We start from the raw sequence: 57,671 nt of genomic DNA on the forward strand, positions 1-57,671 counted from the left end.
ATAGGTTCCATAACGTTAGATTTTTAGCAAATATCAGAAAAATGATTGAAAAAATGACGATTGTAACTCGAAAAAATGCATCTGTTATGTAACATTTTGCTATATTTTATTTGTTTTTGTGAGCTGGTATGCATAGAATCGTTTTTTCGTGTATTTTTGCAAATAAAATCTGCGGATAAAATAGAAATAGATGTTATGGATATTCAATTTCCTCCTTTTTTACAAAAAGGTGATAAAGTCATTATCGTATCGCCTTCCAGTAAGATAGACAAATTGTTCTTGAAAGGTGCAAAGAAACGGCTCGAATCATGGGGTTTGAAGGTGGTAATGGGGAAGCATGCCGGAGGTGCGTCCGGAAGATATGCCGGAACGGTCAGGCAACGTTTGAAAGATTTGCAGGATGCGATGGACGATTCGAAGGCAAAGGCTATTTTATGCAGCCGTGGAGGATATGGAGCCGTACATTTGGTGGATAAACTTGATTTTACAGTTTTTTGCGAACATCCGAAATGGCTGATTGGCTTTAGTGATATCACTGCTTTGCATGGTTTGTTTCAGAAAAACGGATATGCTTCTCTGCACTCATTGATGGCACGGCATCTTACGGTGGAACCGGAAGATGATGTTTGTGCCGGTTATTTGAAAGATATGTTATTCGGAAACTTGCCTGTGTACACTTGTGAGAAGCATAAACTGAACAGGCGGGGAAGTACGCAGGGAATTTTACGCGGCGGGAATATGGCGGTGGCTTACGGTTTGCGCGGTACTCCCTATGATATTCCGGCGGAAGGGATTGTTTTGTTCATTGAGGATGTCAGTGAACGTCCGCATGCCGTTGAACGTATGATGTATAATCTGAAACTGGGAGGTGTGCTGGGGAAGTTGTCCGGACTGATTGTCGGGCAATTTACGGAGTATGAGGAAGACCGTTCGCTGGGTAAGGATTTGTATGCGGCTTTGGCGGATTTGGTGGCGGAATATGACTATCCGGTATGTTTTAATTTTCCGGTAGGGCATGTTACACGTAATTTCCCGTTGATTAGTGGCGCCCGGATAGAGCTTGTTGTCGGAAAGAAAAATGTGGAATTGAAGTTTATTTGTTAATAATCTATGTCATCTGGGTAATACTGTGACGAAAATGACTAATTTTGAGGCTTTAATGAATGAAAGGACGATGAAAAAGAAATCTATGATATCATTGGCAAGTGCCTTTTTATTGTTCTCGGCTTTTTCTTGCGGAGGAAGCAATAAGGCAAATAATACAAGTGAGCAACGTGAGAAAATTGTTGTGAACGTACCGCAGTTTGATGCGGACAGTGCTTATTTATATGTAAAGAAGCAGGTTGATTTCGGGCCCCGGGTTCCTAACACCAAGGAACATGTGGCTTGTGGCAATTATCTTGCGGAGCAATTGGAAGCTTTCGGTGCCCGGGTTACTAATCAATATGCGGATTTGATTGCTTATGACGGTGTGTTGTTGAAGGCAAGGAATATTATCGGTTCTTATAAACCGGAGTCTAAAAAAAGAATTGCTTTATTTGCGCACTGGGATACCCGTCCGTGGGCAGACAATGACCCTGATGTGAAAAATCATAAGACTCCTGTCTTAGGAGCGAATGACGGGGCTAGCGGTGTGGGAGTTTTGCTGGAAATAGCCCGTCTGGTGAATCGGCAGCAACCGGAACTGGGCATTGATATAATTTTCTTTGATGCGGAAGATTATGGCGCTCCGCAGTTTTACGAAGGCCAGCATAAAGAGGAATTCTGGTGTTTAGGGTCGCAGTACTGGGCGCGTAATCCTCATGTACAGGGGTATAATGCCCGTTTTGGAATTTTGCTGGATATGGTAGGCGGCGCGGGCAGTGTATTTATGAAGGAAGGATATTCTGAGGAATTTGCTCCGGATATCAATAAGAAGGTCTGGAAGGCTGCAAAAAAAACAGGCAACGGAAAGGTTTTCATGGATGGAAACGGCGGACTTGTTACGGATGACCATCTGTTTGTCAATCGTCTGGCTCGTATTAAGACGATTGATATCATACCGTATAATTCTGAAGGGGACTTTACTCCGACTTGGCATACTGTCAATGATAATATGGAGCATATAGACAGGAATACGCTGAAAGCTGTCGGACAGACGGTGTTGGAAGTCATCTATAATGAAAAATGATAATGGTAATGCGTCAATGTGCTGACTGCCCAATGAACCGATTGGACGGGAGCATGTTTTCCGGTACGTTGGTATATTGTCTAATTTAATAGTTATTTTATAATGTCAATTAATGAATTACAAGACGAAGTGATTGCTGAATTCAGTGATTTCGATGATTGGATGGATCGCTATCAGCTACTTATTGACTTGGGAAATGAGCAGGAACCGCTTGATGAGAAATATAAAACGGAACAGAATCTGATTGAAGGATGCCAAAGCAGGGTATGGCTTCAGGCGGATGATGTGGATGGAAAAATTGTGTTTAAAGCGGAAAGTGATGCTTTGATTGTAAAAGGAATTATCGCTTTGTTGATTAAAGTTCTTTCAGGGCATACTCCTGACGAAATATTGAATGCCGACCTTTATTTTATAGATAAGATTGGGTTAAAGGAACATCTGTCTCCTACACGTAGTAATGGGTTATTGTCTATGGTAAAGCAGATACGGATGTATGCGCTGGCGTTTAAAGCAAAAGAAGGGAAGTAAATGCTTCCCTTTTTTATTGTTGTTTTTTGGAAGTAATGCGGTTCATGCCTAGCAGAATGCCGGCAGATACAAGAATCGCACCCGATAAAACAACCGTATATGGTGTACTGTTAATCAAATCGTTCATACTTTCCACTTCGGGATATTTGATACTGAGATATACCGATAGAGAGTTGTTGAGTATATGCATCAGTATGCATGGTATCAGGCTACCGGTTTTATAGTAGCTCCATGCCAATAGAATACCGATTAGAAATGCCGGGAGTATCTGGACCGGATTGATGTGGAAGATGCCGAATAATAATGCTGAAATAAGAATCGCTTTAGTTGGATGATATTGTTGTAACAGTGCTTTGGTTATTGCTCCGCGGAACAATAATTCTTCAAGTACGGGACCTACGATGGCGATTGCCAGAATTCCTCCCCAACCGGATTGGAGGATATTGAAGGATTGTTCCATAAGGTTGGGAAGCCAATCCAGCAGGCTTGTTAATGAAGATACGACGAATCCGCATGTAAGGATTGCTATTGCGCTACAAAGCAGATAAGAGGCTGATACGGGTGACCATGATTCCTTTTTCATGCTGATGTAACCTGCTTTCCATAAATAAATGCCCATCATGATTTGGCCGGTTAATTGTGCCGGAATCATAATCATTTGTGTCAGACGGACTGCATCCGCATCACCTGTAGTTATAAATAAATAGACGGCACAGGGAATCATAATCAGGATGGGTGCGATAATCTGGGCGATGATAAGGTCTATTAATACTAGTTTGATAGCGGTTTTCATACCTTTTTTTCATTTGGTTGCGAAGAAATTGCAAATGAACATGGCTAACATGGAGATAGCAATTACTACGAGAGAGATGCTCATAAATGACTTTTGCATAAGAATCTATTTTTAGTTAGTTTCGGGTTATTAATTGAATGGTTCACCTGTCTGGAAATTGAGTTGTGACCGGTTCTTGCTGGCAAGAAGAATCGTTTCTGCCTCTTCGGCATCTTTATGGAGTTGGGTTATCAATTCATTGATACCGGAGAATTTCAGTTCAGGACGTGTCCGTTTTATCAGAGTGATCCGAATAAGTTTATTGTATATATCGGAGTGGAAATGAAGGATATTCACCTCTATGGTCCGGTTGGGACCGTTATCGATTGTCGGGCGGATACCTATATTCAACATTCCCATGTATGTTTTTTCATCCAGTGTTACCCATACGGCATATACGCCGTCAGCCGGAATGAGTTTATCCGGATTGTCTATGTTTAGGTTAGCAGTCGGAAATCCTATTTTTCGTCCTACCTGGTAGCCGCCTACGACTGTTCCGTCCAGAAAATAGTCATATTGCAGGCAACGGGCCGCTACCTCGACTTCTCCTTCGTGAAGAAGTTTACGAATCAAGGAGGAACTTATCGGAATGTTCCGGATGGTTTCTATTTCTATGCGGCCGGTATATGCTTGTGCACGGATTACTTCGATACCGATTTCTTTTCCGTAGCGTACGTAGTCTTCAAACCCTTCACTGCGGTTATGCCCGAAACGATGGTCGTAACCAATCACCAAACATTCTACCTGATAACGTTCTTTCAGCAATTTTGCCATGAATTCCCGCGCGGTCAGTTGTGAGATGTCCGGGGTGAAGTCAAGCATTAGGCAATAATCGACTCCCGTATCGGCAAGCAGGTTTATCTTTTCTTCCAAGGTGGTTAGAAGTTCTGGCCGATAGTCTGTATTCATGACTTTCCGAGGATGAACCGGAAAGGTGACTAGTGCAGAGTGCAGCCCTTTAACCGCCGCTATCTCTTTTACTTGCCGGATTAGATAGCGGTGTCCTGCATGTACCCCGTCGAAGAAGCCGATTGTGGCTACGCAGGGTTTGGGAACAATGGCTGTTGCATCACGTATTATCTGCATATCTATAAGCTTATTTGCCGACAAAGAGATGGCTCCAGTCTTCCCCGGCTTTTGCCGTGTAGGTAGAAATACCTAAATTCCGGGCGGCTTTACAGTTAATTTCGGAATCGTCGATGAATAGGGTCTCTTCCGGTTCGATTCCGGCATCTTCTAAAATTGTCTTGAATATCTCCGGATCCGGTTTTGCCATTTTCATTTCAAAGGAGAGGTAGGTTTTCTCAAAATAATCTTCTACTTTGAAAGTACGATAGGGAAATAGGTGTTCGCATGTCCATTTCCAGTGAATTTCATTGGTGTTGCTTAACAAATAAACTACGTATTTCTCTCGTAGTTTTAATAGTAGGTCGAGTTTGTATGCCGGTATATCTACCAGGAAGCTGTTCCAAGCAGTATCGATTTGTTCATCGCTTATCGGCTTATCCGTCATTTCACGGACCTTGTTACGGAATTCGGAAGAACTAATCAAACCTTTTTCCTGTTGCATCAGAATGCCGTTTGGGTTGGATATGTCTAATAACTCTCCGATATTCCGGAGTCCTAATTTCTGAAAATTTTCGACACAACACTGACGGTCGAGATTGATAAGTACTCCGCCTAAATCAATAAGAAGGTTTTTAATTCCTTTACTTTTCATTTCTTTCTCTTTTGTGACTCATACGTTGAATAAGGCGGACTAATTCCCCTATCCATAACACCATAGACGAGACGCCTGTGATGAGAAGCCAAGTTTGCCAGTCGAGCGGTTCTGTACGGAATACAGCTCCGCCGAATTGTACAATCAGGAATTGTCCGGCTAAGATAGCAAATACGATAAATTCCATGCCGTACGATTTGGAAAGTCCTTTAAATGCGGAATCGGTAGTTCCGAATACACGTGCGTTAAAAAGATTCCAGAATTGCAGCATGACGAAGAAGGTAAAAAAGATGGTAAGATTATGTATATCCATCCCTTGTTCGCTATGGTCGAAATAATAAATCATTCCGAGAAGTATTATCAGGAAAATGCTTCCTGTGCCTACTATATTGGACCACATCGCTTTACTGATGATGAAGTCGGTACTGCGGCGCGGTTTCTCAAGCATTACTGTTTCGCTAGGTGGAATAGAGGCCAGTGCCAGGGCGGCAAAAGTATCCATTATCAGATTGACCCATAACATTTGTGTTACGGTCAACGGGAGTTCCGTACCGATAACAGAACCCAGCAGGACGATAAGCAGCGCGACAAAGTTGATTGTTAATTGGAACACGATGAAACGCTGGATATTTTTATAAAGCGAACGTCCCCACATGACTGCGGTTCCGATGCTATTGAACGAGTCGTCAAGCAATGTTATGTCGCTGGCTTCTTTGGCGACGGAGGTCCCTGTCCCCATTGACAAACCTACTTGAGCATGGTTCAAGGCAGGGGCGTCGTTTGTTCCGTCTCCGGTTACGGCCACTACCGCTTCTTTTTTCTGGAGTAGTTGTACCAGGCGTTGCTTGTCTGTAGGACGGGCACGGGACATGATTTTCAGGTCCATAACTCTGTCGAGTGCTTCTTTGTCGCTGAGTTCGGCAAATGCAACGCCGGTGATTCGGTTCTTTTCGGTATCTGTTTCCGGATTCCAAAGACCTATCTGGCGTGCTATTTCGGTCGCTGTTCCCGGAGTGTCTCCGGTTACGATTTTTATATCAATGCCTGCCGATTGGCATTTGGCTACGGCAGCAGGTACGTCCGGGCGAATCGGGTCGGATATGGCAACGACTCCTAAGAAGTTCAAATCGTTTTTTGTTACCAGTTCCGTACAGTCGTCGGGGGCATCTTTTTCAACGATTTTAAATGCAAATCCGAGGGTACGCATTGCCATATTCTGGTAGTTCAACAATTGAGCTTCTACTGTTGAACGATATTCGACAGTGTCTACCTGTCTTCCGTCTAAGATGACTTCTTTGCATTTGCCTAAAACGATTTCGGGAGCTCCTTTGATATAAAGAATCTTTTTTCCGATTAATGGGGATTCTACAAGAGTAGCCATGAACTTACGTTCCGTGGAGAACGTCAACTGGTCGAGAACACGTGCGTTTTCACGGAGTTCCAAATAGTTCTTTCCCTGGCTGTTTAACCACAACAACAAAGCTACTTCTGTAGGGTTTCCTACTCCTTTGGGCTTTTCTCCGGTTTCTGTATTTTCGAGGAAAGCGGTTGAGTTGGCACTGATTCCTTCCGCAATCAGTGCGCTAATATCGTCGTCTGCCAGATTACGGCCGTCTTTGATTCCGTAGAAATTGGGTTCATGTACCTGCATCAGGTTTTGTGTCAGCGTACCGGTTTTATCCGTACAGATGACGGTGATGGCTCCCATCGTTTCGCAAGCATGCATTTTCCGTACCAGATTGTTAGTGGAAAGCATGCGACGCATATTTAATGCCAGACTGAGGGTGACACTCATCGGTAACCCTTCGGGAACGGCGACTACAATCAGGGTTACGGCCATCATGAAGTATTTGAGTGTCCGTTCAAATACCGGAAGCCATTCGTGCCAGCCGTTTAACGTACCGAAATCAAAGTATAACAGTACATCTTTGACAAAGAAAATGAGAAAAGCAAGACCGGCTACAGTAAAACCTATTTTCCCAATCAGGTTCGCAAGTTTTGTCAATTGTATGTTCAACGGAGTGGGTTCCATATTTTCTTCCGTGCTTTGACGGGCCACTTTTCCGATTTCCGTTGCGTCTCCTACATGCAGGACGCGCATGGTGCCATGTCCGTCAACGACTGTAGTGCCGCGCATTACCAGATTGGAGGCATAGGTGGCCTCTTCGTCGAAATCCGCTTTTACCGTCGTTTTGTTGATGATAGGTTCTCCTGTCAGGTTGGATTCGTTTACCTGCAGGGAGATAGCTTCTATCAATTCTCCGTCGGCGGGTATCTCTTCTCCTGTTTCCAGAATGATGATATCTCCTACCACTACGTCTTTACGGGGGATTTCCTGTACATGTCCGTTGCGAATTACTTTAACTAGGGTTTCTTCGTTAACGGCATTGAGCAAGTCGAATTTTTTATTGGCATCATATTCGAAAAAGAAGCCGATGCCTGTAGCCAATAGAATAGCGGCTATGATACCTATGGTTTCGGCATATTCATTTTCAATGATAGAAATGATTAGTGAAAATATTGCTGCGATTAGCAGGACACGTACAACCGGGTCTTCAAATTTTTCAAGATACAGTTTCCATAAAGAAGGACGTTTGGGAGGTGTCAATAGGTTCACACCGTTTTTCTCCCTGCTTTGCAGGACTTCATTGTCGGTAAGTCCTAAGTGATAATCATTTTTATTTGTACTCATGCAGATACATGCGTTTAGTTTACTCTTTGCAAAGGTACAATATATAATCGTGATATATATTTAATTAAAATTTTTTATGAAGTTGATTTTCTTATGTGGGTTTCCCGCATGAAATATAGGGGATTGTAAACCAGAATGTAGATCCTTTTCCTTCTGTAGAATCCGCTCCGATTCGCCCGTTTAGTCTGGTTACGATTGCTTGGGAAATCGAGAGTCCCAGTCCGGCACCTTTTTTGTCTTTATTCAACTTTACAAAGCGTCCGAATATTTCCGGTAATTTTTCTGCAGGTATTCCTATGCCGGTATCTTTCACATAAAAGTAAAGTTCGGTCTCTCTGGCTTCGTAACCGACACGTATGCTGCCTTCTCTGGTAAATTTGATGGCATTGGTTATAAAGTTGGAGATTACTTGTGCAACCCGGTTACGGTCGGTTTGTATGAGGCAGGAGGGAAGTGAAGGTTCTGATATGATCCGTACCTTTGTCCCGGCGTCGTTTGCTTTCATCTGAAAGAATTGTTGTAAATCGGATAACAATAAATTGATGTCGACCGTTGAATATACAAATTCCAAAATTCCGGCTTCTATTTTGGACATGTCGAGGATGTCATTGACTAATTGCATCAAAAGGTCGGCATTCATTCTGATAATTTCCTGGTATTGCGCTTTCTCTTCTTCCGTGTTTGCGCTGGCGAGTATTTCTGCAAATCCGGTAATTGCATTCAAGGGGGTACGGATTTCATGACTCATATTTGCTAAAAATACTGATTTTGAGAGATTCGCTTTCTCTGCTTTTTCTTTGGCTGATTTTAGCTCTCTTTCAATCTTTTTCTGGCGGGTAATGTCATGTACGGTGAGGACCATGTTCTCTTTTTCATTAAGGGAGAAGTAGGAGCCGGATATGACGGCGTTGCATTCAATGGTATTTTTGTCTGAAGTAACAACGGATAGTGTCGCTTCAAGGTCCGTGAAGCCTTTCTTTTGTTCGAATGCCTGATGTATGGCTATCCGTATGGGACAGGAATTACAGTAAATGTGTGTTCCGCAGCCTCCTTCGGAAGACAATGCATTACGGCATTGCAATAAATCACCCACTCTTTTTTCTTCTGTTTCCTTTCTTGTACCGGTCTTTTGATAATAGTTGGTCTTTAAGACCTTGAAATCATTGTCTATTAATAGGATAAAAGCATGTACGTTTTTTAGGATAGCGCTGGCGATATGATTGGTGTGCTTTAATTTGTTTGATTCTTCCAATAATCGTTGTTGTATCCGACGAGATTTTTTACGTTCCCGTAAGAAACAGGTTAGCAGGATAGTACATAAGATGACGGATATCGATAGTAATGCAATTAACATGGTGTAATATTGTTGTTTCAGTTTGGTTAATATGATTACAAAGATAATTTTTTTCTCTAAGTATAGAAAAAGTATTGAACAAATATCGGGCTATTTATGTTATACTATTAAGAAAACCAATAAAAATACGAACGTTATGAAGAAGTACATTTGCATGGTCTGTGAGTATATTTACGACCCTGAATTAGGAGATCCGGAAAGCGGTATTGAACCGGGAACTGCATTTGAAGATATTCCGGACGATTGGACCTGTCCGTTATGCGGAGTAGGAAAAGAAGATTTTGAACCGTACGAAGGATAAAGACAGAAAGGAAATTTATTTAAAGGGAAAAAAGCGGCCGGATGCGATTATGTATGTGTCCGGCCTTTTTATTATCTTGTTATTTCTTATCAATAAGGACTCCCCTTTCCTGCACAAGAGAAAGGGGAGTCCGGATGTCTGTCGATAGGGTGGAAATCGGCGTTTTTTATCGAGTGTACTTCTGTGTTGTTTCTCGTTTCAGTTTCAAGAAGCTTTCTTTTCTTTTACATCACTACTTGCTTCTACTACATTGACTACATAATCGCCCAATTTCTCGCATTCAGCGATAATATCCATATAATAGACTCCCATCTGATAATCATATTCTTTGTTATTTACGTCCAGGATATTCTGATTTTTCAGTTGGTTACGGTAGTTGTTGATTTCATTTTCAATGTTGAAGGACTTATTGATGTCAATACTTTGATGCTCCGTTTTTTCTACCACTATAATCATTTGCGCGAGGGCATCGTTGGTAAGTTTCATCATGAAGTGAATGTGTTCGTATTGTTTCTCGGTAAATTCTTGATTCGTCTGGCGTTTCCGGTTAATGGTACGGGCCAGGTTATAACAACTGTCACCGATGCTTTCAATCTCTGTAACTTCACGCAACATGGCGCGTATTTGCAGTTTGCTTTCGGAACTTAGGCGGCCTTCGGATACTTGGTTCAGATAGTTTGCGATTTCCAACTCCATATTGTCGCTGATATTTTCATACTTCTCTATCCGGCTGAATAGTTTGTTGAAATCATCGTCCTTTTCCGTGTGTAACAAATCTTGTACCATGCCGAACATGCGATGGGTACGTTCTGCAAAAAGGTGGATTTCCTTACGTGCCTGCAGGATGGAAAGTTCTGCGGTAGAGAGCATGCCGCCGGTGATAAAACGCAGTCTCGGTTCTTCGTCTTCTTCTTTCGGATGAATCAGGGCGCATACGGTACGTTCTATCAATTTTACTCCCCAGATTAAAACACATACGTTGCAGATATTGAAAATGGAGTGGAAAGCGGACAGTTTGTATGAAATGGCTACTTCCGGGTTGTTTGTATGGAAGAAGGTGTCTACTACCCAATTGACAAATTGCATGAAAGGATGGAAAATTATCAATACCCAGATGACGCCGAATACGTTGAATACAAAGTGGGCTAATGCGGCCCGTTTGGCTTGGGTGTTGGCTGTAAGTGCGGCAAGGTTGGCCGTGATGGTGGTTCCGATATTTTCACCGAGCACGAGTGCGGCTCCGAGTTCCAGACTGATCCAGCCGTTGGCGCACATGATTAACGTAATAGCCATGGTGGCTGCCGATGCCTGTACAATCATGGTTAATATGGTACCGATAAACAGGAACAGGAGGATAGAGAAAAATCCCATGTCCGTATAATTCTGTACGAAAGCGAGCATTTCCGGATTGGCATTCAGGTCGGGGGCATTCTCTTTCAGGTAAGAGAGGCCCATGAAAAGGAAGGAGAAACCGAAAATAAATTCACCGATGGATTTACGGTTGCTTTTACCGGAAAAGATGAGCGGGAGAGCGATAGCGAGGAGAGGAAGGGCAAAAGCGGCCATGTCGACCTTAAATCCGAAAATGGAAATAATCCAGGCTGTTACCGTAGTACCGATATTGGCACCCATGATGACACTGATGGATTCGGCAAGTGTAAGCAGTCCGGCATTGACAAAACTGACGACCATTACCGTTGTTGCTGAAGAGGATTGGATAAGGGCTGTAATTAACACGCCTGTCAATACACCTGTTACCCGGTTCGTTGTCATTGCCGTCAAGATGCTTCGTAGTCTGTCACCTGCGACCTTTTGCAAGCCCTCGCTCATTATTTTCATCCCGTATAGGAAGAGCCCTAATGAACCAATGAGCTTTAAAAAATCATAAAAAGAATATTCCATCTATAATATTTTTAATGGTTATTTGTTCTCAATCTGATTATAAGTATATTAGTCCCAAATTATTCACCTTTTAACGAACTCGATGAAACAGATGTTACAAATATGTTGCAAAAATAACAATAATTCCAAAGAATTCCCTATCGGAAGCTCACTTTTGGATATTTATTACGGTTTTAATCTTAATTTTCCTTATCAGGTAGTAAGCGCTAAGGTGAACAACCGTTCTGAAGGGTTGAATTTCAGGGTCTATAATAATAAGGATGTCGAGTTTTTGGATGTGAGGGACCAGTCCGGTATGCGTACTTATGTCCGTTCGCTTTGTTTTGTTTTGTTTAAGGCTGTCACGGAACTGTTTCCCGATGGAAAATTATTTGTCGAGCATCCTGTGTCGAAGGGGTATTTTTGCAATTTGCGTATCGGACGTCCTGTCGGATTGGAGGATGTGACACGTATCAAGCAGCGGATGCAGGAAATCATTGCGGAAGATATTCCTTATCACCGCATTGAGTGCCATACTGCCGAGGCCGTACGTGTTTTCAGTGAACGAGGGATGGATGATAAGGTGAGGCTGCTCGAAACTTCCGGTTCTCTTTATACCTATTATTATACATTGGGCGATACTGTCGATTATTATTATGGCAATCTGTTGCCGAGTACCGGCTATCTTAAATTGTTTGATATCGTGAAGTATTACGACGGATTGCTGTTGCGTATTCCCAGCAGGGAAAATCCAGAAGTCCTGGAAGATGTTGTCAAACAGGAAAAAATGTTGGATGTTTTTAAGGAATACCTGAACTGGAGTTATATCATGGGGCTCAATAATGCCGGGGATTTCAATCTTGCATGTGAAAAAGGACATGCTACGGATTTGATTAATGTCGCGGAGGCGTTGCAGGAAAAGAAGATAGCTCAGATTGCAGATACTATTTATCATCGTGGTGAGAATGGTGGCCGAGTGAAGCTGGTATTGATTGCCGGACCGTCTTCTTCCGGTAAGACTACTTTCAGCAAAAGGCTTTCCATTCAGTTGATGACAAACGGACTGAAACCTTTTCCAATTTCTCTGGATAATTATTTTGTAGACCGTGAAGATACTCCTTTGGATGAAAACGGGAACTATGATTATGAATCGCTTTACGCACTTGACCTGGATTTGTTCAATCGGCAGTTGGAAGCTTTGCTTCGAGGCGAAGAAGTGGAACTTCCCCGTTTTAACTTTGCTATCGGCAAAAAGGAGTTTAAGGGAGATAAACTGAAAATTGAAGACAATACAATCCTGATATTGGAGGGAATCCATGCCTTGAATCCTGAATTGACGCCTCATATACCAACTGAACGTAAGTTCAAGATTTATGTGTCTGCATTGACAACTATCTCTTTAGATGACCATAATTGGATTCCGACTACCGATAACCGTTTGCTGCGCCGTATTATCCGCGATTTTAACTATCGGGGATATTCTGCCCGTGAAACGATTTCCCGTTGGCCTAGCGTACGTGCAGGTGAAGATAAATGGATATTTCCTTATCAGGAAAATGCAGATGTAATGTTTAATTCAGCCCTTCTTTTTGAATTTGCCGTGCTTCGTCTACATGCAGAGCCTATATTGATGGGAGTTCCGCGTAATTGTCCGGAATATTGTGAGGCTTACCGCTTATTGAAATTTATTAAATATTTTACTCCTGTACAAGATAAGGAAATACCGCCTACTTCCTTGCTTCGCGAATTTTTAGGTGGGAGTAGTTTTAAATATTAGGCAGTAAAATTAGGATATATTCATTTTTTCAACTTACTTTGCATAATCATGTGATTTATTTATTGCAGTTGAACTAGTAAAAAAACAAAACGACAACGAGGGTTATTATTTGTAATTCCAAAAATAGGAAAGCCAATATCTGTTATATGATACTTAAAAAAATGAACCTTTAGTTATTCATACTGTTATGAGGATATTACATACAACAAAAAAGTGGATATATGATTTTTTATAATAATCTTTTGGCTAAATGGTTCTTGGGAAAGAAGAAACACTATTTTATGTTAGGCGGTCTCTTTTTCACCCGGTATAAATATTTGGAAGTTTGGGAAGACATGGAATTGAGAATTCATGCAAGACAATATTGGGAATGTTTCTTTTTGGCTTTGATTCCGGCACTGATTCTGTCTTTATGGCTTTCATGGTGGTGGATGTTACTTCCTTTTCTGACTTATAATATACTTTACTGGCTGGAGAAAGTATTCCGTACTCATTCAGTTTTCAATTGGGAAGCGATGGAAAACTGTGGGGATGCTCTTTATCTGAGAAAAAGAAAAGCCTATGCATGGATGAAATGGTATGGAAGGAAAACGTTGCCTTTATCCGATTGGGATGAATAGGGAGCTTGTGACCGAGTATTGCAAAGCCTCACAATATCCGGATAACCCGAAATCTGAATCTGGTGGGGCTTTGCAATAAAATTACTTCAAATGTTTCTTTATCCAGAGTAAATGTCCGTATTCTGTATCATCGGAAGTCCAATGTTCGTTAATTGGCGTAATTAATGCTTCTTTGGGACAATTCAACACATTATAGACTATATAGCTGGTTGTCGGTGGGCAAACATTATCATTGAATCCCCATGTCATATAAGTGTTTGCCTGAATTAGTTTTGCGAAGTTCACTACATCGTAATAGGACATGATTCTTATTTTCTCCGGAGTATCCATATCTGCAGAGTTTCTGAAAAAATGGGGATAACCTCCCGCCCGGCCTGCTTTGTAACCTGCCATGTCGCTTAAAGCGGGGTGATTGGCGACACAGGCGGTAACCCGTTGGTCCAATCCGGCGGTAATCAAGGCCAATGCGCCTCCTTGACTTCCACCTTGTACTATGACATTTTTACCGTCCCATTCCGGTAAGGAAACCAGTAAGTCGATACTGCGGACACAGGCCAGATATACCCGTTTCATGTAGTAATTGTCGCGGCTGTCCAGGCCATTGGCCAGGTAACCGTTTTCTTTACCATTAAAAGCGTTGCTGATTTCTTTGAATTCCTGTTCACTCATTTCCGGATGAAGGCCGTGTATCTCAATTTCAAAGCGGATATAACCCTGTTCTGCATAGTATTTATGCCGAAGAGGTTCTTTGATTGTTTTGATTCCTGCTCCCGGAGGGCATAGTACGACGGGAAATTTTCCTTTTTTCTTAGGATAGAATAGGTATCCGTATATACATTGTCCGTGTTTGTTTAATTGTAGTTTTATGAGGTAACAGTCCATCCGGTCTGTCGAATATTTTTCGATGTGCTTTTTAGTGTAAGTTAATGGAAATTGTGCTTGTTCATTTTTTGCCCTTTCCCAGAAATTTTTGAAATCGGCCGGCATTGTGGTATAAGGACGAAGTTTTTCCGGAGAAAAGCCTACTTTGATATGATGTGAATAGTTTTTTCCATCTACGGCCACTTTTAAACGGCAATCCCGGAATCCCGGTTTTTCCATTGTTCCTATGGGGATTTTTGCCTTTCCGTTTTTTAATACAACACTGCCTTGAGTGTCGGCCGGCATCATGTCATTACCTATTTCGTAAGAAACAGTCAAATTATTGCCGGGAATACCGTATTTGTAAAATTGTACTTCTACGGTTGCTTTTTCTCCTATCTCATACAGCCAGCCGGCATGGTCGGGGACGGTAACCCAGAGGATATCACTTCTATAAGGGTAGTTCTCTGCTATGGCAACTGATAAAGTTAATGATAATAGCCATAACGATAAAAGTAGTTTTTTCATGGTGTCATTTCTTTTTTATTATTTACAATTTCAGTTTTTAATCTAATTGCAATATTACATAAGATTTGACAGATATAGGGTAGAAAAAATGTGATATTAGATGGATTATTTGACATATCGGTGAAAAAACAACGGAAGTTTCTTCTTTGTGGTGAAAAAACTTCCGTTGTTTGCAGGAAAGTTGACTTTCTTTTTTAGTTTCGGTCAATTTCCGATTTATCTTAATGCCTCTACTTCTTCAGGGGTAAGGGGAATCTTTTTTCCCAGTCTGCGGGCTCCTGTTTCTGTAATCAGGTAGTCTTCTTCATTCCGGATACCTCCAAAATCTTTATAGGTTTCTACTTTCTCATAATTGATAAAGTCAGCAAATTTCTTTTCTGCTTTCCACATATCTATCAGTTCCGGAATAAAATATATACCTGGTTCTACCGTATGTACAAATCCCGGTTCCAATGGAATGGCAAGTCGTTGTGATTTACGGCCGAACTGTGTACTTTTCGGTTGCCCGTTGTAGCCTACCCAAATTTCTCCCAGATTTTCCATATCATGGACGTCCAGTCCCATCATGTGGCCTAATCCGTGCGGATAAAACAGAGCGTGGGCGCCTTCACGCACAGCGTCTTCCGTATTTCCTTTCATTAGTCCGAGGGTCTTCATTCCTTCCACCATTACCTGGGCTGACAACTCGTAAACCTCCATGTACGGAATTCCCGGTCGAAGGGCTTTCACCGATTCCAGATGCATGGCATTTTGGATTTCGTAAATTTCCCGTTGGCGAGTCGTGAATTTCTTATCGGCAGGGATAGTAGACGACATGTCTCCGGCATATCCTGATTCAATTTCCGCACCGGCATCGATTAAAAACAAATCACCCGGTTTTACCAGATTACCGTGATAGTGATTGTGCAATGTCTGTCCGTTAATTGTCGCGATAATGGCAAAAGAAAGCTCGCAGTTGTTGGATTCCGCTACCCGGTTCATTTCCGCTACCACTTCATACTCATACATGCCCGGACGGAGTATTTTCATGGCTGTGATGTGCATGTCGGCAGTCACGTCACAAGCTTTTTCTATTTCCGCTATTTCTTCTGCAGATTTGTAGTTCCGTTGAGCTACTATGGCGCGGATAAAAGGTATGGAACCTTCCTGCTGTGCGGGTGGGACACCCAGCCAATCCATCAGTTTCAGTTTATGTTCGGGACGATAAGGAGGCAAGTAATGGATTGCTTGTCCTTTTTGCACGCATTTATGCAGATAGTCGGAAATCTTGGCGGAAGGCATTGTTGTTTTTATTCCCACACGTTCGCATTTTTCGTGCAATGTGGGTTGTGCCCCCATCCATACGATAGCGTCGATAGATAACTCATCGCCGAAAATGATTTCTTTATCTTCGTCAATATCAATAACTGCCGAGAGTCCGGCGCATGAAAGTCCGAAATAATAAAGGAATGTTGAATCCTGCCGATAACGAAAGGTGTTGTCTTCATAGTTCAGTCCGCACTCATCATTTCCGAGAAATAACAAAACTCCCGAGCCTAACTTCTTTTTTAGCAGGGCTCTGCGCTGCATATACGTTTCTTTGGCAAACATACTGTCCTATTTTAAAGTTCACCTTGCAAAGATAACAATAAATCTGAAAGGTTAAATAAATAAAGGCAGATAGTATGCCTGGAATTGACCTCTTGTCGGAAATGGTGTAATTGTCGTTTCATATATCATTAATTGTCAAAAACTATTTTCTGTAATCGCTTCTGATAAATGGTTCTTCTATGTTTTCTTCAACGAGCAATTTGTATTTCTGCGGATGCCGATAGGTGTTTCCGTGTACTTCGTATGCCCTGTATTCCCTGAGTTTTTCGATGGGGAAATTCACGATGCAGATCTCTTCATCTTCTCCGCCTTCAAAAATAGACATGTCTCTTGAACCCCTACCGTCCGGATGGTAAGCAATACCGTCAAATGCACACGAGCGCCCATTGCAATCAAGCGTGTTTTTAGGGTAATTGGCAGTCGCAATGCCGACCATATTTTCATAAGCACGTGTACGGAGCTGCGAGAATCTGTTAATTTCAATAGGGCAAGCATTAGGGACTAAAATGATTTCAGCTCCTTTCAACATGAGTATTCTTGCACTTTCCGGAAATTCCCTGTCGTAACAAATCATTGCTCCGATTTTTACGTAACCCTGTGCCGTATTCAGGTTTGCGACATAAAAATCTTCTCCGGCAGTCAATCTGTATTCATCTCCAAAGTCGCAAGTATGGATTTTTGCATAGGTGAGCACAATGTTCCCGAAACGGTCAATCAGGCAAAGTGTATTTCGCGGAGACGGTTCGTATTGTTCAAGAAATGTTATTCCGATAGCCATCTGTAATTTCTCGGCAAGTTTACGAAATGAATTGATGAACGGACTGCCGATTGCTATTGCACTTGTTTTTAATTTATCGAAAGTCTTGGGGATTTCGTATCCGATACTCCACATCTCCGGAAATAATGCAATATCAGCACCTGCGTCTTTTGCCTTTTTGCAATATTCCATTCCCTTTTTTAGATTATTGTCTAATGAACCATCAGGTAGGATTTGCAACAAAGCTACTTTTAGATTTTTCATTATGGAACTCTTAGGGTTTTATAGTTTCGTACTTATGTTTTTAGTAATCAGAGCACAAATATAATAAAAGTGCGGTTTACCGTTTGTGGTGAACTGTATTTTATTCTATTTCTGATATTGCTCGGATATATATGTTCAATGAATAAAAGGTAAAAAAGAAATAATAGTAAATACTGGAATTAGGATAGAGCAGTTCAATTGATATATATAATAGGTGCAGATTCTTTTATTGTACTGAGGACGTGCGAACTTAATATTGTGTCCAAAACATGGAGAAGTGCATAATTATAAGGAAGATGGATGTTAACTGCGAGAGGAGTTTTTTCTCTTTCGGGAGGCTGGAATATCTGGGGACAAGGACAAATGTTTCTATGTAAATAAACTCCTCTTTTAGTGTGTATAATGTTTATTTTTTAATTAGGTAATTTTATATTACTTAATGTTTGCTTTTATAAGTCGTTTTCTATCTATCGGGGATAGAGAGGCTTCGTTTTATTTTCCAACAAATGATTCCTTTAAATCATTTTTTCAATAATGAAAAAGGTGTATGGCCTTGATTAACAGGATGGAGGATATTTACCTTATTCTTTTTCTTTCCCGTATCTTTTGTTTCTTGTTGTTTCTAAAGGAAGAGAGTTATTCGTTTCACTAATTCCTGTAGGGAAAGAATGTTCTGATAGTGTCTATATAAAGGGAAATTGCTAGTTCCTTTATTGAGTATTTGCCGAAATAGGGGAGAAGTATTATCGGAATTTTCAAATGATTCATAAGCGGAAGGATATATTTGTCGAAATACTTTTGCATGTGTCTGCCGCTGGGGGAAGAATGTCCATGACGAATGATTGCGATTCGCTTTAATTCTGATTTCAAAGCTTCTTTCTTTAAATAACATTTTCAAATTATCTTATTTTTTTAGAAAGTAAAATATGTTAATAATTATATTCTCCTTGAATAATATATTTATACACTTCAACTATTTAATGTAATTTTATAATACCTTTGCAACGTTTTGTTATATAAATAGAGTAAACGCTTAATATTTTGTCACTATAATGGTTATAAACTATTTCATACAGCATAATCTTCCCAGTTTGAGAATGGTTCGGCGGAATATAAAATCCAGAGATACATTTTAATTTTATATAATTTTCTATTTCACTCTAACAGAGGCCCGACTGGTATGGGCCTCACATTATTTATTTATCATATTTATATTAAACCTGAAAGATGAAAGGCTTATTTTTGGGAGTAGTCTTTGGGGCAATATTCGGTATCCAGTCAGCTTTAGCTCAAGGTTTCTTAGTCAAAGGAAAGGTGGTTTCCAAAGCTGGAAACGAACCGCTGATTGGCGTATCGATTTTGCAGAAAGGGACTACAAATGGAGTAATTACCGATATAGACGGTAATTACCTGATTCAAATTCAAGGTGACAATGGCATTTTGAGTTTTTCGTATGTAGGTATGCAGTCGCAGGAGTTTAAAGTGACCTCGCAGACTGGTGTATTGAATGTTACCATGCAGGATGATTCTCAACTGGTTGACGAGGTTGTTGTGGTTGCGTATGGTGTCCGTAAAAAAGGGACTATCGCCGGTTCTGTGGGAACGGTAAAATCTGAAAAGTTGGAGAGTGTTCCGACTGCCGGTTTTGATCAGGCGTTGCAAGGACAGACTCCGGGGTTGACCGTTGTGTCTGGTTCCGGTGAACCTAGTAAGGCTGCCACCTTCCAGATTCGTGGAACGAATTCCATCAATTCGGGTACTTCACCTTTATTTATATTGGATGGAGTTCCTATTTCCAGTTCGGATTTCAATGCAATCAGTCCTAGTGATATCGAATCTATTTCTGTTTTAAAAGATGCTTCGTCTACCTCTATTTATGGTGCCCGTGCCGCTAATGGGGTAGTGGTTATTACTACTAAACGGGGACGTAGCACGGACGCGGCAAGGGTAACTTTGCGTGCCCAATGGGGGGTCTCCCAGTTGACCGGCAATGACTGGAATGTAATGAATACTGCGGAACGTATTCAGTATGAAAAAGAAATAGGTTTGGATGCGGGTGATGATTATTATAATAAGGTGAGAAATACGGATGTTAATTGGCGGGATGCTGTTTATGACGACAGTGCTCCTTTGCAAAGCTATGAACTTTCCGTTAGCGGCGCTACGGATAAAACCAATTATTTTGTATCCGGCGGCTTTTTCGACCAGGATGGAATTACCACCGGGTCGGATTTCCGTCGTTACAACATTCGTGCCAATGTAGAAAACCGTGCAAAGGAATGGTTGAAATTGGGAACCAATACGATGTTGGCTTATGAAGAAATCGAACAGGCTATGGATGGTTCTTATATGCTTTACACGCCGATTATAGCTTCCCGTTTCATGCTCCCGTATTGGAATCCTTATAAGGAAGACGGTTCATTGGCGTCCGAAACTAAAGGTGAATGGACCGGGACAGGACAGAATCCGATAGAATGGATGGAGAATAATCCGCAAACACATCAGAAATATAAAGTTATCTCTACCGTGTATGCAGAGGTAACCCCTATTGAGGGGTTGACAATCCGTTCTCAGTTTGGAGCGGATTATTCACACTCAAGCAGCTTTATGCAATCTTTTCCCAGCTATATAATCAATAATAATTCCGGTTCGGCAGGGCGTGCGTCGGCAAATATATTAAACCTTACGGTTACCAATACTGTAAACTATCGTTTCGATGTAGACCAGGCCCATAATTTCAATTTCATGGTTGGACAAGAAGGTGTCGATTACCGTTCCGACGGTTTTCAGGTGATAACAGCCGGCCAGAATAACGACAAGTTAACCAATGTCTTGTCCGGCACGCGGGCTACGAGTTGGAGTGATAATACGACAAGCTACGGCTATTTGTCTTTCTTCGGGCGCGGCGAATATAACTATGCAGACCGTTATTATGCGGATTTTTCTTTGCGTACCGATGCTTCCTCACGTTTCGGCGAGCAAGGGCGTTGGGCTACATTCTGGTCTGTCGGCTTGATGTGGAATTTGCGCCGGGAGGCTTTTATGGAACAATATAAGTGGCTTACCAATGCGCAGATAACATTCAGTACCGGAACTTCCGGTAATTCTTCGATACCGGATTATGATCATCTGGCATTGGTGTCCGGCGGTGTAAATTATATAGGTGAGGCCGGAATTGCTCCCCTCCAACGTGGTAATGAGCAACTAGGATGGGAAAAGCTGTGGACCACGAACATCGGTATCCGTTTGGGTTTTTGGAACCGTTTGAATTTCAGTGCGGAATTTTATAACAAGAAGACTACCAATATGTTGATGGAAGTACCTGAAAGTTATGCCAATGGCGGCTATGGCTCTCGCTGGGATAATGTCGGGGTGATGGTGAACCGCGGTATTGAGTTGTCTATGGATGCCGATGTCATTCGGACAAAAGATTTTGTCTGGAATGTAAACCTGAATGCTTCTTACAATAAGAATAAGCTGTTGGAGTTGTATAACGGTGTTGATGAGTACACGGTCAGCACTACGGCAATCAAGCTGGAAGTAGGACATCCGGTGACGGAATTTTATCTTCCCCGTTATGCCGGAGTGAATCCGGCAAACGGTGATGCGCTCTGGTACACTGCTGACGGAGAAATAACTAACGAGTTCAGCGAGGACTATAAAGTAATGACAGGAAAGAGCTTTATGGCGCCTTGGCAAGGAGGTTTTGGGACCACATTATCTTGGAAAGGAGTGTCATTGTCGGCACAATTCAGTTGGATGGCCGACCGTTGGATATTTAATAACGACCGTTTGATGGAAGAGAGTAACGGGTTGTACACGGGCTATAACCAATCCAAGCGTTTGCTGTATGACCGTTGGAAAAAACCGGGAGATATAACGGATATTCCCCGTCATGGTATTACTCCGCAATTTGACACCCGTTTTCTTGAAGATGCGTCTTTTTTACGTTTGAAAAACCTGATGATTGGTTATTCATTCCCCAAGAAGTGGATGGATAAGACACGCTTCTTCAGTATGGCACGTGTATATGTACAAGGACAGAACCTGCTGACTTTTACTAAGTTTACAGGACTTGATCCGGAAACGAACAGTAACCTGTACCAGGCACAATATCCGATGACGCGCCAGTTTTCCATAGGTATGGAATTAAATTTCTAATATGCTAAGTATAGAATGATGAGAAAGATTAAGTTATATATATTGGCTGTAGCAGCCAGCCTGCTGACTACTTCCTGCCTGGACAAATATCCTACTGATTCGATTCAGGCTGATCAGGCCATCACGACAGTTGAGGAGGCTAATCAGGCTATTATCGGTATTTATGCCGCATTTAAAAGTTCTTATTTGTATAGTGGAAATTTGACCCTGTTGCCTGATATCCAAGCAGACCTGGTGTATGCGGTTAACGGTTATTCGAATGTGTATGGCGATATCTGGCGTTGGAATATTCTTCCTACCAATACGGATATTGAGGCTGTTTACGGAGCTTTGTATGCAGTGATAGGCAATTGCAACTTCTTTTTCGAACAAATCGAGAAATTTGAGAATACGATAGTAGATGATACGGAATATGAAAAGCTGCAACAGTATAAAGGTGAAGCTTATTTTGCCCGGGCTCTGGCCTATTCGGAACTGATTAAATGTTTCTGTAAGGCTTATGACCCTGCTACGGCTTCGAATGAACTGGGAGTAGCTCTTGTGACTAGTTATTCGAATGCAGGGGTGATAAAACGTGCATCTTTAGAAGAATCTTATCAGTTGGTTTTAAGTGATTTGGAGAAGGCGTCCGAACTTCTGGAGCCGGAGGATGATGAGGAAGATATCCAGTTTTATAATACGTCCTACTTTACTTATTATACGGTGCAATCCCTTTTGGCTCGTGTTTATTTGTATATGCAGGACTGGGATAATGCAATCAAGTATTCTTCATTAGTGATTGACAGCGGTAAATTCCTGCTGTCGGATGCGAGTGCAATCTATACGGGCAACTATTCGTACTATGCCTATATGTGGATGTACGACCAAGCTACGGAAATCATTTGGAAAGTTGGATTCACGGGTACTTCATATGGGGGAAAGCTCGGACAGGTTTTCTTGAACTATGATTATAGTTCGTATAAGCCCGATTATGTTCCGGGTAACCAGGCGTTGGGATTGTATGATTCCACAGATCTCCGTTACAGCACTTTCTTTGCCAGCGTACAGACAGGTTATGCGCACGGATTGACGTGTCCGTTACTTATCAAATATCACGGTAATCAGGAATTTTTTGAGAGCTACAACCTGTTGCATGTGAATATGCCGAAAGTATTCCGTTTGTCAGAACAATATCTGATTCGTGCTGAGGCATATTGTCGTAAAAATGATTTTGGAAAGGCGGCGGACGATTTGACAATATTGCGCAAGGCTCGTTATAAGAACTATGGTTCAGCAGTGTTAGACCAAGATACTTGGCTGGATGAAATCAGCGATGAGCGGGTACGTGAATTGTTTATGGAGGGTTTCCGTTTGAATGATCTGAAACGTTGGGGAAGAGGTTTTGAACGTGAACCGCAGACACAAACAATCGACAACGGCAATAATCTGAAGATTGATGCAGACGATCCGTTGTTTGTCTGGCCTATTCCACAGCATGAGATTGATGCTCCGGGTTCGCAAATCGAACCGAATGAAAGTAATAAATAATCTTATAATAGTAAAGAAGTAACAATGAAACGATATTTATTAAGATTTGGAGTCATGTCTTTCCTGTTGGGGTTGTTAACCGGTTGTAACGAGAGTTATGTGACCTATAAGGGCCCCGATTATGTTATGTTTGCAGACACGCTCCAGACTTTGGCGATTCAGGATGATGAAACGTATTATGACGTTCCTGTTTCTGTAACTACTGCCTGTGACTATGACCGTACGTATGCGGTGGAGGTTGTGGATGAAGGAAGTAATGCTATTGAAGGCAAACATTATGATTTGGCTTCAAACAATGTGACGATAAAGGCTGGTGAACTGTCTTCTTCAGTGAGGTTACGCGGTTATTTCAGTAATTTTGAGGATACGGATTCTATCGGGGTGATGCTTCGGCTGGTTGCTGACAAGAGCAAGCTTTGGGACATCTATGGAACAGATACTAAAGTAGTGTTGCAGAAAGTATGTCCTTTTAGTCTGGATACTTTTACGGGATATGCCAAACTGACTTCCACCTTTTTTGACGATTACATGCAGCAGACCTCGGTACGTTTATTGGAAACAAAAGTCAGTACGGATTCAGAAGACGCTCCCAATACCATCATATTACCCGATTATTTGTATGACGGCTATGATATCAAAGTGACATTCAATACGGAAAATCCTCTTGAACCTATACTGGAATGGGAACCGCAAGTTGTGGGAACGACAGCGGAAGCATTCGCAGGAAGTGTTTGGGGAGATGACAAATTGCGTGTGAAAGAACCGGATGGCGTCAACTCTTATTTCAACGTATGTCAGAATTTTATTTTGCAATATATGACATTCTATGTTGAGAATGTAGGTACGGTCGGTACTTATATAAGTATTGTTGAATGGATTAGTGAAGCTGAATACAAGAAATTAAAGGCTGAATTAGGACAATAAAAATGATTCGTATGAGAAGTATAAATTGGTTGGTAGGAATTTGCATTTTTGCATGCGGTATTATTCCCTTGCAGTCTTGTTCCGATGAAAATAATGAAAACGTTTCACCTTCCTTTCCGGAGGTACAGAAAATGTCGTTTACCGCAGGAGGGGAGGAGCAAAAACTGACGTTTGACGCGGAAGCGGCATGGACGCTTTCTTCTTCGCGTTTGTGGTGTAAGTTCGTGTCTGGAAGTGAGGAGTTGCCTATGGTTGCCGGTCTTGCCGGAGAAAATACGGTGACAGTGAAAGTGACTGATGAAATTTGGAATTTTGAAGAGTCTACGGCAGAGTTAACCTTATCCATAAATGGGGTTTCACAGGTAATTGCAACTATTGTCCGTGGGGCGAAAACACCTGTGATAGACGGATATGACGATGAGCATCCGGTTGAGATTGCCTATGCAATGAGCCAGAGCGGGATTCAGAAAACGATTACGGTGAAAGCTAATTTCGATTGGGCGCTGGAACAGTCGCCGGAGTGGTTGGCGATAACCGAATTGCCTTTGCAGGGGGATGCCAATCGTGAATATGAGATTGAAATGACTGTGAAGGACGAATATAAAGTTTCCGCCCAAGAAGGAGTGTTGGCTTTTACCGGCAGGCAAGGAGCCGATTCTTACTCTTTCCCGGTTAAATATGCCGGTATGGGAGAAAAAGATATTGAGATATCTCTTTCCAATGTCTGGAATTGGAATGTTTCCCGTGAAGGTGATTTGTATTGGTCGGGTTCTTTAAGCGGCGATGTGGGTGAAACGGAGAAGGAAAATTTCCCTTTGAATATCAAGATTGCCGCTAAAGACTATAAATATGAGGTAATACGTTTTGTATCGGGAGAACACGGGTTAACCGTCTTAGCACCGGAATCTATGAATGAGTTCTTCCAGGTCGAGGATGACAAAAAAGGAAACCTTTCCGTTCCTTCAGTGGATTTGAATACAGGAGCTGCCAGAGATGGCTATATTTTGACTATTCCCGAATCTGTATATGTCAATGATATGCAGGAAGACCCGGATATGGCATTAAGTGATGATTATATGTCTATTGGAGAGGAATATGAGAAGTACGTAGCCTGGAATTTCAAACAAGAAGCGGGTGAAAGCCTGTCCGGAGGATTTACCATCAAAGATGCTTTGTCGTATGAAGATATTCCTTGTAAGCAAGGATATTCAAATCCGGATATCATTGCTTTTATCATGTCGGAATTTTCTGTAAAAGAATCGCAGATTTATTCAGTAGATGTCACGGGCAATACTCCTTTAGTCATTGACCCGCTGCTGGATATGGAAGAATGGAATCCGTCGGAAGGCATGGAGAAAGCGGTCACTGCCATGGATTTCTCGATGGGGGATGTGGATACTGAAGATTGGGGACTGGGAATGAATGCTTCAGGCTTTACCCTTAATCTGACTACCGATAAGTCGATAATAATCGGATTCAAGGATTCCAATCAGATATACAAGAAGGTGCTGATTATCAGTTGTGAATAAAAAGTATTGCATATTGGCTGTAATCAATTAAAAAATAATAGAACAAATTCAATATATGAAACTAACATTCTTTTTAGCCAGGTTCCTGTGTATTTCTCTATTGTTGGGGACTTCTGTCTGGATGGCAGGGTGTTCCGATGATGATGAGCTCGTTCAAAGTGCAGGGAATGGCTATATTCAATTTAAACTCTATAAAGAAGCCTCTTATGAGAAGCAGGCCTCTTCCCGGTCTTCAAGCGATCAACTGGACTTTTTGAACGATGCGAAGAAAGTGAAAGTCGTATTGAAGAAAAATGAGATGGTATCTTCATATACCCTGAGCTTACACGCTTATGACGAAGAAAGTGCGGAATACGGTTTGCGTTCGGATAAACTGGAATTGGTGTCCGGAGAATATACTTTGATTGGTTATTATCTATATAATAAGGTAGAAGAGTCCATCTATGCCGGAGAGCCTTCCGTTCCAACCAATTTTACAATAACGGAAGGCGGCCTGAATGTACAGGATTTGGTGATAAATACGATTGCCCGGGGAAAAGTGAAATTCCGTCTGACAAAAGACCTTTCCGCCATACAGACAAGAGCGGAGGGAGAAACACAGTATCCGCTTACCAGCATTGCTTTGGTAGATGTAACGGTGAAAAACCTTGCAACTAAAATCAGTACTTCGTTGCAGAATATGGAAGTGGAATATGAAGAGGACTTTAATGATGAGGGAAAAGAAACTTCTTATGTGGTAATTGACTCTTTGATTACTCTTGAAGCCGGCGAATACCAGGTCGTTTCCTGTTTCACAAAACAGACCAAGACTAAGACCCTGGAAGTGGGGACACCGCAGAATATCAAATTCAGCATTGTTGATAACAAGGAAATGGATGTAGATATTCCGGTGACCTTGCATGAGTCAGCCGACTATATAAAGGATTATCTCGCTCTGAAAGCCATTTGGGAACAAATGGAAGGAGAGGAGTGGTCTTATGTCGGTGAGAGCTACGCCAGAGGGGTTAACTGGAATTTCGATAAGGATGTCGACCTTTGGGGAGACCAGCCGGGAGTAAGTCTGAATTCGGAAGGACGTGTCATTTCTATGTCCATCGGCGACTTCGGCCCGAAAGGAATGGTACCTGAACAAATCGGTGAACTGACGGCTTTGGAATCTCTGGCACTGGGTACTCACAATGATCTGATGCGTCCCCAGCATGATGAGCTTTCTGCAGCTATGAAAAATCTGACGGAAGAAAACCTGAAAATTATTCGTAACGACTATATGGATAATGTTGTAAAACATGACCTTCGTAGTGATTTCTCCGAACCATTACGGTGGGGCATGAAAGAGAAAGGAGTGTCAATTGCTCCTAAGAGTCGCGGAGGAATTTCTCTGTTTGACGTCAATTGGGGAGATTATACGAATGGGATTACAGGTATCCATCCTGCTATCGGTAAGCTGAAAAAGTTGGAAGTTCTTTATATTGCCAATGCTCCTATCACGGATTTGCCGGATGAAACCTCGGAAGGGGCTGATATCGCATCCGGAGCTATCGGTATGGCAGGGCTCACAGCTTGTACGGATTTGGAAATCTATAATTGCCCCAAACTGGAAAGATTCCCTGATGTGCTCGGCAAGATGCCTGAATTGATTCAGGTTAATCTGGCAATGAACAAACAATGGAAGTCTGACGATATCAATGCCGGTCTTGAGAAATGGTTTGGTACGGAGAATGCGAAAAAACTGCAAATTCTGTATTTAGGATATAACAATATTTCCCAATTACCTGCCAGTGTCAGCAATCTTGAGAAATTGAGTAAGATTGACTGCGTTTACAATAAGCTGACTTCTCTGCCTTCCTTTACGGAAAAGGTAAATCTGGTACAGGCGGCATTTGATTACAATGAAATCTCGACACTGCCGGAAACCACTTTCTGCGGTATGGCTGATGTGGAAACTTTATCTTTCTCTCATAATAAAATTACCGAGTTCCCGGATTTCTTTGATGTGAACTCTATATACACGATGAAATCGGTCGATTTCTCCAATAATCAGATTACGGAGATACCGGATGATTATCAGGGAATCAATGTCTCAACTTTATCTTTAGCCAATAACCGGCTGACTAGGTTCCCAAAAGGCCTGTTCGCTTCCGGCTCTCCGATTACGGAATTAAATTTGAGCGGTAATTTAATAGCGACCTTTGAAAAGGGAGACTTGACCGGGAAAAATACTTATATGTTGACAACTCTTGACTTGACATACAACCGTCTGAAAGAATTACCGGACGATTTCAATGGTAAAACCTTGCCTTACCTGTATGGTCTGGATGTCAGTTGGAACCGTTTCTCGGCATTCCCTTACGGTGCGCTGAATATCTCTTACCTGACAGTTCTCGGTATTCGCGGACAAAGGGATGAAGACGGTAACCGTATTTACAAGGAATGGCCGGCGAGTGTGTCCGAACATAAAGGGCTGAGGGCTTTGTATCTGGGTAGCAATGACATCGGAAAAGTGGCTGATACGGAAACAATCTCTTACTTGATTTATAATCTTGATATAAGTGATAATCCGGAGATTGTGATTAACCTGTCCGCCGTATGTCCTTATATCGAAGCGGGAATGTATAACTTGATTTACGATTCTACGCAGGATATCCGTGGTTGCGATGCATTGGATTTAGAATAAGAGAAGATAATTTGTATGATACATTTTATAATGAAGAATATGAAAAAAGGAATTAAATATCTGCTAAGCATACTTGTCCTGTCAGGTATTCTCGTTTCCTGTAAAGATGATGAGGAAGTCGCAGTGACCGGCTTCTCGATAGACCGGGAAGAGATAACCATAGGTGAAAACGGAGGGACAGAGTTGGTTAAAATCTCTACGGATGCATCATGGCAATCCAGTACGGAAGCATCCTGGTTGCAGTTGCAGCCGGGAAACGGCGTGGGTTCCGGCGTGAGTGAAATCAAGGCAGACTCCTCTGTGGTAGACCATCTGCGGGAAACCGAAGTGCGTTTCATGGCAGAGAGAGGCGAAATGAAAATATTGAAAGTCAAACAATTCGGTTATGCTAAAGAAATTGTTCTTGACGAAGATGAGATTACGTTGGAAAATACGGCAGAGTACGAAAAACGTTATTTTGAAGTCACTGTAACTGCTAATGTTAATTTCGATGTGATTATTCCGGAAGGAGTGAACTGGCTGACTTTCGATAAAGATCAGAAAATCGATTTGGATTATGGAGACCGGCCCCGTACCGGTAAGTTACGCTTTGAATGGTCTATCAATATGGACGACAAAAATGAGAGGACGGCAGAGATTACCTTTATGCCTGAAAATACAGCCGAAACGGAGTCCGGAGCCGAACAGGCACAACCGGTTGTGTTGAAGGTCGTACAAAAGAAAGCGCCGGAACTGACAGATGACAGAGCCGGTGATTCTTTGGCAGTACTTGCTATTTATCAAGAGCTGAATGGCATGTTCGGTTGGGATACCAGTGAAAATATGCGCCATTGGGAGAATGTAAAATTGTGGGAAGCCAGTGATAAGATTGACGGAGAACGTATTCCTGCCGAAATGGTAGGACGGGTGCGTTCTGCAGCTTTCCAGTTATTCAGTACCAAAGAGACTATTCCTTATCAAGTCAAACAGTTAAAGTATGCGGAAGAACTCATATTCTTCAGTAATGCCAACCGGGAAATTAAAGATATTGAGCTTGGAGAAGAAATCTGTGAATTGATGAATTCCGAAAATTCATATCTGAAACGTTTGACTATCGGTGCTTATGGTTTGGTGTCTTTACCGGAAGGATTCAGGAGTGACAAGCTCGAAGCTCTTGACTTGAGTAGTAATAACTTTGCCAAGTGGCCTACGAACTTGAACAAACAAAACTTCCCGAACTTGAAGAGACTGGAGATGAATTCGTTGAGACGTCAATTCACAGGATATGACCTGTCGAAGGTTGACGGAGATGAAATCGGCTTCCGATGGGAAACCGGGTTTGGTAAGGATTATCCGTACAACTCCGCAAATGATGCCAACACGTTCAAGATGCTGTTGCAATGGGAAAATCTGGAAGTACTTTCCATTTCTGTATCTTTGCTGGAAGGTGAGCTGCCTAGCGACGAGGAGTTGCTTCGGATGAATATCGAACCCTATACGGAAGAGTATATCAAGGAGATGCCTTATTTCAAGGGAGATACCATCAGTTTGGAGGATGCGAAGAAGTACCTGCTGGAAGATGATGAAAAAACTCATAAGAGCGCACCGAGGGTATGGCCGAAAATGAAAGAGCTTTCTATTAACCTGAATTTCCTGACGGGAGAACTTCCTAAATGGATATTGTATCATCCTTATTTGGAATTTTGGAATCCGTACTCCATGATTTTCACACAAGAATCCGGTGCTATTAACTCGAAAGGTCAGAAAGTGCAATTTGACAATGAACCGCAGACCCTCGATTACTATTATGAGATGTATCCGGGCAGAGAACCCAAGATTACGGAATAAGGTTATTAATTGTGAATAAAAAATTGTAAGTACAACAATGAAGAAAATATATTTGCTTGCCGTATTGTTTACAGCATCATTCTTCTACTCCTGTTCCGATTCCGTTTTACCGGAATCGGGAACCGGGCAGAAGGAAACGGCTCCTATTGTAAATCTGCCGGACGATGCCGTCAGAGGAGAATTGTTCATCAAGTTCAAACCCGAAGTGGCCGATATACTTGACAAGGCGGGTGCTTTACCCGGAAAAGGTGGAATGACACGTTCCAGCATTCCTTCTGTCGATGAAATTCTGGATATTGCCGGCGCCTATAAATTTGAGCGCGTATTTCCCGTAGATACGAAGAATGAAAAACGTACGCGCGAAAGCGGGCTCCACCTGTGGTATCTGGTCCGTTTCGATAAGGAGGCTGATCCGATGCAGGTAGCCCGCGACATGTCGAACCTTGCAGAAGTCGCTACGGTAGAGTTTAACCGGGAGATTAAAAGGGCATATAATCCCGAAATGCGTGGAAAACGGGTCAGTGAGGAAACTTTGAGAACTGCACGGACACTGTCCGCTAAAGGAAATTATCAGTTTAACGACCCGCAGCTTTCATCGCAATGGCATTATATCAATGACGGTACCATACTTGGAACAGAAGGGGATAATCTTCCTTCTTACGATTATTCCGGATATGATGTGAATTGTGATGAGGCATGGGAACTCTGTCAAGGAGACCCTTCTGTCATCGTGGCTGTATTGGACGAGGGTGTGATGTACAAACATGAAGATTTGAAAGCCAATATGTGGGTGAATGAAGGCGAAAGCATCGGTTCGCTCAATGATGCCGACGGTAACGGATATGCAGGCGACCTTCATGGGTATAATTTTGTGGAAGAGACCGGGTTGATAACTTGGAGTGATCCCAATGACACGGGACATGGAACTCACGTTGCCGGTACGATTGCGGCAGTTAATAATAATGGTAAGGGAGTCTGCGGTGTTGCCGGAGGAACGGGCGACTCCGATAGCGGAGTGAAAATAATGTCCTGCCAGGTTTTCTCCGGTGACAAGGGAGCGACGATGCTGGCTGAGGCTAAGGCAGTGAAGTATGCTGCTGACAACGGTGCGGTCATCTTGCAATGTAGTTGGGGATATAACTCCGGACGTGCGAATTCTTCTTCCTATACGCCGGGACCAACCTCTGATGAGTCATGGGCGAGCCAGGCTATTTTGGAAAAAGAGGTGATGGAATATTTTCTACATAATGCCGGTGACCCGAACGGAGTGATTGAGGGTGGTGTAATAATATTCGCAGCCGGTAATGAATATGCCCCGATGTCAAGTTATCCGGGGGCGTATAAGGATTTTATATCGGTGGCGGCCATTGGTCCGGACGGTACTCCTGCTCCTTATTCCAATTACAGTACTCCGAGTGGAAATGAGAATATGATAACCGCACCGGGCGGTGACGGCGAAGGGACGAGAAACGAGAAAGCCCTGATACTTTCCACGATGCCGGAAAGTGCCCTGGAAATGGGAGGAAATTCTAACGGAAGCGCTTATGGATATCTGGAAGGGACATCAATGGCTTGTCCGCATGTTTCGGGAGTTGCAGCATTGGGCTTGTCGTATGCTGCGAAATTACACAAACATTTCCGGGCGGAAGATTATCGGGAATTATTGTTGAACTCTGTAAACTCATTGGACGAAAGACTTTCGGGAGTTAAATCCTATTGGTACGGATGGTCCAGTTTAGGCGAAGCAGCACCCCATTTCCAACTCAATCTTTCCCAGTACAGAGGAAAAATCGGTGGTTTGATTGATGCCCGGAAGGTATTGGAAAACGTTGCCGGAACCTCTTTCGGAGGGCAACCGATGCGCATTCCTAATGTCTATATCGTTACCGGCGGGACTAAACTGATTGAGTTAAGCCGCATATTGCAGTCCGGAGTGATTGCAACGGGATGTACGGTTGCCGACAATAATATTGCTTCTGTTACTCTGGAAGATAATGTATTGAAGGTAAAAGCGCTTGCTCCGGGCATTACGAAAGCGAATGTAGCGACTAGCGACGGTGGAGAACAAAGTTTTGTGATAACCGTACGTCAATCTACGGGAGAAGGGTGGATGTAAACAGTTCATTCGGTTATAGAGATGAAATGGCTTATTATATGCGGAGTTTTACTTTCTGTGCATGCTTCCCTGTATGCACAGAAAGTTGTCTCACGTTCGGAGCTGGATAGCGTAATAACACCGAAGCTATATCCGCAAGGGGATGACATACTCCAATTTACCAGTAAGGAAATCGATGTAGGCATATTATCCGAAGATGAACCGGCGAAAGAATATACCTTCATTTGTAAGAATATAAGTGATAAGGTTGTCACCCTGACAAAAATCCGGACTTCGTGCGGGTGTACGGAGGCTGTAGCACAAAAGGAGGTTTTGCTTCCGGATGAAACGACCGGAATAAAGGTGGTTTATAATCCGTTAGGACATCCGGGGAAGCTGTATTCACGTGTTTTCGTTTATACGGATATTTCGGGCAATTCTCCGTTAGCAGTATTGGCGCTTGTCGGTAAAGTGACCCCGTCCGCTGTTTTATGGAAGGATTACCGTTATGCGATGGGAAGTTTTTATCTACGCCGGAAAACGGTGAAGTTCGGTAAAGTGTTTCCTACGGCTAAAAGAGTAGAACGCATATCCTGCATCAACGGTGGAACGGAACCTGTCAAAGTGACTGCGGCAAAAGAAACATTGCCGCCTTACATGACAGTATATACCAGGCCGGAAATACTGGAAGCTTCGGAAACGGGAGAATTGCTGATTTCTGTCGATGGCAGTAAATTGCCTGCCACTGGCGATAAAAGTATCCAGGTAACCGTTTTACTGGAGGGCATTTCGGTTTCTCCTTCGGAAAGAATGTTGAAAATAAGCCTTGAATTAGAATAAGTTTTGTTAGAAAAGACACATTTAAACAATTGATTGATATGAAATTTTTCTTTAGAATAATAGCGTTGTGCTTTTGTTTGTCATTAACGGTTGCGTCTTGCAGTAATGACGAAGAGGTTTCCGTTCCTTATTTGGAAGTGAACTACGCTTCCTTGAATGGCACGTGGATGCTTACGGAATGGAGAGGTGCCCCTTTGGAAGAAGGACAATATGTATATATCACTTTTGACCGGAAAGAGCATACCTTTGTGATGTATGAGAATATGGGAAGTATGTATTCACATGAATCTACCGGAAGTTTCGAGGTTGAGGAAGATGATGAACTGGGAACTGTCTTGACCGGTGAATATGATTATGACAATGGGAGTTGGAACACTTATATCGTAACTGAAATGACTGCTACTACTATGAAGTGGACTGTGAAAGGTGATGCGGAAGATGTTTCGGTCTATACCCGTTGTCCGGAAATACCGGAAGACATTTTAGCAGGAAGCCGTAGTATCGTGCATGTAGCTTTTTCTGTGGAATGACAGATTGATGTAAGTATTATAATGTTAAATAAGAATCGCTATAGCCTCTATTTAGAGATTGCTATAGCGATTTTGTTATTTTAAAATATGATAAACGATTTATGAATACAAAATAGAAAAATAAAAATATCGGAACCATGTAGTTGGTGAGAGAAGGTTTAATTTCAGGATTTTTGTTCCGATTTGGTGTGACAGAAAGAAAAAATGGTATAAATAGCGGAGATTTTTAATCACAATTGTTTTTTTTTGTAAATTTGCTATCCGGTATTTATAATTATAATAAACATGAAAAGAGTAATAACCTTTCTCTTTAGTCTTTTATGCCTTTTGATGGCGGTTTGTGCTAAAAATCATTATTTTAAGCACTTGGGAGTATCTGATGGGTTATCTCAAGTTTGTATTCCGGCCATTTATCAGGATGAGTTAGGAGCGATATGGCTGGGAACCACAGAAGGATTGGATAGATATAATGGTAAAGATGTGAGAATATTCCGTCCTTCCCAGGAAAATAAAGGGCTGACAAATAATGAGATTAACGAGCTGTGTGGAGATAAAAAGGGGAGGATGTACATTCGTTCCGGAGGCGATTTGATAAAACTGGATATTTATAAAGAACGGTTTACCTGTCTACGTCAAAATGATGTAAGAGGAATGTTCTGTAGAGAAGATACTCTTTGGGTCAGTTGTAAAGGCGGCATCTATTATTATACAAGCGAAAGTTCAGATTTGACTTTTGTGACCCGGTTACGGGACGGGGTTGGGCAAGGAGAAGCTTTATATGTGACGGATGATATGATATGGGTGATTACCCGGAATCATCTGGTTGTAATTTCGCGTAAGAATCCGGTACGGCAAGATACATTGCTTTCATTCAGTAGAGGAAAATGCATTTCGGGAGATAGTACAGGTAATATTTGGGTGGGTACATGGGATGGTTTATATCGTCTTTCCGTCAATCGTGAAATCACTCATTACACCAGTGCCCCCGGAATGGGTGATTTGTCGGATAATCAAGTCCGATGCGTATTGGAAGATGATTTTAAACGTATTTGGGTGGGTACTTACCGCGGGCTTGACTGCTATGACCCTGCTACTGACGAGTGGATACATTATACTCGTTATGGAGATTCGTCGAATACGTTAAGTCATCATTCTATCTTGTCCCTTCATAAAGATATGCAGGGTAATATTTGGGTGGGTACTTATTATGGAGGGGTGAATGTCTTTAATCCGGACAAGGCCAATAATCATTTTTATTATGCCGAACCTTTGCAAGAAGACTGTTTAAGTTTTCCCGTTATCGGAAAAATGACAGAAGACAGTCGGGGAAATATATGGATTTGTACGGAAGGCGGAGGGTTGAATTGTTATAATACGAATACCGGGCGTTTTACTCGTTATCAGCATAAAGAGGGAGAACCGGGAAGTGTGGGCAGCAATAATCTGAAATCCATATTTTACCGGAAGGAAAATAATCGTTTATATGTCGGTTCTCATTTCGGAGGTTTGTTTGTTTTGGATTTAAAGTCGAATAAAGGACATTCCTTCCATCATATAGAAGGAGATCCGGTTTCGTTACCGCATGAAATAGTAAATGATATTCAAGCATATAAAGACGGTCTTGCTTTGCTGACACAAGGGGGACCTGTATTTATGAATCCGGAAACAGAGAAATTTTCTCCACTCTCCACCGATACGGCAATTCAACGAATTTTAAATAAAGAATATGCTTTTGAAACCTTCCTGATTGACAGCCGGGAACGCATGTGGCTGTCTTCTGTCAGTGGCGGAGTCATCTGTGTCGATTTGCCTTCGTCAAAAATAACCCGGTATGTGACGGATGCCGATAGCCGTTCTGCAATAGGTAAATTTAAAGTAGTACATATTTTTGAAGATAGTAAAAGAGATATTTATTTTTGTACGATAGGTTCGGGAATATTTAAATACCGGGAAAAAGATAACTCTTTTGAGTCCTATAGAACATCCAACGGATGCCTTCCCAATGATTATTGTTATTATATCTGCGAGTCGGTGGAAGAACACTGCCTGTTTGTTTTACATGGTGGAGGCCTGTCCGTCTTTAATCGGGAAAAAGGAATGGCAGAAGACACATATCATCCGTTCCGTCAGACTTATAGCCAAGAGTCCGCATTGTACCGGAGTAAGAAAGGAGTGATTTATATTGGCGGTACGAATGGCCTTGCCTTGTTTCAGGAACAGTCCTTGTATGCACCTCCGCCTCGGAGTTTTTTAAGTTTTGATAAACTGTTTATCTTTAATGATGAAGTGACTCCGAATGATTGTTTAGGTATTTTGACGGATATATTGGCAAAGACATCCGATATTTATTTAAGCCACAAGCAAAATAATGTGACGATAGAGCTGGCTACATTCAATTATAATAATGAACGTAATCATTTGTTCGAATATCGTTTGGACGGTTTCGACAAAGCCTGGACTAAAACTTCGGGTACGACCGTCACCTACACCAATTTACCTTCGGGGAATTATACGCTCAGGGCACGTTCGTTGGAAAGCAAAGAAAGCCGGAATGAAGAAATACGTTTGAATATACATGTCTCTGCACCTTTTTACGCTACCGCATGGGCATATTTATTTTACTTTCTAGGTATAATAGGGGTATTGGTTGCATTCATCCGTTTCAAGACCAGACAGGCAGCCTTGAAATCTTCTTTAGAGTTTGAACGGAAAGAAAAAGAAAGGATTGAAGAATTGAATCAGGTAAAGTTACGTTTTTTCACTAATATCTCTCATGAATTCCGGACTCCGTTGACACTTATTTTGGGACAGATAGAAGTATTGATGCAAATGGACAATCTGGGCACAGTCGTTTATAACCGGATTTTGCGTATATATAAGAATGCATGGCACATGAGAAACCTGATATCCGAATTATTGGATTTCCGTAAACAAGAGCAAGGCTATCTGAAACTTAAAGTTGAGGAAAAGGATTTAGTAGCTTTTACCCGTCAGATATACATGTGTTTCTATGAATATGCGCAGAAAAAAGAAATAACCTATCGTTTTCTGTTTGTAGAGGATACCATATCCGTTTGGTTCGATTCGGTGCAATTGCAGAAAGTTATTTTCAACTTGTTGTCAAATGCTTTTAAATACACTCCGGACAAAGGTAACATAACAGTAGAAGTGAAAAAGAATAATTTACAGGCAATAGTCTCTGTCACCGATACAGGCATCGGCATTCAGGATAAGGATATTTCCAAGATATTTGAACGGTTTTATCAGGCAGGTGATACTTCTTCTTTTTTCACTCCGGGCACAGGCATCGGTTTGGCACTTTCTAAAGGCATCATGGATATGCATCATGGGAAGATTGAAGTGAGCAGTGAAGTCGGTAAAGGAAGCCGGTTCTCCTTGAGCCTTTTGTTGGGTAACCGGCATTTCAGTAAAGAAGAAATAACCCATGCGGAAAAAGGGGAAACAGCCACGGTATTGAAAGACACCTCTATTTTTCCGGATATACCGTTGATGCGGCTGGAAGAAGAATCGGATTTATTTTTGGATGAAAAGTCGGAAGATAATAAACCTTCCCTTTTGCTGGTAGAAGATAATGAAGAACTTCTCCTTATGCTGGCTGATGTGTTCCGACCGATGTATGAGGTAAATATGGCCCATAACGGACGTGAGGGGCTTGAAATGGCGCGGCAGTTGCAACCGGATTTGATTGTAAGCGATGTGATGATGCCGGAAGTCTCAGGAAAAGAATTATGCTATAAAATAAAAAACAATGTCGAGCTTTCTCATATTTCTATTGTCTTATTGACAGCACAAAGCTCTCCGGAATATATGGTGGAAGGTTTTATGTTCGGAGCAGATGATTATGTAACCAAACCGTTCAATGTTAAAGTCTTGTTGGCGCGTTGTAATAATTTAATCAGAAATAAGAAGCGGCTGATAGCCCATTATGCCGGCAAACCCGCTGCAGAGACAACAATAGGAGTGAGCGCCATTAGCGAACATGAGCGGGAATTATTAGAAAAATCCGTAAATATTATTCAGAGAAACTTTGAAAATCCGGAATTTGACGTGATGTCTTTGGCTTCGGAACTTTGTATGGGGCGTAGCAAATTATATATGCAGTTCAAACAAATAACCGGATTGACACCCAATGAATTTATCCTAAAAGTAAAACTGGATGAAGCCATGAACTTGTTGAAAAATCGTCCGGAATGGAACATCTCCGAGATTGCCATCCGATTAGGATTCTCTTCTCCCCGTTATTTCAGCAAATCCTTTAAGTCGTTTTTTGGAGTGGCCCCGCAAACAGTCAGGAGTAAAAAGGGAGACTGACCGTCATTCATTTGAAAGAAAACGGTTACGCAAGTTGGAAAAATTCAAATCCTGTCTATGAAAAGCATGATTATCAATCCCTTTCATAGACAGGCAATGGACGGATTTTCTACAGTATTTTTTGTTTGATTGTATTTCCCGGAATAGTAAGCGGATACTCCCTCTGGTTTCTGAATAAGACTATTTCTATAGGGCTTGTCAAGTCCGCCTTCTGGATAGCCTGTTTTAAATCTGCCAGGTTATTCGTCGTTTTTTTGTCAAACTTGAGAATAACGTCATTAGCATGTATAAAATCCCTGAGAGGATTTCCCATTACTCGGACAGAGATGACATATACCCCTCGTTCCGAATCCATCCCTGTAGCAGAACGCTCCCCTAAAGTCTCCAGGTTCTTGAGAGACAATCCGGACCATTCAAGTACAGATGCCCGTGCAGTTTCCTGCCATATAGCCGGGTGCGGCATTTGTGGACGTTTAGCTATCGAACGCAGCCTGGGAGAGATGACCCCGAATCTGTCCGTCTCGAAATTCCTGAATCCGCATAAAGGGCTGATTTCAGCTATTTGCTTAATCTTAAAATCTCCGGTTAAAGGATTGCAGAATGTGACTGGATAAACGATAGAATGCTCATCCGTGCCATTTTTACGAGCGGCTACGTATGCGGTACTGTCAGTAAACAGATTATAGTCGACCTCTGTCCCCCAGTGTGAGACACCGATAGACCGATAAGGCTCCATAATTATATTCCGTGCAAATACATCGCCGCTGTTTCTAAACCAGACATGCGGATGGAAAGTACAGTTAATCATTATGTTATTTTCTACTGTGCGATAGAACCCCTCCCGTAATTTTATACCTCCGTTTAAACATAAATTATTATATATATGGTAATTGCTGGAACCGTCGTCCAAATCTATGTCCCAACCGCGGTCACATTTAAAACGGTTGTTGCGGATAACGGTGCAAGACGAAGCATCTGCAAGAATCAGTCCGGGTTCCGCCTCTACCAACCGGGCCATCTCTTTATATGAGCTTCTCCAGAAACGGTCACGTCCCCATGAATTGAATGCTCCGTGGTCACCGGTTTCCTTCACCGTGTCGAAAACATCGTTATATTCGATGATATGTCCGCCCCAAGTCCCTTCGCTGATGTTGATACCGGCACGGGGCGTATGATAAATACTGTTGTGGCCGACAGTGATGAACCGGCACATTGAAAGCTCTATTCCGGTAGTCTGTTTCTCGAAAAGTCCGATGTGGTGAATCAGATTATCGTATGCAGAACAATAAGCCGGATAATCGTTGTTTGCAGGACCGGGAGTACGGTCTAATTCTGGTATGGGAACAGACTTCCCATATTCAAAACTAGGTGAACGTACCGCTTCCGGGTTACCCACAAAACAAATAGCGCTTGCCCCGATTTGGAAAAAATGGCATCCGGATACGGATGAATTCCGGTTGTAGTTCGAAAAGAAAAGAGCATTGCCTCCTAAATGATGCAAATCGCAGTTCTTAATAACACAGTTCTCAGTACCCTCCAGGAAAATAGCCCCTCCGCGGTAAATAGTCCAGTCGGAACGTAAAAGAGGCTCATACCGCTCCATAAAAGTACGTATTGTCTGGGTGAACGCTATATCTTGAATAGTAATATTTCTGACAGGTGATTGCTCGCTGCCGCGAAATTCGATTAAATGTTTTAGTTGAGGCGCTTCCAATAAGGCAACGGTAATATCCTCATGAGGCATTGGATAATAATAAAGGATAGATTCTTTCGTATCGTAATACCATTCTCCGGGCGCATCCAACTCTTCAAAAATATTCTCCACCATTCGATTATGCGGGTGCAAGCCGGAAGGCCTGTTGTTTTGCCATCCCCCTTCCAGTTTCAGTTTATCCGTTTTTTCTTTTTCAATGATTCGGAAATGGAAATCTCCCCAATCATGTGAATGCATTGCATGTAAATAGCCTCCGGCAGGATTTTTCCATTTTTTGATTCGTTCCGGTGAAGTCGCGTCTGCCGACGTTCCGTTCAAACGGACGGCAGTAGAATCAAAGTCAGGATAACGTGCCATGGGACGTATAACTCCGTTCACCAATAACATATCCATTGTACAAGGAATGGACACCCGGGCTTTCATTATATTTCCTTTATGAGGTTGCCAGTCTGGTTTAAGAGGAATTCCGCCGGTAAGAGTGGCCTGTTCGCCGGGATAAGAACGGACAGTCAGTTGTTTTTGCCCACCCCCGTCTTCCGGAGTAAAGACTAGCGGACGGGTCAGGAAATATTTTCCTTGCCTTAAATAAATGGTAATAGTCCCGTGTTGTTTGCGGGCCTCATGTTTTGCCTTTTCAATACTTCTGAAAGGCGCTCGTACACTTCCGTCATTTGTATCTTTCCCATCGGGAGATACGAAAAAATTTATTTGTGCTGATAATACGGAGCATTGTCCTGCGATACATAACAAGGACATAAGGAAACGAAATTTTGCCATGATGTATATTAAAAATTAGGTATTATGTACTAAGTTCGTGAAAATCTTTGATATACGCAAAAGAGCAGGTGAATTTGCCGGAAGAACCTGCCGATATTTTCCACAAGTACGGTTGTCGTCTGTTTGAAGCGTTGCCGGATGAGAATCCCATTCCTTAATTTGTTGCAAGATAAGTACGGAAATACCGGAAAAGAACACGTACATAACCTCTCCGTTTAGTGTAAATATGGTATCAAATTAAAGAAATATGGAATAATATACCCAAATCTTCCATATTATGTATCCAAATCCTCCATGTGGACTTAGAAGAACTCTTTTCGCAGGATTTGCTTTATCCATGTTTTAACTTTCCCCATACTTTCACACTGTTTTAATTTATAAAATCAAAAAATTAATTAAACAAGTATGAAGAGCACAAAAAAAGAATTCCAAATACCGGTCTGGTATTTATTTCTGTCTTTCCTCTGTTTATTTTTAAGCACAGGATGTAGTGATGACAACAAAAAGAATGAAATCCCTGATAACTGGATTTCCGAATTGCCGGGTAGTATCGAGTTCGATGTGAAAGGGGGAACCAAAGAATTCCCGCTGACATTGGATCAGTCTGTAGATGCAGAACGTATCGCTTGCATACTTTCCGAAGAAAACAGGTTATGGTGTGATGTAAAACTGGAAAATAATATCTTATCCATATCCGTATCTCCGTCGGGGTTTGCCCGTTCGGCAGTTATAACATTAGTGTATGATAAAGACCATAAAGACATAGTGCATGTCAATCAGAAAAGCGATTTTAGCGCATACTTCACAGATGAGTCTTGTTCTGAGTTGAAAGCCGGAATTACAGATGAGGAAATAGCACAGATACCTCACGAAAAGATGAGAGAGCTGGCAGTTTCCCTGAAAAAAGGTGAATATGAAAAAGAATTCCGTGTGGCGGAATATCGTCCTTATCAAGATCCGGCTATCATGGCAGCTAAAAATAAGACCTCAAAATACAGCCTGCGAGACAATCCTACCGGTATTTATGCAGAAGAAGGTGATGAGCTCTTTATTTATTTAGGCAATGTATATGAAGGCGCGCAAATATCCATTATCATCCAAGACCTGAGTGAAGGATACAGCAATAGCAAGACTATCGCGTTGAACGAAGGCCTGAATAGAGTTATAGCTCCTATCGGAGGGCTGATTTATCTATTGAATAATGTAGAGGAAGATATCCCTTTGTTATTGGAAACAGAAGAAGCGAAAAAAGCCGCTGCTGCAAAAACCGTGACTGCTCATTTTGTTTTCGGCAAAGTGAACGGTTATTTTGATATTCAAAAACATAAAACACAAGCGAAATGGGAAGAAATCCTGGATAATGCTCGATACCAGGATATTGACGTTTTAGGTTATTATTCTCATATTACCTGGAATGTAGAACAGTTTAAGGGAAAAAATGTACAGAGCAATGAAGGGATTGTGACAAACATCATTAAGACCATTGACAACTGCGATAAGTTAGTCTATTGGGAAGAAGAATTCCTGGGGCTTGTTAAGTACGATAAGATGTTCAACAACCGCATGCATTTCTGTCTTGATTATAAGGCAGCGAGTCCTAACGCTTCCGATTACCGTACGGTATATAGTGCAGGGACATCGTATGCGGAAATCTTCTGTAATCCGGACAAGTTCGGTACCCGCCTTTGGGGGCCGGCACACGAGGTAGGCCATTGCAACCAGACCCGTCCGGGATTAAAATGGGCGGGAATGACCGAAGTAACCAATAACCTGACAGCCTTGTATGTCCAAACAAAATATGGACAACCGTGTAAATTGCAGACAGACAAAGGAAATCCGGTAATAGAAGACGGCAGTAAACTTTATTCGGATGCAGACTATAAGAATGTCAAGAACTTCTATGAAGTCTCGACAGACTATATAATCGACGGCGGTCGCGCGCATTGTCTTCCTTCGATAGACATTAATTCGCGTGAAACCCAGTTAGTTCCTTTCTGGCAACTGAAACTCTATATCGTAGACGCTTTGGGACAGAAAGACTTCTATCATGATTTGTACGAATACTTCCGTAATAATCCGAGTCCGAGCGAACAAGGAAAAAATGCAGGCATGGACCAATTGGATTTCGTCCGTCAAGTATGTCGGATTTCAGGGCTGAATCTCCTGGACTTCTTTGACAAATGGGGATTCCTCAAACCTGTAAATACAACCCTGAATGACTATGGAAATAAAATATTCACCATCACTCAAAATCAGATAAACTCCTTGAAAGAAGAAATCAATGACGCAGGCTATGCGATGCCGGCTTCCAATGTCCATGAGATAACTGATGAGACCGTATCGGCTTTTAAACCCTAACGCCCTTTTTACTTTATTCATAATAATATAAATACTATACAATGAAAATCAGACTAATAACATTATTCTTTTTGTTTACAGTGAGTGTTTCCGTTTTCGGCCAGGAAACGGTAAATGCTATTCCTTTGAAGTATGGCGCAACCAATGAAGGCAAACGCCAAGACCCCGCCATGCAGAAATTCCGTGATAATCGTTTAGGGGCTTTCATCCATTGGGGGCTTTATGCTATTCCCGGTGGCGAGTGGAACGGCAAAGTCTATGGCGGTGCTGCCGAATGGTTGAAGAGCTGGGCCAAAGTACCTTCCGGTGAGTGGTTGAAATTAATGGAACAATGGAATCCCTCGAAATTTGATGCTAAGGAATGGGCGCGGATGGCTAAAGAAATGGGCGCGAAATACGTAAAGATTACGACCAAGCATCATGAAGGCTTCTGCTTATGGCCGAGCAAATATACCCGATATACGGTAGCCAACACACCTTGCAAACGCGACTTGCTCGGTGAGATGGTTAAAGCCTATAACGCAGAAGGTATTGATGTTCATTTCTATTTCTCCGTAATGGACTGGAGCCATCCGGACTATCGTTATGACATCAAATCCCGTGAAGACAGCATTGCATTCAGCCGTTTCCTTGAATTTACCGACAACCAGTTGAAAGAACTTGCCACACTCTATCCTACGGTTAAAGACTTCTGGTTTGACGGGACGTGGGATGCCAGTATCAGAAAGAATGGATGGTGGACAGCCCATGCCGAACAGATGCTCAAAGAGCTTATTCCCGGCGTAACCATCAACAGCCGTCTGCGTGCCGACGACAAAGGCAAACGCCATTTCGACAGCAACGGCCGTCTTATGGGTGATTACGAATCCGGTTATGAACGGCGTCTGCCCGACCCGGTGAAAGACCTTAAAGTCACCCGTTGGGACTGGGAAGCCTGTATGACCGTTCCCGAAAACCAGTGGGGATACCATAAAGACTGGTCCCTCAGCTATGTGAAAACCCCGATTGAAGTACTCGACCGCATCGTGCATGCAGTATCCATGGGAGGCAATATGGTTGTCAACTTCGGCCCTCAGGCTGACGGCGACTTCCGTGCAGAAGAAAAAACATTGGCTGCCGCCATCGGCCGTTGGATGCATCGTTACGGAAAATCGGTTTACGGTTGCGATTATGCAGGTTTTGACAAACAAGACTGGGGATATTACACGCTCGGCAAGAATGGCGAGATATACATGGTCGTCTTCAATCAGCCCTACAGCAATCTCCTGCTCGTGAAGACTCCCAAAGGAATTTCGATAGAGCATGCTTCCCTTTTGAGTACGGGAGAAGATATTCCGGTCGTTGAAACCGCACGTAATGAATATAATGTATCCGTCCCGTCGAAAAATCCCGGTGAGCCTTATGTCATAGAGCTTAAAGTCCGTTCCTCCAAAGGCAGTAAAGGAGTTTACCGTGACGCCTTGACATAAAAGACAGAACAGGGGAATAAGCGTGATTTATTTTGCAACTCTTAAAATATAATTAATACGTATGAAAAAACTATTAAAGCAAAGAAACACTTCAAGGCGCAGGAATTGCCTGTTTGCGCTCTGTTTGCTGTGTGCAGCCAGTTTTGTAGCCGCGCAAGAACAAGCGGAGAGTAAAAAAGATGTTCCTTTGAAACAACGTGCAGAGACAAAGAATGTAATTATGGGAAGTCAGGATTCGGAAGTCTCTGTCCAGGCAATCTCTACCGTGTCGGGTGACAGATTGCAGCACAGGCCCGTATTTATGATGGAATCCACTTTAGATGGAGTGTTGCCGGGGCTATATATCAACATGTCGCAGGGATACCCTACGGAACAACGCTCATTTCGTTTGAGAGGAAACACGCCGCTTATCCTTGTCGATGGAATTCCACGTTCGGATGCGAATATTCCGGTCAGCCAGATAGAGTCCGTATCAATCATAAAAGACGGTTTAGGACTTTCTTTGATGGGTATGTCCAGTGGCAACGGAGTGGTCTATATCAAAACCAAACGCGGGCAAAAAACATCCATGAAGATTGATTTTACGGCACAACTGGCTTTTAACCGTCAAATATTCCGTCCGGACTTCTTAAATTCCTATCAATATGCCGGCTTGTTGAACGAAGCGTTGGCAAACGACGGGAAAGCCCCCATGTATTCACAGACAGATTTAGACCTTTATCGGACGGGAGCCAGCCCTTATACCCATCCTGATGTAGACTGGCAGAAACAATTGTTACGTAATTCCGCCCCGGTCCAGCAATATAACCTGAATTTGTCGGGAGGCGGAAAAGTGGCAAGATACTTTATTGATTTGAATGTATATAATCAAGACGGGTTCCTGAAACAGGATAACTCGTTGAACAGTTACAACACGCGCGAAAATGTGAAAAAATATTCTTTGCGTACAAATACGGATATCGCCATAACCGATCATACCTTGTTCAAGGTAAACGTGTTTGGGCAGATGTACCGTGAGACGACGCCGGGAAAAGCCATCATGGGCAGTATCTACAGAGACATGTACACAACTCCGAACAACGCCTATCCCGTTTTCAATCCTGACGGAACGTTGGGAGGCAGCCCGATTTACCAGAGCAACAACTTATACGGGCAATCGGTGCTGTCCGGTTACTATCTCTATCCGAAAACAGACTTCAACATTGACGCCATTCTGGAACATCATTTCCAGGGAGCATTGAAAGGACTGTATGCCAGTGCCACCTATTCTTACAACTCCTCTTACCGTGAAGCGTTGAATAGGAGCAAGAACTTTGAAGTTTATTCCTACTGGAAAGACCCGACAGATCCGGATGCGGAAGAGATATACCAGCAGATGGCGTCGTCCAGTTCCCAAGCGAATTCCACGAGCTATAATCGTTTGAACCGCATGCAGTATCTTGAACTTGCCGTAGGATATGATTTCAATATCAAGAAACATAATTTCAGGACAAAAGCCCTGTATTCGTATAATGATTTTACAGCCAGTGCGAAGAACATCCCGTTACGTAAAAACTCGGTCGGTTTCCGTACAGAATATGATTATGACAGACGTTATCTGGCAGAATTTGCCCTTGCGGGAATGAACCTTAATACGTTGAAACCCGGTGAGCAGTGGGGACTTTTCCCGTCAGTGGGGGCCGGATGGAACATACATAAGGAAGAGTGGTTTAATACTTCCGTCATTAACTCCATGAAGCTGAGGGCCACATTCGGAATAAACGGTAATGACGGTACGGGAGCATATTACAGGAGCAGTAGCGGTACTTTAAGCGACTATTACTATACCTATATGAAATATTACAAAACGAGCGATAAGATATACTGGGGTTCCACTCCTTCGGAACAAACCACTTTGATAGAAGCCAATATGCCTTATCTCACTAAATGGGAAAAAGTTACCCGTTGGAATATCGGTGTAGACCTCCAGGCTTTCAACAGGAGCCTGACCGCTACTGTAGAGTACTTCCGTAACACCTATGCCGATGTCCTTCAAAAGTCTGTAAGTAAAGACGCCAACCATCTGATAGGTATGGAACTTCCTAAAGAAAATCTGGGAAAATACAGAAGAAGCGGTATTGAGCTGGATGTAACTTATAACAAAAGATTGGGCGATGTGTCATTTGTCGCCAACGCCAATGCCCTGTTCTATAAGAGCAAATTGTTGGCTAACGGAGAAAACGCCTATCCGGAATCCTATATGCAACGTGTAGGCGAGAAATATAACCAGATTTTCGGTTATGTGGCAGACGGCCTTTTTCAAAGCCAGCAGGAAATAGACGATTATCTGGCGACCACCAAAATTGAAGGATACATTCCGCAGCCGGGCGATGTGAGATACCGTGATTTGAACGGAGACCACATTCTCGACGGAAAAGATATTAAAGCCATCGGAACCAATGCCCCATTGATTGAATATGGAATTTATCTGGGGGCAGAATGGAAAGGACTGGCTTTCAGCATGCAATGGGCAGGGTTGGGCAATGCCCAGACTACAAATAAAGTCATGCCGTTTACCTTTAATGCGCAGAGCGGGTACGGACAAGCCCTGGAAGAGCATCTGGACCGTTGGACGCCGGAAAATCCGAATGCAAGATATCCGAGGTTGTCGGCGGGAGGAAACAGCTATAATGAGAGAACCTCCACTTTCTGGTTGGAAAACTCAAGCTATTTGCGGCTGAAAAATGTTGAATTGTCTTATACGTTGCCAAGGACGTGGACCTCACGCATTCATATTGACGGCATTAAGTTTTTTGTCAATGGCTATAATCTGGTTACAATCAGTGGAATTAAAGACCGTGACCCGGAACTTTTAGGTTTCACGAACGGAACCTCTACCGGACTGGTTCCTAATACGAAAGCCTATAATTTCGGTATTAACATTCAATTCTAAATCAGAAAACAACATGAAAAAAATCATATATAAAACGATTCAAGTTGCATGTATTACGGGTTTGTTGACAGTGGGCGCATGCAATACATTCGAATCTGAACCGTTGGAATGGAATACGGAAGCGGATGTGACGAACCCGAAAGATTCTACGGCAGTCAACATGAAATATCTTCACCAGGCTATCTATTTATCCTTGCCGAGCCTGCATACCCGTTTGAGTGATTCATATTTGGATGCAGCCACTGACGACGGAGTGGCTACGAGAGACAAAGGAGGCAGCAGCAGTCTGGAAAATTATCGGAACGGCAGCTTGTCGCCGGAAAATATCGCCAGTCTCGACGGCAATGCCTGGCAAAATTTCTATGTCGGCATTCGCAGGGCGAACCTGTTTCTTGAAAAAATCGAAGGCTATCCTTCCTCTACCCAGCTTACGAAGGAAGAGATAAAGAGAATGAAGGCGGAAGCCCGGTTGCTCAGAGCTTATTTTTACTTTGAGTTGATGAAAAGGTGGGGCGGCGTGCCCTTGTTGGGAGACAGGGTCATCGATTACGATGAAGACTGGAATATAGCCCGCAGCAGCATAGACGAATGCGCTCAATATATCCTGGATGAAATCAGTGAAGAAAATGCGGCTTCCTGTTACGCCGATTTATATGGTGTTGCGGAAACTCCTGCAAGTATGGTCGGGCGGGTGAATAAAGGAGTTGCCAAAGCCTTGATATCACGTTTAAAACTTTACCTGGCAAGCCCCCTTTATAATTCCGGCAATAATTTGTCGAAATGGCAGGACGCTGCCGATGCTGCTAAAGCGGTGATAGACTTGAATGTGTATGATTTGCATTATACGGCGGAAAAAGAAGAGGGAGCCACGACCGAACCGACTCCGGGCTTATTGGCTCTTTTCGGAGACAATGCCGCATTCACGACCTTGAATAAGGAAACGATTATGATGAAAGAAGCTTCCGGCAATACGACGTTGGAGTCCAATAACAGCCCGTGCGGCTATCAGAAAAACAAATGCAAAGGCTTGACCAGTCCGAGCCAGAATCTGGTAGACGCTTTCTTGATGCTGGACGGCAAGACGATTGACGATCCGACCTCCAAATATACGTATGACCCCCAGAATCCGTATGCAAACAGAGATCCGAGATTGACATACACAGTATTCTATAATGGCGCCACCTGGCTGCAAAGACCGGTAGAAACCTTCAACGGCGGACTTGACCGATCCAACAAACCGGGGCTGTTCACAACGCAAACCGGTTATTATTTACGGAAATTCCTGGGTTTGAATGAGACGAAAGCCGATAATTCCGGTTTTAACGGGGCCTATCATCATTATCAGATATTCCGTTATGCCGAGATATTGTTGAACTATGCGGAAGCATTGAATGAAGTAGATACGGAAACCAATAAGGCGGAGATAGAGAATTGTCTGATACAATTACGCAAAAGAGCGGGGATTGAAGCGGGTGACGACGGGCGTTACGGATTGCCGGAAAACTATTCCCAACAGGAAATGCGTAAAATAATCCGCAATGAAAGAAGAATAGAACTGGCTTTTGAAGAACATCGTTTCTGGGATATTCGCCGTTGGATGATTGCCGACCGGGATGAATCCGTTATGACACAGCCCGTAAGAGGAGTTGAGATTATCAAGCAGACCGACGGCACGTTCCGTTATAATTATGTCGATGTACGCACATCCACTTTTGACGAAAGAATGTACTGGTATCCCATACCGAGAGGTGAAATGCAAGGAAATACGAAATTAACCCAGAATCCCGGATGGAACTATTAAAAACACAGAATCTTATGAAACGAATAATCATTCTATTATTGGCGCTCATGCCGCTCGCCGTATGGGCACAAGTAACCGTCAGAGGAACCGTTAAGGACGACCTTGGCGAAGTACTGGTCGGAGCAACTATTCTGGAAGTAAACTCTCCGGGAAACGGGACAATCACGGATATTGACGGAAAGTTCTCCATTAAGTTGAAATCGGCCAAAGCAAAGATTAAAGTCAGCTATATCGGATATGCAGCACAGACGGTAACGGCTACGGACGGTATGGTTATCACCATGCAAAGCGATGGAAACATGCTTCAGGAAGTAGAAATCGTGCAACAGGGTTTTGGAACGAAATCCAGGCTCTCCAATATCGCTTCTATCAGCCAGGTCAACGGTATGACTCTGAGACAATCGCCGACATCCACCGTCCAGAATGCGCTTGCCGGCCGTTTGCCGGGGCTCTTCCAGTTGCAGGGAAGCGGACAGCCGGGTAAGGATGCCGCTGACATATTTATCCGGGGTATCGGGACTTATGCAGATGTCAGTACTTCCCCGTTGGTGTTGATTGACGATGTGGAATCGGATATCTCAACCCTTTCACAACTGTCTCCTAATGATATCCAGGACATCAGCGTATTGAAAGATGCGGGCAGTACGGCCATCTTCGGTTTGAAAGGTGCTAACGGTGTAATCCTGGTGACTACCCGGCGTGGTACGGAAGGCAAGCCTAAAATCACTTTCAGGGCAGACGTCGGCTTCCAGCAGCCCACTTATAAAAACACCTTCTTGGACTCTTATGAGAGTTTGAAACTTATCAAAGAAATGTATATCAATGATGCAGACCAGGCTTCGCTGGATAAAAACCAGGACCTTTTCAGCGATGAGGCTTTGGAACATTTCCGCACAGGCGATTCCCCGTATCTGTATCCCAATGTAGACTGGTATGATTTGATGTATAAGAAAAGCTCCATGGTACAGCAGTACAACGTGGATGTGCAGGGCGGTACGGATAAAGTGAAATATTTTGTTGCTATCGGCTATACGCATCAGACAGGTTTGTTGAAAGACATTCCCAAAGAAGAAGATTTCAATAATGACTATTATTTGAAACGCTATAACCTTCGTTCTAATTTCGATATCCAGATAACGAAAGATTTCCTGTTCAAGATTAATGCAAACGCCATCCTTTCCGAGTTGAATGAACCTTATTTGCCCAATCCCGGACAAAGCGGCACTTTCAGTATCTTCACCCGTCTTTTGGGCGGTCATTTCACACCCTGGAACTATCCGGCCTACAATCCGGACGGAACCTTCGGCATGAAGAGCGGAGAATCCATGAACCCGTTGGCATTGATGTCGCAAGGAGGTTATGACCGTGAATGGAAAAACAATGTGAATGGCAACATAACCCTGGAACACAAATTGGACTTCATCACCAAAGGGTTGAAGATAAGAGGCGTGATGGCCCTCACCAACCGTTGGGGAACGAAAAGAACACTCCATCGCGGGACGAATGATTTCTTGGCTTTCTATCGCGATGCGGAAACAGGTTCCTATTTACCGATTAACCAGGATGTCTATGTGTTACGTCCCATGACGGTAAGCGAAAGCATCAGTTCGCCTTACCTGCAAATCAACAGCCGTGTCGATTTATCATACAATAGAAAGTTCGGCGGTCATAATGTAGGCGCCTTGTTGCTCGCCAATTGGTACTCCAACCGTACAGGTTCGGGCACTCCCGGTAACTCGATGAGTTATTCGACCCGTATAAGCTATGACTATAATTCGAGATATCTGGTCGAGTTCAGCGGAACCTATAACGGTTCGGACCGTTTCTCAAAGAACAACCGTTTCGACTTCTTCCCGTCCATTTCTCTCGGATGGAACTTGGCGGAAGAGCCTTATGCAAAAAGCGGGTTCAATGCGATGAAAGTGAATATGCTGAAGTTGAGAGGTTCTTACGGGCTTTCCGGTTCAGACGCAGTTCCCGGCGACAAATACGTTTATGTGGAATCCTATAAAAAGAATTATGACTATCCGTTTGGCGAAGACCCCCGTACGACAGCTAAGATTCCGGCCTATTTCCTGGAGACGATTGGTAATGACAATGTACGTTGGGAAGTGGAAAAGAAGTTGAACCTCGGTATAGATTTGAGAATGTTCGACAGCCGTTTGTCCGCCACATTTGAATATTTCTACAATCGTCGTAACGATATCTTGTCAACCCCTATGTCCATACCGCTTTATGCAGGATATATGGATGGCGTGTTGCCCATGATGAACATCGGGCGTACGGAAAACAAAGGCTGGGATGCGGAATTCACCTGGAGAGATAAGATTGGCAACGATTTCAGCTATTTCTTCCGCGGCATCGTATCACATGCCAAGAATAAGATTATTGAAATGGGAGAAGCGCCCAGCCCGTATGTCCTGAGTATGGAGACAGGCAAGCCTATCGGTACGATTTTCGGTTATGTGGCCGAAGGATTCTACAATACCCAGGAAGAGATAGACAACGGTCCGGTGGAAACATTGAGAACCCCCAAGCCCGGCGACCTCCGCTATAAAGATATCAGCGGTCCGCAGGGAGTGGCCGACGGAGTCATTAACGAATATGACAAAGTGGCTATCGGCAATTCGCGCCCCGATTTCAACTATGGGTTGACTATCGGTTTCTCTTACAAGAATTTTGATTTGAGCACCCTGTTCCAGGGAGCGACCGGAGCTTCGTTAAGCCTTCAGAAAGCTTTGAAGATTGGCAGTACCGACGGCCGTCCCAGACCGTTGCATTTAGGGAGATGGACAGACCTCGACGAGAACGGCAATAAGATAACCGATTCGGCGCAGTTAATCGAGATGAATAAGAATGCCACTTTCCCTATTTTAAGCAAAGACCACGGACACAATGCCGAGACATCGACTTTCTGGTTGCGTTCAGCCAATTATATCCGTTGGAAGAATCTGGAAATAGGTTACAGGCTGCCTGAGACATGGGTAAGGAAAGTAGGTTTGAATTCTGTCCGTTTCTATGGTTCTGCACAAAACCTGATGACCTGGTCCGAGTTGGGAGACTATCAGGTAGACCCGGAAAGCAGTCGTTTAAGTAATCCCGTGGATACTTATCCTCAGCAGCGTGTGTATAATCTTGGATGTCAAATCGTATTTTAATGAGTAATACAATGAAAAAGAAAATCATATTCTTTCTGTGTGCATGCTGCATCATAGCGGCATGTACCGAAACATCGGAAGGTTTCCTTGACAGTAAAGGAAAAGAGACAGATGATTTGGAGACCGTTTTCGCCGACAGCGCGAAAGTGATGGGATTTCATGCCGCCTTATTCTGGCAGGTAGGCCGCGTCACGATGTCGCCGCACGGTGTGACAAGTAATTTGCAGAATTATAAAGACTATGAAGCGGGGACCGACAATAGCCGTTACAGCGGTTATTTCCGGGTAACGGAATTTACGCCGGCTTATACCAAGGGCGATTTCAGCCAAGGAGGGACAAATGCCGGTTTCACGGATTTCCAGAGAGGATGGCAGGAAGCCTACCAGACGATTTACCGTTGCAATTCTTTCTTGCAGAATTATAAGAAAGCCCCGTTGACGGAAGCGACTAAAGAAAAGCTGGCTTATGAAGCCCGTTTCATCCGCGCTTTCTTCTATTTCCATCTGTTGCGTCAGTACGGTGCGGTGCCTCTGCTTTATGACGAAGTGATTGACCCGTTCAATCCGGCTTTTCTGGAGCGTTCCACTTTTGAGGAATGTGTGAACTATCTCGCCCAAGAGTTGCGGACCGTGGCCGAAGCCTTGCCTCTGGAACAAGGAGGAGCGGATTATGGCCGTCCCACCAGAGCTTCCGCATTGGGAGTGCTGACCGAGTTGTATGCGTTGGCAGCCAGTCCTTTGTACAATGGAGGGAATATTGGTAGCGGCGCCAATCGTTTGTTGGTCGGCTATGATGATTATGACGTAAACAGATGGCAGAATGTAGTCATTGCTGCCAAAGAGCTGATGGAGTTGGGAACCCATGAATTGGTAAAAGACAATGAGACCCGTCCGGGAAACGGTTTTTATCTGGCTACTACCAAACGTGTGAACAGTGAAAGAGTCTGGTTTTGGGTAACGGTCAATACAACGGCTTATCCCGCCAGCGCGCTACTGCCTAAAAGCCGTAGCGGCGGTCGCCAGATTCAGCCGTACCATGAGTTGATAGAAGCGTTCCCGATGAAAGACGGTACGCCTATTGATAAAGAAAGCGAGGAATATAAAAAGAACCCGTACCAGAACCGTGACCCCCGTCTGGGCTATACTATCATCTACAATGAAGCCGAATGGATAAAGACCAAAGGCGGCGAGGCCGAGAAAGTATATACATATAAGAATGCCACCCAGGATGGTTACGGTGTGAGCGGCGGAACCGAAACCGGCTATTATTTCAGAAAATGCTGCAATGACACCAAGATGGGCAATGAGTACGACGAAGGAGTGGGACTGTCGTTCATCCGCTATGCCGACATCATGCTGCTGTATGCCGAAGCCTTGACGGAGCTGAATGTGGATAAAAACCGCGCCGAGATAGAAAAGCAACTGTTTGAGATTCGCGACAGGGCGGGCATAGAGCCGGGAGATGATGAAAGATACGGAGTACCGGCAAATATGGATAAGGATGAAATGATTGATTTCATCATCAATGAAAGACGCATAGAATTCGCCAATGAATGCGGCAACCGCTTCTGGGATTTGAAACGCCGTAAACTGTACGAAAACCTAGATGGCGTGTGGACGAGCGCCGCTGTTTGGGAGAGAGCGAGCGACGGTTCTTATACATGGAGTGTAATGCCTATCGAACAGCACTTCTTCTCTCAGAAGATGTATTTCAGCGCTATCCCTCAACGGGAAATCAATGCTTCTCACGGAAAGTTAATACAGAATCCGGGTTGGTAACCATAAAATAAAAAAAGTATGAAATCGATATATAAATATCTGACAGGTTCGTTCTGCCTGGTTGCCGCCTTCCTGCTGGCAATCGGCTGTTCGGAAGAATACGAATATAGCACGGACTATTCGTTCTACGATAATGTGAAATTGAAAGTGAATCTTGTGGACGAAAACAATGTCTTGTCCGTAAAGCTGGCTAATGGAAAGCATTCCCTTACCATTGCGGTCACTCCGGAGGATGTGCTCATTGACTCCAAGGCTTATATTTATGAGATTGGCGACACCAGTATCGCCACGGTGGAGCAAGACGGCACGATAACGCTGCTGAAAGTCGGCGAGACTACTTTGACGGTGAAATTCCGTGGAAATAAAGAAATATCGACAAGTTGCACGTTGAGAGTCGAACCCACCTTGATTAGCGACTTGAACATAACCGGTGACAATATACGTGTGGAAGAAGGGAAAGAGTTGGATTTATCCCAATATGTCGTGGTTGTCCCGTCTGCGGCGGACAATAAGACACTCCGCTATGAAGTGAAAGAAGGTTTCGCCGATTATGCGGAAATGGTGGACGAAAGCAGCGTTGTCAAAGGTTTGAAAGAAGGAGATGCCATCATCGTCGTATCCACCGTTGACGGTTCGGAAATCTCTAAAGAAATCCCGTTGAAAGTGACAGGGAAGATTCCTGTGGAAAGGATAGACCTGAACAATGCCGCAAACCTGGAAGGAAAAACAGTTCCTGTCGGCCAGTTCTTCGATTTAGGTTCTGTCGTGACGGTCTATCCGTCTAACGCTTCGGACAAGACCTTGAACTACAAGCTTGTTGCCGGGGAAGGCGTTGTTTCGATAGACGAGAACGGGATGGTGGAAACACTGGCCTCCGGAGACGTTACAATCGACATAACACCGGCAGACGGGTTGGGTGTTGCCGGTTCCCAGACCATCAGGTTCAAGGTAGACGCCTCCAAGACACTCTTCGAACGCGCTTTGTGGTTTGTAGATACCTCCATCGTATATGCAAACGGCAAGAATTATACGACAGATAAAGATACCGGTAATCCGGAACATCTGATAGACGGAAAAACGACTACCTATCTGGCTTTGACAAAACCGGGAAAGAAATACAATGAAGAAGTGACGCCGGCCGACCACGTTCTTTTCTTTGTCGTCGATATGCAAGCCGAGCAGGAATTCAATTATTTCCAGTATGTACATAGAAATACGACAGCCAATTTCCAGGCATTTAAGATTTCGATGTTCGGAAGTAATGATAATGAAAACTATACCGCAATTGAAGAAGATATTGCTGTAGGTCCTGCAACCGAATCTTCCAAAGTGACTTTTGAAAAATTCGTTGCGACTTCTAGCTACAGATATATCAAAGTCGTGTTTAGAGACTGGAATAAAGACGCGGGTATTAATATTACGGTTGCAGAATTCAATGTAGGTAAAAAGTAATAGACAGGGTTTGTTTTTTGCACTTTTATGTTAAGGCTGTCCCGAATCGTAACGGGGCAGCCTTACTTTTCCAACTATGCGATAAAACTGACGGATACCTCTTGAGCCCTGTCTCCTTTCCTTTTCAGCATTAACGTCCCCGGCGCGTTCTTGAATTTCTGCGAGAAACTGTAAGTTAATGAATAACATCGGCTTTCCGGCGCGGGATACGGATAATTGTCCGTCCGGACGGTTGGCGGTTTGTCGTTTTTCAGTAAATAGCGATAAGTCTTTGCCGGAAACGTCAGCGGTGAAAGATACAGTGTACCCTATCGCTTTCGGTATTTTATATCCTGCCTGCGAATAGGGGAACTATGTACTTTAAGTCATGGTTCAGGATGTCGTGCCCGCTTATGCATTCGGATTCCTTGACGAATTGGGCAAACTAAAAGTCCTGTCCGCCGCACATGCCGTCTAATTGGGCAAATCAGTTGTCCGAAGATAATACTGTCAGGTTAAAATATTGTAAACTTCATCGGATAAATCTTTGTCCATTAGATAATTTTAGTGTTATAGGATTAAAAATAATTCCTCTACTCTGTGTAATCTCTGGTTAAAAAGTTACTTTTGTAGCGAGAAACAATAGAAATCGAAAACAAGTATGGTACAAGGCTCCCGTCAAATACAGTCGCAGGCACAGCAGCAGATACAAACGCTCTCGCCCCAGCAAATCCTGGTGGTGAAACTGTTGGAGCTTCCCGCAGTGGAATTAGAGGACCGTATCCATGCCGAATTGTTGGAAAATCCCGCTCTCGAAGAGGGACGGGAAGAATCGGCGGCAGACGAATACGCTGATGCCGACAGTCCTGAAGAAAACATGGACAATGATGCCGGTGACTATGATTCTTTGAACGACTATCTTACGGAAGACGATATTCCCGACTATAAATTGCAGGAGAACAACCGCTCGAAAGACGAGCAGGCGGAAGACATCCCGTTCTCCGATTCCACCTCTTTTTATGAAATCCTGAAAGAACAGTTGCGCGAACGTAACCTGACGGAGCATCAGCACGAACTGGTGGAATACCTCATCGGTTCGCTGGACGACGACGGACTGCTTCGTAAGTCTTTAGACAGCATTTGTGACGAGCTGGCCATTTATGCCGGGATAGAATCGACGGAGGACGAACTGGAGGAAGCGCTGCATGTCTTGCAGGATTTTGACCCGGCAGGTATCGGGGCCCGTAACTTGCAGGAGTGCTTGCTGATACAAATCCGCCGGAAAAAAGACGAAGAGAGGAATAACGACCCCGTATTGGACCTGGAAGAACGCATCATCAGCGATTGTTATGAAGAGTTCACCCGCAAGCATTGGGAGAAAATTATCAAAAAGCTGGATGTGGGCGAAGAGGCTTTCAATGAGGCAATCGGTGAAATAACCAAGTTGAACCCGCGTCCGGGAGCCTCTTTGGGAGAGACCATCGGAAGAAACCTGCAACAGATAGTCCCCGACTTTATTGTGGAAACCTATGACGACGGAACAATCCATATCAGCCTTAACAACCGCAATGTGCCTGAGCTGCGCATGAGCCGCGACTTCACGGAAATGGTGGAGGAACATACGAAAAACAAGGCGAACCAGACGAAAGAGGCGAAGGAGGCGATGATGTTCCTGAAGCAGAAAATGGATGCGGCGCAAGGATTCATTGACGCGGTGAAACAGCGGCAGAACACTCTGATGACTACCATGCAGGCAATCGTAGACCTGCAACGGCCTTTCTTCCTCGAAGGAGACGAATCCTTGTTGAAACCGATGATTCTCAAAGATGTCGCCGAACGTACGGGGCTGGATATTTCCACAATTTCCCGTGTGAGCAACAGCAAGTATGTGCAGACCAACTTCGGCATTTATCCGCTCAAGTTCTTCTTTAGCGACGGA

General features: G+C 43.2%; 34 protein-coding genes (1 of these 34 running past the window's edge). 24 read left to right on the plus strand and 10 right to left on the minus strand.

Translation table 11 applies throughout. The features are described 5' to 3' along the window. The first annotated feature begins 195 nt into the window (after positions 1 to 195). The 3 genes from Q5076_RS09925 to Q5076_RS09935 all read left to right on the plus strand — a co-directional run bounded on the left by Q5076_RS09925 (position 196) and on the right by Q5076_RS09935 (position 2,698). Positions 196 to 1,104: an LD-carboxypeptidase gene (locus Q5076_RS09925; protein ID WP_303012843.1), complete on the plus strand. Its 909-nt coding sequence runs from the start codon at positions 196 to 198 to the stop codon at positions 1,102 to 1,104. 70 nt (positions 1,105 to 1,174) lie between these two features. Continuing rightward, on the plus strand, positions 1,175 to 2,170 hold the full coding sequence (locus tag Q5076_RS09930) for a M28 family peptidase (protein ID WP_303012844.1): 996 nt from the start codon (positions 1,175 to 1,177) through the stop codon (positions 2,168 to 2,170). 102 nt (positions 2,171 to 2,272) lie between these two features. After that, positions 2,273 to 2,698 (plus strand): SufE family protein, encoded by a 426-nt coding sequence (locus Q5076_RS09935; RefSeq protein ID WP_303012845.1) that lies wholly within the window; start codon positions 2,273 to 2,275, stop codon positions 2,696 to 2,698. A 13-nt stretch (positions 2,699 to 2,711) separates the two neighbouring features. On the opposite strand, the gene Q5076_RS09940 is transcribed toward Q5076_RS09935, so the two are convergent. The 5 genes from Q5076_RS09940 to Q5076_RS09960 form a co-directional block, all read right to left on the minus strand. Then, complete coding sequence (locus tag Q5076_RS09940) at positions 2,712 to 3,491, minus strand: CPBP family intramembrane glutamic endopeptidase (protein ID WP_303012846.1); 780 nt, start codon at positions 3,489 to 3,491, stop codon at positions 2,712 to 2,714. A 129-nt stretch (positions 3,492 to 3,620) separates the two neighbouring features. Beyond that, a complete protein-coding gene (ribF, locus tag Q5076_RS09945) occupies positions 3,621 to 4,616 on the minus strand; it encodes a riboflavin biosynthesis protein RibF (RefSeq protein WP_303012847.1) in 996 nt (331 codons plus the stop codon). A gap of 10 nt (positions 4,617 to 4,626) precedes the next feature. Next, entirely contained in the window at positions 4,627 to 5,250 is a 624-nt protein-coding gene (locus tag Q5076_RS09950) for an HAD family phosphatase (protein WP_303012849.1), read from the minus strand. Then, the gene (locus tag Q5076_RS09955) at positions 5,240 to 7,942 is read right to left on the minus strand and encodes a calcium-translocating P-type ATPase, PMCA-type (protein ID WP_303012850.1); all 2,703 of its coding nucleotides are present in this window, start codon (positions 7,940 to 7,942) and stop codon (positions 5,240 to 5,242) included. Before Q5076_RS09955 ends, Q5076_RS09950 begins: the two co-directional genes overlap by 11 nt. A gap of 91 nt (positions 7,943 to 8,033) precedes the next feature. Next, positions 8,034 to 9,209, minus strand: a complete 1,176-nt coding sequence (locus tag Q5076_RS09960) for a sensor histidine kinase KdpD (RefSeq protein WP_303012896.1) — start codon at positions 9,207 to 9,209, stop codon at positions 8,034 to 8,036. Positions 9,210 to 9,432: 223 nt separating this feature from the next. On the opposite strand from Q5076_RS09960, the gene rd reads away from it, so the two are divergent. Next, positions 9,433 to 9,597 carry a rubredoxin gene (gene rd, locus Q5076_RS09965; RefSeq protein ID WP_303012852.1) on the plus strand — a complete coding sequence of 55 codons (165 nt, stop codon included), beginning with the start codon at positions 9,433 to 9,435 and terminating at the stop codon, positions 9,595 to 9,597. A 204-nt stretch (positions 9,598 to 9,801) separates the two neighbouring features. On the opposite strand, the gene Q5076_RS09970 is transcribed toward rd, so the two are convergent. After that, positions 9,802 to 11,499 (minus strand): Na/Pi cotransporter family protein, encoded by a 1,698-nt coding sequence (locus Q5076_RS09970; protein WP_303012853.1) that lies wholly within the window; start codon positions 11,497 to 11,499, stop codon positions 9,802 to 9,804. Between the two features lie 82 nt (positions 11,500 to 11,581). Here Q5076_RS09970 and Q5076_RS09975 point away from each other — a divergent pair, with 82 nt between their 5' ends. Further along, entirely contained in the window at positions 11,582 to 13,255 is a 1,674-nt protein-coding gene (locus Q5076_RS09975; protein ID WP_303012854.1) for a nucleoside kinase, read from the plus strand. A 221-nt stretch (positions 13,256 to 13,476) separates the two neighbouring features. Continuing rightward, positions 13,477 to 13,875: a hypothetical protein gene (locus tag Q5076_RS09980; protein ID WP_303012856.1), complete on the plus strand. Its 399-nt coding sequence runs from the start codon at positions 13,477 to 13,479 to the stop codon at positions 13,873 to 13,875. Positions 13,876 to 13,956: 81 nt separating this feature from the next. Here the strand turns inward: Q5076_RS09980 and Q5076_RS09985 are convergent, their stop codons facing one another. The 3 genes from Q5076_RS09985 to Q5076_RS09995 form a co-directional block, all read right to left on the minus strand. Beyond that, positions 13,957 to 15,264, minus strand: coding sequence for an acetylxylan esterase (locus Q5076_RS09985; RefSeq protein WP_303012858.1), 1,308 nt, complete (start codon positions 15,262 to 15,264; stop codon positions 13,957 to 13,959). A gap of 216 nt (positions 15,265 to 15,480) precedes the next feature. Continuing rightward, a complete protein-coding gene (locus Q5076_RS09990) occupies positions 15,481 to 16,854 on the minus strand; it encodes an aminopeptidase P family protein (protein WP_303012859.1) in 1,374 nt (457 codons plus the stop codon). Between the two features lie 142 nt (positions 16,855 to 16,996). Further along, positions 16,997 to 17,875, minus strand: a complete 879-nt coding sequence (locus Q5076_RS09995; protein ID WP_303012860.1) for a carbon-nitrogen hydrolase family protein — start codon at positions 17,873 to 17,875, stop codon at positions 16,997 to 16,999. 1,227 nt (positions 17,876 to 19,102) lie between these two features. Between Q5076_RS09995 and Q5076_RS10000 the strand changes: the two genes are divergently transcribed. From Q5076_RS10000 to Q5076_RS10045, 10 genes are all read left to right on the plus strand, one after another. After that, the gene (locus Q5076_RS10000; protein ID WP_303012861.1) at positions 19,103 to 22,036 is read left to right on the plus strand and encodes a TonB-dependent receptor; all 2,934 of its coding nucleotides are present in this window, start codon (positions 19,103 to 19,105) and stop codon (positions 22,034 to 22,036) included. 15 nt (positions 22,037 to 22,051) lie between these two features. Further along, positions 22,052 to 23,563 carry a RagB/SusD family nutrient uptake outer membrane protein gene (locus Q5076_RS10005; RefSeq protein WP_303012863.1) on the plus strand — a complete coding sequence of 504 codons (1,512 nt, stop codon included), beginning with the start codon at positions 22,052 to 22,054 and terminating at the stop codon, positions 23,561 to 23,563. Between the two features lie 24 nt (positions 23,564 to 23,587). Then, positions 23,588 to 24,487, plus strand: a complete 900-nt coding sequence (locus tag Q5076_RS10010; protein ID WP_303012865.1) for a DUF4984 domain-containing protein — start codon at positions 23,588 to 23,590, stop codon at positions 24,485 to 24,487. A gap of 11 nt (positions 24,488 to 24,498) precedes the next feature. Further along, positions 24,499 to 26,016, plus strand: a complete 1,518-nt coding sequence (locus tag Q5076_RS10015) for a DUF5003 domain-containing protein (RefSeq protein WP_303012867.1) — start codon at positions 24,499 to 24,501, stop codon at positions 26,014 to 26,016. Positions 26,017 to 26,071: 55 nt separating this feature from the next. After that, complete coding sequence (locus tag Q5076_RS10020) at positions 26,072 to 28,690, plus strand: DUF4458 domain-containing protein (RefSeq protein WP_303012869.1); 2,619 nt, start codon at positions 26,072 to 26,074, stop codon at positions 28,688 to 28,690. A 39-nt stretch (positions 28,691 to 28,729) separates the two neighbouring features. After that, on the plus strand, positions 28,730 to 30,517 hold the full coding sequence (locus tag Q5076_RS10025) for a hypothetical protein (protein WP_303012870.1): 1,788 nt from the start codon (positions 28,730 to 28,732) through the stop codon (positions 30,515 to 30,517). Positions 30,518 to 30,554: 37 nt separating this feature from the next. Next, on the plus strand, positions 30,555 to 32,633 hold the full coding sequence (locus Q5076_RS10030; protein WP_303012871.1) for a subtilase family N-terminal domain-containing protein: 2,079 nt from the start codon (positions 30,555 to 30,557) through the stop codon (positions 32,631 to 32,633). Between the two features lie 21 nt (positions 32,634 to 32,654). Next, positions 32,655 to 33,452: a DUF1573 domain-containing protein gene (locus Q5076_RS10035; RefSeq protein WP_303012873.1), complete on the plus strand. Its 798-nt coding sequence runs from the start codon at positions 32,655 to 32,657 to the stop codon at positions 33,450 to 33,452. Between the two features lie 38 nt (positions 33,453 to 33,490). Continuing rightward, positions 33,491 to 33,982 carry a lipocalin family protein gene (locus Q5076_RS10040; protein ID WP_303012875.1) on the plus strand — a complete coding sequence of 164 codons (492 nt, stop codon included), beginning with the start codon at positions 33,491 to 33,493 and terminating at the stop codon, positions 33,980 to 33,982. Positions 33,983 to 34,267: 285 nt separating this feature from the next. Next, a complete protein-coding gene (locus Q5076_RS10045; protein ID WP_303012876.1) occupies positions 34,268 to 38,314 on the plus strand; it encodes a two-component regulator propeller domain-containing protein in 4,047 nt (1,348 codons plus the stop codon). Between the two features lie 109 nt (positions 38,315 to 38,423). On the opposite strand, the gene Q5076_RS10050 is transcribed toward Q5076_RS10045, so the two are convergent. Beyond that, complete coding sequence (locus tag Q5076_RS10050; protein ID WP_303012878.1) at positions 38,424 to 40,805, minus strand: PDZ domain-containing protein; 2,382 nt, start codon at positions 40,803 to 40,805, stop codon at positions 38,424 to 38,426. Between the two features lie 405 nt (positions 40,806 to 41,210). Here Q5076_RS10050 and Q5076_RS10055 point away from each other — a divergent pair, with 405 nt between their 5' ends. From Q5076_RS10055 to rpoN, 8 genes are all read left to right on the plus strand, one after another. After that, positions 41,211 to 43,163, plus strand: coding sequence for a M60 family metallopeptidase (locus Q5076_RS10055; RefSeq protein WP_303012880.1), 1,953 nt, complete (start codon positions 41,211 to 41,213; stop codon positions 43,161 to 43,163). Positions 43,164 to 43,204: 41 nt separating this feature from the next. After that, on the plus strand, positions 43,205 to 44,632 hold the full coding sequence (locus tag Q5076_RS10060; protein ID WP_303012881.1) for an alpha-L-fucosidase: 1,428 nt from the start codon (positions 43,205 to 43,207) through the stop codon (positions 44,630 to 44,632). Between the two features lie 61 nt (positions 44,633 to 44,693). Continuing rightward, entirely contained in the window at positions 44,694 to 47,564 is a 2,871-nt protein-coding gene (locus Q5076_RS10065; RefSeq protein ID WP_303012882.1) for a SusC/RagA family TonB-linked outer membrane protein, read from the plus strand. Positions 47,565 to 47,577: 13 nt separating this feature from the next. Continuing rightward, the gene (locus Q5076_RS10070) at positions 47,578 to 49,365 is read left to right on the plus strand and encodes a RagB/SusD family nutrient uptake outer membrane protein (RefSeq protein WP_303012884.1); all 1,788 of its coding nucleotides are present in this window, start codon (positions 47,578 to 47,580) and stop codon (positions 49,363 to 49,365) included. Positions 49,366 to 49,379: 14 nt separating this feature from the next. Continuing rightward, on the plus strand, positions 49,380 to 52,523 hold the full coding sequence (locus tag Q5076_RS10075; RefSeq protein ID WP_303012885.1) for a TonB-dependent receptor: 3,144 nt from the start codon (positions 49,380 to 49,382) through the stop codon (positions 52,521 to 52,523). 11 nt (positions 52,524 to 52,534) lie between these two features. Then, a complete protein-coding gene (locus tag Q5076_RS10080; RefSeq protein WP_303012887.1) occupies positions 52,535 to 54,301 on the plus strand; it encodes a RagB/SusD family nutrient uptake outer membrane protein in 1,767 nt (588 codons plus the stop codon). Positions 54,302 to 54,319: 18 nt separating this feature from the next. Then, complete coding sequence (locus Q5076_RS10085) at positions 54,320 to 55,753, plus strand: discoidin domain-containing protein (protein ID WP_303012888.1); 1,434 nt, start codon at positions 54,320 to 54,322, stop codon at positions 55,751 to 55,753. A gap of 640 nt (positions 55,754 to 56,393) precedes the next feature. Beyond that, positions 56,394 to 57,671: the 5' portion of an RNA polymerase factor sigma-54 gene (gene rpoN, locus Q5076_RS10090; RefSeq protein ID WP_303012890.1), read on the plus strand. It continues 207 nt past the right edge of the window; only the first 1,278 of its 1,485 coding nucleotides appear in the window; the start codon lies at positions 56,394 to 56,396; its stop codon lies off the right edge, out of view.

This window comes from uncultured Bacteroides sp. (genome assembly GCF_958445495.1).
Lineage (GTDB): Bacteria > Bacteroidota > Bacteroidia > Bacteroidales > Bacteroidaceae > Bacteroides.

Coding starts and splice junctions, on each gene's coding strand:
- Q5076_RS10025 (WP_303012870.1), top strand. CDS start 28,730: ATGAAAAAAGGAATTAAATATCTGCTAAGCATACTTGTCCTGTCAGGT.
- Q5076_RS09985 (WP_303012858.1), bottom strand. CDS start 15,264: ATGAAAAAACTACTTTTATCGTTATGGCTATTATCATTAACTTTATCA.
- Q5076_RS09995 (WP_303012860.1), bottom strand. CDS start 17,875: ATGAAAAATCTAAAAGTAGCTTTGTTGCAAATCCTACCTGATGGTTCA.
- Q5076_RS09935 (WP_303012845.1), top strand. CDS start 2,273: ATGTCAATTAATGAATTACAAGACGAAGTGATTGCTGAATTCAGTGAT.
- Q5076_RS10060 (WP_303012881.1), top strand. CDS start 43,205: ATGAAAATCAGACTAATAACATTATTCTTTTTGTTTACAGTGAGTGTT.
- Q5076_RS09940 (WP_303012846.1), bottom strand. CDS start 3,491: ATGAAAACCGCTATCAAACTAGTATTAATAGACCTTATCATCGCCCAG.
- Q5076_RS10070 (WP_303012884.1), top strand. CDS start 47,578: ATGAAAAAAATCATATATAAAACGATTCAAGTTGCATGTATTACGGGT.
- Q5076_RS09925 (WP_303012843.1), top strand. CDS start 196: ATGGATATTCAATTTCCTCCTTTTTTACAAAAAGGTGATAAAGTCATT.
- rd (WP_303012852.1), top strand. CDS start 9,433: ATGAAGAAGTACATTTGCATGGTCTGTGAGTATATTTACGACCCTGAA.
- Q5076_RS10075 (WP_303012885.1), top strand. CDS start 49,380: ATGAAACGAATAATCATTCTATTATTGGCGCTCATGCCGCTCGCCGTA.
- Q5076_RS09950 (WP_303012849.1), bottom strand. CDS start 5,250: ATGAAAAGTAAAGGAATTAAAAACCTTCTTATTGATTTAGGCGGAGTA.
- Q5076_RS10005 (WP_303012863.1), top strand. CDS start 22,052: ATGATGAGAAAGATTAAGTTATATATATTGGCTGTAGCAGCCAGCCTG.
- Q5076_RS09955 (WP_303012850.1), bottom strand. CDS start 7,942: ATGAGTACAAATAAAAATGATTATCACTTAGGACTTACCGACAATGAA.
- Q5076_RS10030 (WP_303012871.1), top strand. CDS start 30,555: ATGAAGAAAATATATTTGCTTGCCGTATTGTTTACAGCATCATTCTTC.
- Q5076_RS09990 (WP_303012859.1), bottom strand. CDS start 16,854: ATGTTTGCCAAAGAAACGTATATGCAGCGCAGAGCCCTGCTAAAAAAG.
- Q5076_RS09970 (WP_303012853.1), bottom strand. CDS start 11,499: ATGGAATATTCTTTTTATGATTTTTTAAAGCTCATTGGTTCATTAGGG.
- Q5076_RS10015 (WP_303012867.1), top strand. CDS start 24,499: ATGAGAAGTATAAATTGGTTGGTAGGAATTTGCATTTTTGCATGCGGT.
- Q5076_RS10065 (WP_303012882.1), top strand. CDS start 44,694: ATGAAAAAACTATTAAAGCAAAGAAACACTTCAAGGCGCAGGAATTGC.
- Q5076_RS10020 (WP_303012869.1), top strand. CDS start 26,072: ATGAAACTAACATTCTTTTTAGCCAGGTTCCTGTGTATTTCTCTATTG.
- Q5076_RS10050 (WP_303012878.1), bottom strand. CDS start 40,805: ATGGCAAAATTTCGTTTCCTTATGTCCTTGTTATGTATCGCAGGACAA.
- Q5076_RS10035 (WP_303012873.1), top strand. CDS start 32,655: ATGAAATGGCTTATTATATGCGGAGTTTTACTTTCTGTGCATGCTTCC.
- Q5076_RS09930 (WP_303012844.1), top strand. CDS start 1,175: ATGAAAAAGAAATCTATGATATCATTGGCAAGTGCCTTTTTATTGTTC.
- Q5076_RS09980 (WP_303012856.1), top strand. CDS start 13,477: ATGATTTTTTATAATAATCTTTTGGCTAAATGGTTCTTGGGAAAGAAG.
- Q5076_RS10085 (WP_303012888.1), top strand. CDS start 54,320: ATGAAATCGATATATAAATATCTGACAGGTTCGTTCTGCCTGGTTGCC.
- ribF (WP_303012847.1), bottom strand. CDS start 4,616: ATGCAGATAATACGTGATGCAACAGCCATTGTTCCCAAACCCTGCGTA.
- Q5076_RS10045 (WP_303012876.1), top strand. CDS start 34,268: ATGAAAAGAGTAATAACCTTTCTCTTTAGTCTTTTATGCCTTTTGATG.
- Q5076_RS10040 (WP_303012875.1), top strand. CDS start 33,491: ATGAAATTTTTCTTTAGAATAATAGCGTTGTGCTTTTGTTTGTCATTA.
- Q5076_RS09975 (WP_303012854.1), top strand. CDS start 11,582: ATGAAACAGATGTTACAAATATGTTGCAAAAATAACAATAATTCCAAA.
- Q5076_RS10055 (WP_303012880.1), top strand. CDS start 41,211: ATGAAGAGCACAAAAAAAGAATTCCAAATACCGGTCTGGTATTTATTT.
- Q5076_RS10080 (WP_303012887.1), top strand. CDS start 52,535: ATGAAAAAGAAAATCATATTCTTTCTGTGTGCATGCTGCATCATAGCG.
- Q5076_RS10010 (WP_303012865.1), top strand. CDS start 23,588: ATGAAACGATATTTATTAAGATTTGGAGTCATGTCTTTCCTGTTGGGG.
- Q5076_RS10000 (WP_303012861.1), top strand. CDS start 19,103: ATGAAAGGCTTATTTTTGGGAGTAGTCTTTGGGGCAATATTCGGTATC.